Source organism: Pseudomonas poae, from assembly GCA_028869255.1.
GTDB lineage: Bacteria > Pseudomonadota > Gammaproteobacteria > Pseudomonadales > Pseudomonadaceae > Aquipseudomonas > Aquipseudomonas poae_C.
Genome location: CP110972.1, coordinates 5,001 through 62,671, shown reverse-complemented (window position 1 = coordinate 62,671; position 57,671 = coordinate 5,001). Strand labels below are relative to the sequence as shown.

The following is a 57,671-nucleotide window of genomic DNA, read 5'->3' as shown; positions in this document are numbered from 1 at the left end:
AACAGGCGGCGTTTGCCAAAGGAAAAACCCATGACTGATCTGAACACCCTGCGCGCCAGCCTTAACAGCGGCGAACACGTCTTTGCCGATACCTTGGCTTTTGTGGCGGCCGGTTACGACTACCAGCCGCAAGCCTTCACCAACGGCACCGTTGAAAACGCCGCCGGACAGAACGAAGGTTCGTGCAAGACCCTGGGTTTGGCACTGCTGGAAGGCTTGAGCGATCAGGAAGCGCTGCTGGCGTTTGGTGAGCATTACCGTTCGGTGGTGGCGACGCCAGAGGGCAGCGACCACGGCAATATTCGTGCGTTGATTGCGCAGGGTTTGGCGGGCGTGAAGTTTACGGCGCAGCCTTTGACCCGCCGCTGACTCGATGCGATAACCCGATGAATGTGGGAGCCGGGCTTGCCCGCGATGGCGGTGGTGGCTGACACACTGCTATCGCAGGCAAGCCAGCTCCCACATTTGATCGGTGTTGGTTATCAAATCGCCAGCAAAAAAAACCGGCCTCTCAGCCGGTTTTTTTATTTCAACGGTTTAGAACGAAGCGTTCTGCAGGCCGTCGAGGTAACGCTCGGCATCCAGGGCCGCCATGCAGCCGGCGCCGGCCGAGGTGATGGCCTGGCGGTAAACGTGGTCGGCCACGTCACCGGCAGCGAAGATGCCTTCGATGTTGGTCGCGGTGGCATTGCCTTCACGGCCGCCCTGTACGACCAGGTAGCCGTCTTTGGCTTCCAGCACGCCTTCGAACAGCGAGGTGTTCGGGGTGTGGCCGATGGCGATGAACACGCCGTCGACTTTCAGCTCGTCGAAGCTGCCGTCGTTGTTTTTCAGGCGAGCACCGGTCACGCCCATGTTGTCGCCCAGGACTTCGTCCAGTGTGGCGTTGAGCTTGAGGATGATCTTGCCTTCAGCGACACGGGCATGCAGCTTGTCGATCAGGATTTTCTCGGCGCGGAAGGTTTCGCGGCGGTGAACCAGCGTCACGGTGCTGGCGATATTGGCCAGGTACAGCGCTTCTTCCACGGCGGTGTTGCCGCCACCGACCACAGCGACCGGCTTGTTGCGGTAGAAGAAACCGTCACAGGTCGCGCAGGCGGAAACGCCCTTGCCCATGAACGCTTCTTCCGATGGCAGGCCCAGGTAACGGGCGCTGGCGCCGGTGGCGATGATCAGTGCGTCACAGGTGTAGACGCCGCTGTCGCCGGTCAGGCTGTAGGGTTTTTTCGAGAAATCGACCTGGTTGATGTGGTCAAAGACGATCTCGGTTTCAAAGCGCTCGGCGTGTTCTTTCATACGCTCCATCAACACCGGGCCGGTCAGGCCGTGGACATCGCCCGGCCAGTTGTCGACTTCAGTGGTGGTGGTCAACTGACCGCCCGCCTGCATGCCGGTGATCAGCAGCGGCTTGAGGTTGGCCCGGGCAGCGTAGACGGCAGCGCTGTAACCGGCAGGGCCGGAACCGAGAATAATCACTCGCGAATGACGGGTATCAGACATGAATCACTCCTGTCGACCGCCCGGACTACAAGGCGGCTGGAATAAAAAAGGGACCACGAAGCACTTGGGGAAGGCTTGAACTCGCAGGCCCTGAAAAATAATGGGTGCAGCGTATCGAGGGGGGCAAGATTAAGGAAATACGGAATAACAATCCAGCTCATAGGTGGTCTCTATGCAGTCGGCCCGATTAATCGACGCCTTTGTTACCGTTGATGTCGCCGCTTTCGCCACGGATGCAAAGCCGGTAAGGTCGGCGCGTTCGTCATCCTGCTCGGAGTTCGCCATGCCCGCCCCTGCTCTTTCCGGCCCGCAATACCTGCGTGAAGGTCTCAAACTGGTGTTGAGCCCCGGCCTGCGCCTGTTTGTGCTGCTGCCGCTGGCGATCAACCTGGTGCTGTTCGTCGGCTTGATCTATTTCGCCGGCCATCAGTTCAGCCTGTGGGTCGACCACTTGATGCCGACACTGCCTGCCTGGCTGAGCTTTTTGAATTACCTGCTATGGCCGCTGTTCGTGGTGCTGGTGGTGCTGATGGTGTTTTTCACCTTCACCATGCTGGCCAATATCATCGCCGCGCCGTTCAACGGCTTTCTCTCGGAGAAAGTCGAAGTGGTGGTACGCGGCACCGACGACTTCCCGGCCTTCAGCTGGGGCGAGCTGATCGCCATGGTGCCGCGCACGCTGGCGCGGGAAATGCGCAAGCTGGGTTACTTCCTGCCGCGAGCCATCGGCCTGTTTATCCTGTCGTTCATACCGGTGGTCAACCTGATCGCCGCACCGCTGTGGCTGCTGTTCGGCGTGTGGATGATGGCGATCCAATACATCGACTACCCGGCCGACAACCACAAGCTGGGCTGGAACGAGATGCTCGCCTGGCTGCGCCAGAAGCGCTGGCAGAGCATGAGTTTTGGCGGGATCGTCTACCTGGTGCTGCTGGTGCCGGTGGTCAACCTGCTGATGATGCCGGCGGCGGTGGCCGGCGCCACGTTGTTCTGGGTGCGCGAGCAAGGTGCCGAGGCGACGGCGGCGCAGAAGATCACCCAGTCATAAATCCATCATCCAGATGACACAATGACGACATGGCCCACAGTGACACTGTGGGTCATGACGACAGCTTCGCTTCACATCACCCTCATCACCGAAACCTTCCCGCCAGAGATCAACGGGGTGGCCAATACCCTTGGCCGCTTGTGCGACGGTCTACGTGCACGCGGCCACCAAGTCGAGTTGGTGCGCCCACGCCAGGGCAGCGACCAGAGCCGTCTCAGCGACGACGATTTGCTGTTGTGCCGCGGCTGGCCTTTGCCGGGTTACCCGGGCCTGCAATGGGGCCAGTCGTCGATGCACAAATTGCTGCGCCGCTGGACCCGCCAACGGCCCGATGTACTGTATATCGCCACTGAGGGCCCGCTGGGGCTGTCGGCGTTGCGTGCGGCGCGGCGGTTGGGGATCAGTGTGGTCAGCGGCTTTCACACCAACTTCCAGCAGTACTCGAACCAGTATGGCTTGAGCCTGCTGAGCCGGATGGTCACGCATTACCTGCGCTGGTTTCACAACCGCTCGACGCTGACCCTGGTGCCCAGCGCCAGCCAGCGCCTGGAGTTGGAGCGTCGGCACTTCGAGCGCCTGGGAATGCTGTCACGCGGGGTCGACAGCCAGCTGTTCCACCCCGCCAAACGTGACAACACCTTGCGCGAAAGCTGGGGTTTGCAAAGCGACGATATTGCCGTGCTGCACGTCGGGCGGCTGGCACAGGAAAAAAACCTCGGGCTGCTCAAGCGTTGCTTTGATGCCGTGCAGGCAACTTATCCACAGCGTCGACTGAAGCTGATCATCGTCGGCGATGGCCCACAACGCCCGCTGCTGGAACGCGCTCTTCCTGAAGCGGTGTTCTGCGGCACTCAGCGCGGCGAAGAGCTGGCGCGGCATTACGCCTCGGGGGATCTGTTTCTGTTTCCCAGCCTGACTGAAACCTTCGGCAATGTGGTGCTGGAAGCCATGGCGTCGGGGCTTGGCGTGGTGGCTTACGACCAGGCGGCCGCGACCCAGCACATTCGCCATGGCTACAACGGCGTGCTGGCGATGCCGGGGGATGAGGAGGCGTTTTGCGATGCGGCCATCTGGCTGCTGGAAGAACGCGAGAGTTTGCGCCGGGTGCGGCTCAACGCCCGGCAACACGCCAGCCGTCAGGGTTGGCCTGCGATTATCGAGCAGTTTGAGAGCAAGTTACTGGATGTGTATGGCGCGTACTTGGCGTCCATAAAAGGCAACGCCAACACGATGAATATCTAGAGCCCCAGGTAAGGGCTTTAACCTCGTTCTGGAGACCCCCTTGAAAACCGGGGGGCCAGGCAGTGTGATCGCCTCGCGGCCCAGCCGCTGCGGGCTCTGTTGCAGGTTGTAACCAGGAACCCAATCCTTCCCTGACTCCACCCAGTGCATGGCAGACAGGTGAACCCTAACGGTCAAACAGTCAGATCGCCAAAACACTTTGAAATATAGAGTTGGATTTTAACCATGCAAATACCCCGCAATAACTTCGTCATTCCTCTTGGCATAAACCTCAACGACAAGCCCGAAAAGCCGACGCTGCCTTTAAACCCTGATCACGGTCCGTGCTCACTCGAAGGCGGCGGCATTGCGGGTAGGTTCCGCTACCCTCAACTGCCGGACGAGCCGCTTCCTACCCGGCCATTGCCCAAATAAAATGATGGTCTGACATCGATTCGGACAATGGAGTGCCGGAAGTCAATGTCCGGCACTCTTGCAACGCCTGTGACGCTCAGGTCAAACCAACGTCGTCAACGCCTCACGACTGAACGGCAGGATGTCGCCCTCGCGGCCCTCGCGCACCTTCACGGCCCAATCCGGGTCAACCAGCAGCGCACGGCCTACGGCAACCAGATCAAACTCGTCGTTGTTCAGGCGCTCCAGCAGTTTCTCCAGGCTGGCGGGCTGGGCCACCTTGTCGGTGTTGACCATAAACTGCAGGAACTCGCCGTCCAGGCCGACGCTGCCCACGGTGATGGTCGGCTTGCCGGTGAGCTGGCGCGTCCAGCCGGCCAGGTTGAGGTCGGAACCTTCGAACTCCGGCTCCCAGAAGCGACGGGTGGAGCAGTGGAAAATATCCACGCCCGCGTCGGACAACGGCTTGAGGAACTCACCCAAAGCCTCCGGGGTTTGTACCAGGCGGGCGGTGTAATCCTGCTGCTTCCACTGCGAGAAACGCAAGATGATCTGGAAATCCGGGCCCACGGCGGCGCGGGTCGCCTGGATCAGCTCGATGGCAAAACGCGAACGGTTGGCCAGGCTGCCGCCGTATTCGTCGGTGCGCTGGTTGCTGCCTTCCCAGAAGAATTGATCCACCAGGTAGCCGTGGGCGCCGTGGATCTCCACGCCGTCCATGCCGATGCGCTGGGCATCCTTGGCGGCCTGGGCGAAGGCGCTGATCACATCCTTGATGTCCTGGGCGGTCATGCCGTGGACCACCACGTTGCCGTCCTTGAGTTTTTCCATCGGCCCGTAGGCCGGCACGCTGGCATCAGGCTCGGTGCCGATACGGCGCACGCTGCCCACGTGCCACAGCTGCGGGACAATCTTGCCGCCTTCGGCGTGTACCGCATCGACCACTTTCTTCCAGCCGGCCAGCGCGGCCTCGCCGTAGAAGTGCGGGACGTTGGGGTAGCCGTTGGACGCCTGGTGACCGACCACGGTGCCCTCGGTGATGATCAGGCCCACGCCGGCTGCGGCGCGGCGGCGGTAGTACTCGATAACCTTGGAATTGGGTACGCCACCCGGCGAAAACGAACGGGTCATGGGGGCCATGACCACACGGGTCGACAGCTGCAGTGCACCGAGCTGGAACGGTTTGAACAAGGCTTGGACAGGCATGGGGGCACTCCACGGAAGACGAGGTTTATGATGCGGATAATATGGGGAGTGCGCAGTGCTGGGTAGCACTATTGATCCAGGTGATTAAGGGGTATGACAGCAGTGGCTAACCGCAAGCTGCAAGCTGCAACTGGCACGGCGGCGCGGCTACTTGCGGCTTGGCACTTGAAGCTACACCGACAGGTGTTCAGCTCAGGGCTTTTTCGATGGCCTGGACGATGGTCGGGTCATCCGGTGGGGTGCGCGGCGAGAAGCGAGCGAGCACTCGCCCATCTTTGCCGAGCAGGAACTTCTCGAAATTCCAGGTGATATCCCCTGGGAACTCGGCGCCCTCGCCCGCCAGCAGGCGGTACAGCTGGTGACGGTCAGGGCCGTTCACTTCGAGTTTGCTGCCCAGCGGGAACGTAACCCCATAGTTCAGGCTACAGAACTCGCGGATCTCTTCCTCGGTACCCGGCTCCTGGCCTGCAAACTGGTTGCAAGGCAGACCCAGCACGGTAAAACCCTTGTCCTTGTACTGCTGGTAGAGGTTTTCCAGCGCTGCGTATTGCGGGGTCAAGCCACATTTGGAGGCCACGTTGACCACCAGCACCACGTGCCCCTTGTAGAGCGCCAGCGGCAGCTCTTGTCCGTCTAAAGCTTTGAGTTTCAGATCGTGGAAAGCACTCATGACGAACTCCAGATATCCCATGTTCTTTGCCTTGCGGCATTTCGAGATTACAACCCGCAAGCCTGCAATCATAGACGCCGATTACAAAACTCGCCTGCCGGTTACTGAGCGGTAGGCCACGGCAAAATCGGAATCGCGGTGACCGCGTTCTGCGGGCTGCCTTCGATCAAGCGGTCGCTGTAGACCAGATAAACCAAGGTATTGCGCTTCTTGTCGAGAAAACGCACCACCTGCATGGTCTTGAACACCAGCGAGGTGCGCTCCTTGAACACTTCGTCGCCATCCTTGAGTTCGCCCTTGAATCGAATCGGCCCGACCTGACGGCAGGCAATCGAGGCTTCGGCACGGTCTTCGGCCAAGCCCAGGCCACCTTTGACGCCGCCGGTCTTGGCGCGGGACAAGTAGCAGGTCACACCGTCAACCTTGGGGTCATCAAACGCTTCGACCACAATCCGGTCGTTGGGGCCGACGAACTTGAACACCGTCGACACCTGGCCGATCTCTTCAGCCGAGGCCAGCAGCGGCATGGCCAACAACAGGCCGAGCAATCCCTTCATTACGCGCATCGTGTATTCCTTTGGTTAAACCAGGATCAGGTTATCGCGGTGCACCAGTTCCGGTTCCGCCATATAGCCCAATAGTCCGACAATCGCCTCGGACGATTGTCCAATGATTTTCTGCGCCTCCAGGGCACTGTAGTTGGCAAGGCCGCGGGCGATCTCACGACCATCCGGCGCCACGCATACCACCATCTCGCCACGGCGGAAGCTGCCCTGCACCAACTTGACGCCCACCGGCAGCAGGCTTTTGTTGCCCTGGGACAAGGCCGAGACCGCACCATCATCCAGCACCAGCGTGCCACGGGTTTGCAGGTGACCGGCCAGCCATTGTTTGCGCGCCGCAAGCATGCCGCGTTCCGGCGACAGCAGTGTACCGATGCGCTCACCGGCCTTGAGGCGGTCCAGCACACGCTCCAGGCGCCCGCCAACGATGATGGTATGCGCGCCGGAACGTGCCGCCAGGCGCGCTGCGCGCAGCTTGGTCTGCATGCCGCCACGGCCCAGGGCGCCACCGACACTGCCGGCCACAGCGTCCAGTGCCGGGTCATCGGCGCGGGCTTCGTAGATCAACTGGGCGTCGGGGTTGTTGCGTGGGTCGGCGTCGAACATGCCATCGCGGTCGGTGAGGATCACCAGCAGGTCGGCTTCCACCAGGTTGGCCACCAGCGCGGCCAGGGTGTCGTTGTCGCCGAAGCGGATTTCATCGGTGACCACCGTGTCGTTCTCGTTGATCACCGGGATCACCTTGAGCTCCACCAGGGCGCGCAAGGTGCTGCGGGCGTTGAGGTAACGCTTGCGGTCGGACAGGTCGTCGTGGGTCAGCAGGATCTGCGCCGTGTGGCGGCCATGCTCGGCAAAGCTCGATTCCCAGGCTTGCACCAGGCCCATCTGGCCGATAGCCGCGGCGGCTTGCAGTTCGTGCATCGCGCTGGGTCGCGCGGTCCAGCCGAGGCGGCTCATCCCGGCGGCAACCGCCCCGGACGACACCAGCACCAACTCGACACCGGCCTCATGCAAGGCCACCATCTGCTCGACCCAGACGCTCATGGCTGCGCGATCCAGACCTTTGCCATCCGCCGTCAGCAGCGCACTTCCGATCTTTACGACCCAGCGCTGCGCACCTGTCACTTTGCTCCGCATCATCTTCAACCTTAGATTGAGGGCTGCGCGACCCAGCGCCGCCCATAACGTTATTCGTGGCTACTTTAGTGACTGCAGGTATACCCAGATACCAAAACGCCGCTCGAGAGAGCGGCGCTTAAGTTTACTGCAACGAATCAGTCGCGCACGTAAATGATTTCCGGACCGTCTTCATCATCCACGTCTTCTTCGTCCCAATCATCGTCGCCGATGTCATGGACCGACTTCACGCCGCTGCGGCGCAGGGCACGCTGGTCGTCCAGGGCCTGCAGTTGGGCGCGGGCTTCGTCTTCGATCTGCTGGTCGAGCTCGGCGAGTTCGGCCTTGAACACCGGGTCGGCCGCCAGGCGGTCGGCGCGGTCTTCCAGATAACGCATGATGTCGCGGGTCAGGCGCTCGGTGCCTTCTTTGGCGATGGCCGAAATCACGTAGACCGGGCCCTCCCACTCCAGGCGGTCGACGATTTCCTTGACGCGCTCTTCGTGCTCTTCTTCCAGGATCTGGTCGCACTTGTTCAACACCAGCCAGCGATCACGCTCAGCCAGGGCCGGGCTGAACTTGGTCAGCTCGCTGACGATCACTTCGGCGGCGTCCGGTGCACTGGTTTCATCCAGCGGCGCCATGTCGACGAGGTGCAACAGCAAACGGGTACGCGACAAGTGCTTGAGGAAGCGAATCCCCAGGCCAGCGCCGTCGGAAGCACCTTCGATCAGGCCGGGAATGTCGGCGATCACGAAGCTTTTCCAACGGTCTACGCTGACCACGCCCAGGTTCGGTACCAGGGTGGTGAACGGGTAATCGGCGACTTTCGGCTTGGCGGCCGATACCGAGCGGATGAAGGTACTTTTACCGGCGTTCGGCAGGCCCAACAGGCCTACGTCAGCGAGTACTTTCATTTCCAGCTTCAGGTCACGCTGCTCACCCGGCTTGCCTGGGGTGGTCTGACGCGGTGCACGGTTGGTACTGGACTTGAATCGGGTGTTACCCAAACCGTGCCAGCCGCCCTGCACCACCATCAGCTTCTGGCCGGCCTTGGTCAGGTCGCCAATCACTTCCTGGGTAGCGGAGTCGATGATCGTGGTGCCGACCGGTACGCGCAGTACCAGGTCTTCGCCTTTTTTACCGGTGCAATCGGTGCTGCCGCCGTTGGAGCCACGCTCGGCATCGAAGTGCCGGGTGTAACGGTAGTCGACCAGGGTGTTGAGGTTTTCGTCGGCCATCATGTAGATGGAGCCGCCGTCACCGCCGTCACCGCCGTTTGGGCCACCGTTTTCGATGAATTTTTCGCGACGGAAACTCATGCAACCGTTACCGCCGTCGCCTGCTTTTACTCGGATGGAAACTTCATCAACGAACTTCATAACAAAACGCCTCTCGCCTCTTGGACGAGCTTAAGAAACCAAGACATAAGACTCTTGCAAAAATGAGCGCAGCGACCTCAAACAACGACCGCGTATCCAGCGCCTGAGCCCATCACAAACAGCTTTGCAAGAGACTCACTCCACAAACGAAAAAGCCCCGTCGCGAGACAGGGCTTTTCCAGCGATCGCGCAATTAAGCGGCGACAACGCTCACGTAACGGCGGTTGAACGCGCCTTTTACTTCAAACTTGATCACGCCTTCGATTTTCGCGAAGAGGGTGTGATCTTTACCCATGCCAACACCGTAACCGGCGTGGAATTGGGTGCCGCGCTGACGCACGATGATGTTGCCCGGAATGATTTTCTGGCCGCCATACATCTTCACGCCAAGGCGTTTGGCTTCTGAGTCGCGACCGTTACGGGTACTACCACCAGCTTTTTTGTGTGCCATGAGTCAATTCTCCTAGTGAGGAATTAGGCTGAAATTAAGCCTGAATACCGGTGATTTTGATCTCGGTGTACCACTGGCGGTGGCCCATACGCTTCATGTGGTGCTTACGACGACGGAACTTGATGATGCGGACTTTATCGTGACGACCTTGGGAGATCACTTCAGCCACAACGGTAGCGCCAGCAACAACTGGAGCGCCGATGTTCACGTCATCGCCATTGGCGACCAACAGAACGCGATCAAAGGTAACGGATTCGCCGGTAGCGATTTCCAGTTTTTCGATCTTCAGGTATTCACCTGGGGCGACCTTGTATTGCTTGCCACCAGTAACAATTACTGCGTACGACATGGTATTTCTCCGATAATCCTGCTCACCCAGCGCTTTATAAGAAGAGGTATTGGCTGGCATGGCTGCATGGGATGGACGTCCCGAATGCAATTGCGTAAGGCAGGTGCTGCCCAGGAAGTTCAGGGTGCGCGATTGTACGCAAGGTAAATGGGTGTTGCAAGTGGCCGTCTATCGCGCCTTGACACTACGGGGTCAGGGTCCTAGCATGCCGCGCAACCCTTCTGGAGCGACTGTCGCTGATGCAACCCCAAGCTTTCTACCGCGCGGTCGCGGACGATTTTAGCGCCGTCGACGGCATCATCAAGCAGCAGCTGACTTCTAAAGTGCCGCTGGTCTCCAAAATTGGCGACTATATTACGTCGGCTGGCGGCAAACGCCTGCGTCCTTTATTAGTGTTGCTGTGCGGCAAGGCCTTGGGCCGCGAAGGCGATGACCTGCGCCTGCTGGCCGCAACCATCGAATTCCTGCACACCGCCACCCTGCTGCATGACGACGTGGTCGACATGTCCGGCATGCGCCGTGGTCGCGAGACCGCCAACGCGATGTGGGGTAATGCCCCAAGCGTGCTGGTGGGCGACTTCCTGTACTCGCGCTCGTTCGAAATGATGGTCGAGCTGGGCTCGATGCCGGTGATGAAGATTCTTTCACAGGCCACGCGCATCATCGCCGAAGGCGAAGTGTTGCAGCTGTCGAAGGTCCGCGACGCCAGCACCACCGAAGAAACCTATATGGAAGTGATTCGCGGCAAAACCGCGATGCTCTTCGAAGCCTCCACCCACAGCGCTGCCGCCCTGTGTGGCGCGACCGCCGAACAGGCCGAAGCCCTGCGCACCTTTGGCGATCACCTGGGCGTGGCCTTCCAGCTGGTAGATGACCTGCTCGACTACCGTGGCGATGCCGAGACCTTGGGCAAGAACGTCGGTGATGACCTGGCCGAAGGCAAGCCGACCTTGCCGCTGATCTACACCATGCGCGAAGGTACGCCGGAACAGGCCGCCCTGGTGCGCAAGGCGATCCAGAAAGGCGGGATCGAAGACCTGGAGGCCATCCGCGCCGCCGTGGAAGCGTCGGGCTCCCTGGAGTACACCGCGCAACTGGCGCGTGACTACGTAGCCCGCGCCATCAAGTGCCTGGAAGCCCTTCCAGCCAGCGAATACCGGGACGCCCTGATTGAGCTGAGTGAGTTTGCGGTCGCCCGTACTCACTAAACCCTATGTATGGCGAGTGGGCTTGTGTGGGAGCGGGCTTGCTCGCGAATGCGCAGTGTCAGTCACTGAACGTGTTACTGACCCAGCGCCTTCGCGAGCAAGCCCGCTCCCACATTTAATCCTCCATTACCAACTCACTGCCCCGCTCACGCCAAAAAACCCTATATAATGTGCGACTTTTAGCCATCCTGACTCTCAAGGAGCTTTAGTGAGCACGTTGCCACCCTGCCCGAAATGCAATTCCGAATTCACCTACGAAGACGGCGCCCAGCTGATCTGCCCGGAATGCGCCCATGAGTGGTCCGCCACTGGCGAGGCCGAAGCGGCCGGCGATGAAACCGTGAAAAAAGACTCTGTGGGCAATGTCCTGCAGGACGGCGACACCATCACCGTGATCAAGGACCTCAAGGTCAAGGGCACCTCCCTGGTGGTCAAGGTCGGCACCAAGGTCAAGAACATCCGCCTGTGCGACGGCGACCACGATATCGATTGCAAGATCGACGGTATCGGCCCGATGAAACTCAAGTCCGAGTTCGTGCGCAAAGTCTGAATCTGCTGCACCCATCCCGCGCCCGCCGCGGGATGGCGTTTTGCCCTCCTGCCTGACCCCGCTCAATATCCACACAGAAAAACCAGGAAACTGCCAATAGGCACTTGCTATTCTACGAATAAGAATTATTCTCATTGAAACTTATCAAGGAGAACGACCATGACTTATTTGATAGATGCCTGGCTGGATCGCCCACACCCTTACCTGCGGATCCTGCATCGGGAAACCGGCGAAGTCTGTGCGGTGCTTGAAGAAGAAGCGCTCAATGAGCTGCAGGACTAGAGCGACCTGGACGTAAACGGCCTGAGTTCCAGCGAACCTGGGGTGTTGAAGGAAGTGGTGCGTAACCTGTTTCTGTTCTGCTATGCCCGAGCGTTGCGCCCGGCCACTGAGCTCAATGGCAAGTTCCATCCATGAAACTACCCGCAAAACCTGTGGATGTGGGCCTTATGTGGGAGCGGGCTTGCTCGCGAAAGCGCAGTGTCAGCTACAGATGAGCTGACTGATCCAGCGCCTTCGCGAGCAAGCCCGCTCCCACACAAGCCCAGCATCCACAGTCAGCAGGTCTTACAGAACGTCGAGCAGCTCGACGTCGAATACCAGAACGCTGTGCGGCGGGATGCTGCCAACGCCTTGAGCGCCGTAAGCCAGTTCGCTCGGCACGTACAGACGCCATTTGCTGCCGGCATTCATCAGTTGCAGGGCTTCGGTCCAGCCGGCGATCACGCCGCCTACCGGGAATTCTGCAGGCTGGCCGCGCTCGTAGGAGCTGTCGAACACAGTGCCGTCGATCAGGGTGCCGTGGTAGTGGGTACGCACCTGGTCTTCACGGGTCGGCTTGGCGCCATCACCGGCTGTCAGCACTTCAAATTGCAGGCCGGAAGCCAGAGTGGTGATGCCATCACGCTTGGCGTTTTCAGCCAGGAACGCCAGGCCCGCGCCTGCAGCGGCTTCAGCCTTGGCAGCCGCTTCGGCCTGCATGACTTCACGGATAACTTTGAAGCTGGCGGCCATTTGCTCTTGGTCCACACGGCTTGGCTTGCCGGCGAAAGCGTCGGTCAGGCCAGCCAGGATCGCGTCCAGGCTCACACCCGGCGGTGGGTTGTCGCGCAGTTGGTCGCCCAACTGACGGCCGATACCGTAGCTGACGCGGGTTTCGTCGGTGGACAGATTAACTTCGGACATGAAAAGGCTCCGCTGTAGGGCCAGTACGAAAAACGCTGTTTTGCGTGGCGGCCCTGAACTAAAAGGGCCAGCAGACTAGCACACAAGACCCACCTGTGATGAGCCCCCTTCCCCGGCAACGCAAGCCGGCAGAGGCGCGATGCTCAACCGTGATCGCGACCCTTCGTCGCATCCCTGAGAAAAGTATTTCAGAACCCACCCTTGCCGCCGATACAGCGCTACACACCTTGGCTGGCTCAAACAACAACACCGTCCAGCAGACAGATATCATTCTTGCGGAGCATTCGATGAACAGCTGGTTCGGCAACATCAGCGTCAATCTCAAACTCGGCCTGGGCTTCGGCCTGGTGCTGGTTCTCACCTCGATCCTGGCCCTGACCGGCTGGACCAGCCTGGGCGGCCTGATCGACCGTAGCAACTGGATGAGCGACATCACCCAGCTCAACGCCTCCCTGACCAAACTGCGCATCGTGCGCCTGCAATACATGCTGGCAAACGGCGATGAAGCCGTCGCACAAAATGTGCAGACCAACCTGGATGCCTTCGCCGCCCAGCAACAGAAACTGCTGGACAGCTTCAAGAGCCCGGAAAACGTCAAACTGCTCAACGAGCAGAAAGCCATCATCATCGCCTACCAACAGTCACTGAACAAAATGCGTGAGGCCTACCGTAACGGTAATGCCGCACGCCAGTTGATGGGTGACAAGGCCGATATCGCCAACGCGCAAATCAATGCACTGGAAACCAGCGTCAAGCAAATGCCCGACAGTTCGGAGCACCTTGCCCAATTCCAGGCCGTGGCCGATGCCAAAATGCAATTTCAGTTGGCCCGTTACGAAGTGCGCGGCTATACCGGCAATGTCAACGCAGACACCGAAGCCCGCACCGCTGCGCAAATTGAAAAAGCCATCAGTGGCTTGAAAGACCTCAGTACCGCATTCGGTGCCAGCCAGCAAAGCGCATTGACCTCACTTGAAACCGCACTGGGTGCCTATCGCACGGCCGTGCAGAGCTACAAGGCCGCCAACGCCAACATCGTTACCGCCCGTGCCGAGATGACCACCCAAGGCGCCGACATCGTGACGATCAGCGATAAGCTGTACGACATCCAACTGGATCGCCGTGATGCCGAAAGTGCCCAGGCGCGCAGCCTGCAACTGATCAGCACACTGCTTGCGCTGTTGGTCGGCATCATCGCGGCCCTGGTGATTACTCGCCAGATCACGCGCCCGATCCAGGAAACCCTGGCGGTGGTGGAGCGCATTGCGTCCGGCGACCTGAGCCACAACATCCAGGTTACCCGCCGTGACGAACTCGGCGTGCTGCAACAAGGCATCCAGCGCATGGGCACCACCTTGCGTGAGTTGATCAGCGGCATCCGTGACGGCGTCACCCAGATCGCCAGCGCCGCCGAAGAGTTGTCGGCCGTTACCGAGCAAACCAGTGCCGGCGTGAACAGCCAGAAGATCGAGACCGATCAAGTCGCCACGGCGATGCACGAAATGACCGCCACCGTGCAGGAAGTTGCACGCAACGCCGAGCAGGCCTCGCTGGCCGCCGCCGATGCCGATGGCCAAGCCCGCGCAGGCGACAAAGTGGTGGCCGAGGCCATCGCCCAGATCGAACGCCTGGCCGCCGAAGTGGCACGCTCCACCGACGCCATGACGCACCTGCAACAAGAGAGCAACAAGATCGGCAGCGTGATGGACGTGATCAAGGCCGTAGCCGAGCAGACCAACCTGCTGGCGCTCAACGCCGCGATCGAAGCGGCACGTGCCGGTGAAGCCGGCCGTGGGTTTGCCGTGGTCGCCGACGAAGTACGCGGCCTGGCCCAACGCACACAGAAATCCACCGAAGAAATCGAAGGCCTGGTGGCCGGTTTGCAGAATGGCACCCAGCAAGTGGCCAATGTGATGAACAACAGCCGCAACCTCACCGACAGCAGTGTCGAGCTGACGCGCAAGGCTGGCGTGTCGCTGGAGAACATCACCCGTACGGTATCGAACATCCAGTCGATGAACCAGCAGATTGCGGCAGCGGCCGAACAGCAAAGCGCGGTGGCCGAAGAGATCAGCCGCAGCATCGTCAATGTGCGTGATGTGTCGGAACAGACCGCCACCGCGAGCGACGAAACGGCCAAGTCGAGTGTGGAACTGGCGCGATTGGGCAGCCAGTTGCAGCAGATGGTCAGCCACTTCCGCGTGTAAAACTGCTATCACTGTGGCAAGGGAGCTCGCGCCCTCGCCACACGTATAGATATAGCAACCCCAGCCACTAACTGGGTTTGCAATAAAAAACCGCCCTACCAAGGCGGTTTTTTATTGCCTGCGATTTGCCTCTCAGCCCTCGCCTTCCTCGACAAACACCAGCCGATTCCCAAACGGATCGCTGATGCTCATCTCCCGCGAGCCCCAGGGCGTTTCTTCAACCCCAGGCTTGGCGTAACGGTAATCCTTGGCCAGCAACTGCTGCTGATACGCGTCAACCCCCGGCGCCTGAATACGCAGCGCCGACCCGGGCGAAGCATCGCCATGATGCTCGGACAAATGCAGTACACACTCGCCCAACGACACCTGCAGATACAACGGGAAATTCGCTTCGAAGCGGTGCTGCCAATCGACCTTGAACCCGAGGAAGTCGACATAGAATTCCAACGCTTTAACCTCGTCGAAAATCCGCAAAATGGGGATGACTTTTCCTAAGTGCATGGCAACCGCTCCGTCTATAAGAGCGCCCACTATAAAGACGAAAACCCGCGCCGCAAATCCCCACTGCGCGCCAGAAAGCGCCCCGGCCGCTGACCATTGGCCTGCCCCTCGCTGTAGCTCAACACCCCATTGACCCACACGCCATCAATCCCTTCAGCAGCCCGCTGCGGTGCTTTGAAATCCGCCACATCGCGCACGCGCAACGGGTCGAACAACACCAGGTCAGCCCAGTGCCCTTCACGAATCGCTCCGCGCTCGGCCAGGCCAAAACGCGCCGCCGACAGCCCGGTCATCTTGTGCACCGCCGTGTGTAACGGGAACAGCCCCACATCCCGGCTGAAATGCCCCAGCACTCGTGGAAACGCGCCCCACAAACGCGGGTGCGGAAACGGGTCTTCCGGCAAACCATCCGAGCCCACCATCGACAACGGGTGCGCGAGGATGCGCCTTACATCCGCCTCATCCATACCGTAGTACACCGCCCCCGCCGGTTGCAGGCGACGCGCCGCGTCCAGCAGTGAAACGTCCCACTCGGCGGCGATGTCCTGCAAGTCGCGCCCGCCGACTTCCGGGTGCGGCGTCGACCAGGTGATGGTGATCCGGAACGCATCGGTGACTTGCTTGAGATCCAGCGTCGAAGAACTGGCCGCATAGGGATAACAATCACACCCCACCGGATGGGTTTTCGCCGCCAGCTCCAGCGCCGCCAGCAGCTGCGGACTACGCCCCCAGTTCCCCGCACCGGCGCACTTGAGGTGGGAAATAATCACCGGCGCCTTGGCGTGCCGGCCGATCAGGAACGCTTCATCCATCGCCTCCAGCACCGGTTCGAACTCGCTGCGCAAATGCGTGGTGTACACCGCGCCGTACGCCGTCAGTTCCTCACTCAGTTGCAGCACTTCATCGGTCTCGGCGTTGAACGCGCTGGCGTACGCAAGGCCGGTGGATAAACCGAGGGCGCCATCCTCCAGGCTCTCTTGCAACTGCACGCGCATGGCCGCGATTTCATCCGGCGTGGCAGTGCGGTGCAGGTCGTCCATATGGTTGCTGCGCAGCGCGGTATGGCCGATCAACGCCGCGACATTGACTGCCGGGTGGGCGCTTTCCACGGCGGCGCGGTAGTCGGCAAAGCGCGGGTAAGCAAACGCCTCACGCGTGCCCAACAGGTTCATCGGGTCCGGCGGGTCACGGCGCAAACTCACCGGCGAAGCACTGATGCCGCAGTTGCCGACGATCACCGTGGTCACGCCCTGGCTGAGCTTGGGCAGCATCTGCGGATGGCGGATCACCACCGTGTCATCGTGGGTGTGCACGTCGATAAAACCCGGGGCCAGTACACGGCCCGTCGCGTCGATTTCATGCTCGGCCCGCGCAGCCGAGAGGTCGCCGATTTTCTCGATGCGCCCACCGCGCACACCCACATCGGCGACATAACCTGGCGTGTTGCTGCCATCAATGATCAGCGCCTGACGAATCAGCGTGTCGTACTTCATATCAGTCTCCAAGCGGCAGGCTGTCAGGGCCGCCGCGATAATCATCCAGAGCCAGCTTGATCCGGCGCAGGCGTTCCTGGTTGTCGTCCGGCAGGGCCAGCGCCAGCTCGGTGGCGAGCAGGTCGATGGCCAGCAGCATGCCGTAGCGCGCCGCAGTGGGTTTGTAGATAAAACTGGTTTCGGCCGGTTGCAGCGGCAGCAGCACATCCGCCAGTTGCGCCAGGGGTGAGTCGGCCAGGGTGATGGCGACAATGCGCGCATCGTAGTTACGGGCAAGCGCAACCACATCCAGCAGTTCGGGGGTAAGGCCGGTCAACGAACACACGATCAACGCGTGCTCCGGCCCCAATGTGGCCGCCGTGACGCGCATCATTACCGGGTCATGGCTGGCGGCGATCGGATACCCCAGACGCACCAGGCGCACCTGTAACTCGTCACTGCACAGGCTCGAAGGGCCGCCCATGCCGAACGCATGGATCATCCGCGCCTTGCCCAACAGGTTCACCGCGTCGACAAAGCTTGTTTGATTGAAGCCCGACAGGTGCTGGCGCAGCGTGGCTTCGATGTCACCCAGAATCTGCCGGTGAAACGCCGACTGTTCAGGCTTGCCCGCAGGGTCGAGGAAACGGCTGCCGACGCCACTGGCCTGGGCCAGTTGCAGGCGCAGATCGCGCAGGTCACGGCAACCCACGCTGCGCGCAAAACGCGACAAGGTTGCCGTGCTCACCTCGGCCCGTTGCGACAACTCTTCCAGGCTGGCCGACGCGGCAAAGCCCACGTCATTGAGCATCAGCTTGGCGATACGCCCTTCGCCGGCGCTGAACGAGTCTTGGCGGGCGCGGATCTGGTAGAGAATGTCCATGGGGGCTCCGGGGTTACAAAATACAGGAAAGACCGTAGGTCAGACCGAACGCGACCACCGAAATCAAAGTCTCCAGCACGGTCCAGGTCTTGAAGGTCTGGATGACCGTCATATTGAAGTATTCCTTGATCAGCCAGAAGCCGCCGTCATTCACGTGGGAAAAGATCACCGAGCCCGCGCCGGTGGCCAGCACCAGCAACTCGGGGTGTGGATAACCCAGGCCCATCGCTACCGGTGCGACCACACCCGATGCGGTGGTCATCGCCACCGTGGCCGAGCCGGTGGCGATGCGCATCAATGCAGCGAACAGCCAGCCCATCACCAACGGCGACAGGTGAAACGCATGGGCCAGGCCGAGGATTTCATGGGTGACACCCGCGTCCACCAGAATCCGGTTCAGGCCACCGCCAGCCCCCACCAGCAAGGTGATACTCGCCGTCGGCGCCAGGCATTCATTGGTGAACCTGAGGATCGACTCGCGGTTGAAGCCTTGCGCCAGGCCCAGGGTCCAGAAGCTCACCAGGGTCGCCACCAGCAGCGCGATCACCGAGTTGCCGATAAACAGCAGGAACTGGTTAAAGCCGCTGCCCGGCGTGGAGATCACATTGGCCCAACCGCCGATCATCATCAGCACCACCGGCAACAGAATGGTACCCATGGTCAGCGCAAAACTCGGCAGACGGGTGCGCGGTTCGCGCTCGATGAACTGGCGTTCCAGCGGGTTTTCCGCCGGCAGGTGAATGCGCGGCACGATGAACTTGGCGTACAAGGGGCCGGCGATGATCGCTGTAGGAATACCGATCAGAATTGCGTACAGCACGGTTTGCCCGACCGACGCGTTATACGCCAGCACTGCCATCATCGCCGCCGGGTGCGGCGGCACCAGCGCATGCACCACCGACAAACCGGCGACCATCGGCAGGCCGACCATCAGGATCGACACCCCCACGCGCCGCGCCACGGCAAAGGCGATCGGCACCAGCAACACAAAACCGACCTCGAAAAACAGCGGCAGCCCCACCAGAAACGCGATGCACACCATGGCCCAATGCGCATTGCGCTCGCCGAAGCGGTTGATCAGCGTGCGCGCCACCTGCTCGGCGCCGCCCGACTCGGCCATCATCTTGCCGAGCATGGTGCCCAGCGCTACCACCAGGGCGATATGCCCAAGGGTTTTACCGACGCCTGCCTCGTAGGAACCCATGATGGTGTCTGCCGGCATGCCGGCCATCAGCGCCAGGCCGATAGACACCAGGGTGATAACGATAAACGGGTTGAGTCGGTAACGTGCAATCAGCACGATCAATGCAATGATGGCGATGGCAGCGTATGCCAACAGCCCAAAGCCCGGTGATGCGGCCATGCGGTACTCCTCGGAAAGGGTCACGTCGAATTGGTTGTGAAACTCATAAATCATTACCGAGGAGTGTTTTCAATTTTTATGAAAGTAATTTTCGCCCATGGATAAGCGCTGTCGCATTGGGATATGCCCCACGGCGGCAGATGAAAATTCGGGGGGTGTTCTTACATGAAGATCGCAGGACGTTGGAAACTCAACCACAGCCATTGAGTCATAGAAGGCGCATCCACTCATGCCCAGGAAAATCGACCATGATTCGCACCTCCCTCACCGCCGGCGCCCTGCTTCTAGCCTTGTGCGGCGCCGCGTCGGCCGCCGATAACGCGGCGTTGAAAAAATGCATGGACGGCGCCAACACCACCTCCGACATGGTCAGTTGCAACGCCAAGGAAGCCAAGGTGCAGGACGATCGCCTGAACCGCGCCTACAAAACCGCGCTCGCCGCCCTGGAAGGCACACGCAAGCAGCAACTGCAGGACGTGCAGCGCCTGTGGATCAAATACCGCGACGCCAATTGCGCCTTCGCAGGCTCGGCCACCGGCGGCACCATCGACCAGGTCAACGGCTCCGGCTGTGTGCTGGACATGACCCAGACCCGCGCCCAGGAACTGGAAGACCTGCGGTGGGGCCATAACCCACAGGTGCTGAATCAGTCGTGGTGTACGCGGGCGCGCTTGAGCAGCTTCTTGCAGCGCTCGGACAAGTGCAGCACCCGCAGATGCTTGCCGGCCTTGCTGTAGCGCTCGCGCAGGGTCATCAACGCAGCAATCGCTGAATAATCGACGAAGCTCAGGTGACGGCAGTCGAGCGTGACCTGGGCCGGGTCATTGGCCGGGTCGAACTGGTTCAGGAACGGCGTGGTCGAGGCAAAGAACAGCGTGCCGTGCAGGCGATAGAGTTTGCTGCCGTCGGCTTCCAGGTGCTCGTCGGCATACAGCTCACGCGCCTGTTGCCAGGCAAAATTCAGCGCCGCAATCACAATGCCGCACAGCACGGCAGTCGCCAGGTCGGTAAACACCGTGATCACCGTCACCGCGATAATCACCAGCACGTCATTGAGCGGCACCTTGTTGATCACCCGCAACGACGCCCAGGCGAAGGTCTGCTGAGACACCACAAACATCACGCCCACCAACGCCGCCAGCGGGATCCGCTCAATCAGCGGCGACAGAAACAGAATGAACAACAGGATCATCACCCCGGCAAACACCCCGGAGAAACGCCCGCGCCCACCGGAGCTGAGGTTGATCACGGTTTGCCCGATCATCGCGCAACCGCCCATGCCACCGAACAGGCCCGAGACCATATTCGCCGCGCCCAGGGCCACGCTTTCGCGGTCGGGGTAGCCACGGGTTTCGGTGATTTCGTCGGTGAGGTTCAGGGTCAGCAAGGTTTCCAGCAAGCCCACCATGGCCATCAGAAACGCGTAGGGCGCGATGATGCCAAGGGTTTCCAGGGTCCAGGGGATCTGCGGCAGCGCAAACGTCGGCAGGCCACCGGCGATGTGGGCCATGTCGCCCAAGGTACGCGTCGGCAGGCCGAGCAGGTACACCGCCAGGCCGACACCCAGGATGGCCACCAACGCGGGCGGCACGGCACGGGTGATGCGCGGCAGCAGGTAGACAATGGCCATGGTCACCAGCACCAGCCCGGTCATCACATACAGCGGCGTGCCGCTGAGCCAGGTTTCACCGCTTTTGAAATGCTCCAACTGCGCCAGGGCAATGATGATCGCCAGGCCGTTGACGAACCCCAGCATCACCGAATGCGGCACCATGCGCACCAACTTGCCCAGGCGCAGCAGGCCGAACGCGACCATGATCAGCCCGCCCAGCAGCACCGTGGCCAGCAAATACTCCACGCCGTGCTGCACCACCAACGCGACGATCACCACCGCCATCGAGCCGGCCGCCCCCGAGACCATCCCGGGGCGGCCGCCGAACAACGCGGTGAGGGTGCAGATGATAAAGGCGCCGTAGAGCCCCATCAGCGGGTTGAGGTGGGCCACCAGGGCAAAGGCGATGCATTCGGGCAGCAACGCGAAAGACGTGGTGAGGCCGGCCAGGGCGTCGGCGCGCAGACGGGTGAGGTTCATGAGGTACCAGGGAATTGCGGGGAATAAGGCGGGGGATGGTACGGAATTGCAGTGGGTGGGGCCAGTAATGTGTAACAAAAGATGGACCGAGTTGCCTTCTTCTCGAGCAAGCCCGCTCCCACAGTTGACCGGGTTCCAACTTTGGAATGCAGTCAACTGTGGGAGCGGGCTTGCTCGCGAAGGCAGCACCACAGTCTCAAGCGAACATCACACCATCTCGTGACGAATCCACTCCACCACCGACGTCCGCTGCGGCGCCCAGCCCAGCAACTCACGCGCATGCTTGCCGCGCACCCGGCTGTTGGAGCCCAGGCCATAGTTGGCCATTTCATAGCCCCACTCGGCTTCAGCCTCAGCCAACGGCCAATCCTGCGGTTTGCCCAGGTTCAGGGCCTCGGCGATGGCCGTGGTCATGTCGACAAACGCCGCTTCGCTGCTTTCCACAAAATAGAACGTGCCCGGTACGTTCTTGGTCAGCGCCAGCAGGTACAGCGCCACCACGTCTTCGATATGCACGTTGGACCAGATGTTCTGGCCGGTCCCCACATGGCGCACCACCCCACTCTTGCGTGCCTGCTTGAGCAAACGTGGCAATTGCACGCTGTCGCGTTTCACACCCAGGCTGTGGCCGTAGATCAGGGTGTTGCAGATTACGGCCGAATTCACGCCGTCTTGGGCGGCGGCCAGGATCAGGTTGTCGATGGCCACGCGGGCAGCCTTGTCGACGGTCGGCGCCGGCAGGTTGTCTTCGAAGTAGATGACATCGCTGGCCTTGCCGCCCGACGCGTCGCCGACGATGCTCGAGCCGCTGGTGTGCAGGAACGGCTTGTTCGAACCGTTCAAGGCGCCCAACAAGGTTTCCACGGCGCCACGATGGTCGCTGCTCGCGGCGTTGATCACCGCGTCGGCCTTCTGTGCCTGCTCGGTCAATACGGCGCTGTCGTCGAGGGTGCCGATTACCGGGGTGATGCCCAGTGCGGTCATTTCAGCGGCTTGGTCGGCGCTGCGTACCAGCCCGGTGACGTGATGGCCGGCCTTGACCAGGCCGGTGGCGATGGAGCCGCCGATAAAGCCTGCGGCGCCGGTGATGAATACGTTCATGGAGGGTGCTCCTGACTGGGTAAGTGATGGGCCCAGTATCAAGGACCCCTCCCTGTCGAATAAGGCCCCGCTGCCCAATTCAATCTTGCGCGCCGGTCACGAATCAGCAGGCGTACCGCACCAGCTTGGCCTGAATGAAGTCCAGGAAGCACTGGATGCGCAGCGCCAATTGCGAGTTGCGGTAGAACACCGCGTGGATCGGCTGTCGATAGCCGCTGTTGTAGGCTTCCAGCACCGGCACCAGGCGCCCCGCGTTGATGTCTTCGATGGTCATGAAGTTGGACAGGCAGCAAATACCCTGCCCCTCCAGCGCCAGCTGGCGCAGGGTTTCGCCGCTGGAGGCGGCAATGCTCGGCTGGATCAGCCAGCGGTCACCTTCCACGTGGCGCAGCGGCCAGTGGTTGAGGGTCTCGGTCTGGGTGAAGCCCAGCAACGTGTGCTCCGCCAACCCGGCCACCGTAGACGGCGTGCCGAATTGGTTGAGGTAGTCGGGGCTGGCGAGGATATGCAGCGGCGTACAGCCCAGGGAACGGGCATGCAAGGTGGAATCGGCCAGGGCTCCGATGCGAATCGCAATGTCGGTGCTCTGCTCCAGCAGGTCGATGATCAAGTCATCACTGTTCAGTTCCAGCTGGATGTCCGGGTACAAGCTGCGAAATTCGGCGATGTACGGCACGATCCCATGCAGCATGAAGGGCACGGCAGCATTGATGCGCAGGCGCCCAGCGGGTTTTTTCTGGCGTGACGACAGGCGCTCTTCCAGCTCCTCCATCTGCGCCAGGATCACCTTGGCCTGTTCGAAGAAGTACTTGCCCTCCTCGGTCAGGTCCATGCGCCGCGTGGTACGGTTGATCAGCGTGGTGTCGAGCTTGGCTTCCAGGCGCGACAAGGTGCGGCTGACCGCCGACGGCGTCTGCCCGACCTGCTCCGCCGCCGCGGAAATCGAGCCGCACTCAATCACGCTGACGAAGATCTGTAGCTCATCGGATCGGGCTTTCACAGGCGGTCCTCGTTATCGGTTCAGCGCAGCTTACACCGAGAAATTGAACACCTGCGCCAGATGCTGCTCATAGCGCACCACGTCGGCCTCGATGGCCGGGCGTTTCATCACGTCTACGCAGAGGAAGGTCGGCAAGCCGGTCATGCCGAGGAACTCATTGGCCTTGTGGAACGGGAAGTACACGGCGTCCACACCTTTGGCCTCAAAGAAGTCGGCCGGGTCGTCGAAGGCTTGCTGCGGCGCATTCCAGGTCAGCGACAGCATGTACTGCTTGCCCTGAACCAGCCCCCCGCTGCCGTATTTCTGCGATGAATCGGAACGGGTGCGGCCGTCGCTGGCGTACAGGCTGCCATGGCCTTCGGTGAACACTTCGTCGATGTACTTCTTGACGATCCACGGCGCGCCCATCCACCAGCCGGGCATCTGGTAGATGATCACGTCGGCCCAGAGAAACTTGGCGACCTCTTCGGCCACGTCGTAGCCTTCGTCGATCTGGGTGACTTTGACGTCGAAGCCGCCACGGTCGAGCACGGCCACCGCAGCATCATGCAAGGTGGCGTTATAGCGGCCATCCGAGTGGGCGAATTTCTTGCCACCGTTCAGCAGGAGAACTTTTTTCATGGGAGCGATCCAGAGGGTTAGAAATGTCTGGCGGCAGACTATCGACCCGGCCCTCTGGGAGTAAGCAGCGGCGCGGCAAAATACATTTGACCAGAACGCACGAATCTCCCGCTCACTCGTGACTTATCCGCTGATCAACAAGTGACCACCCAGCAGCGCCATACCGACAAAAAACACCCGCTTGAACAGCACCGCACTGATGCGCCGGCGCAGCACCTGGCCGAGCCACATGCCCAGCAGCGCAGGCAACAGAGCCAACAGCGACGCATTGATTTCGCCACCACCCAAAGTGCCACGCCAGGCCAACCCGGCGGCCAGCGCCAGCGTCGACACGCTGAATGAGAGCCCCAGCGCCTGCACCAGTTGGTCGCGGTCCAGACCCAAGGCTTGCAGGTACGGCACGGCCGGAATCACAAACACGCCGGTGGCCGAGGTGATCACCCCCGTGACCAGCCCACACACCGGGCCCAGCCAGCGTTCGGCCTCTGGCTTGATCTTGAAGGCGGGCAAGAACAGCCCGCTCAACGCATACACCAACAAGGCGCCGCCCAACGCACGGACCACCCAGTGCCCCCCGTCCATGCCCAGCCACACCGTGCCGAGCCCGGTACCGAAGAAGATCAACAACAGCATCGGCCACAGGCGCCTAAGCAACGCGCTCAAGTGTCCGCCGAAGGCCAATTGCCAAAGATTGGTGACCGTCGACGGAATGATCAACAACGCCGCAGCCTGCGCCGGAAGCATAGCCAGGCCGAGCATGCCCATGGCCACGGTAGGCAAGCCCAGGCCAATCACGCCCTTGACGGTGCCGGCCAGCAGGAACGTGCCGATCACCAGCAGGGTCAAGGCGGTGCCGAGGTTTTGGTAGAACGCTAGGAAGGTATTCATGGGGGGATTGTGGGGGATTTCGATGAGGTCGGAAATTCGCCATATACTGAGGCAGCCTCTTGTTTTGCATGAGGCTGATGGCCTCTTCGCGAGCAAGCCCGCTCCCACATTTGAAACGCATTCCAATGTGGGAGCGGGCTTGCCCGCGATGGGGCCAGTCCAGTCACCCAAAGGCTACCGCCATGCACTTTGACCTGATCGACCTGCGCCTCTACCTGCACATCCTCGACACCGGCAACATCACCGCCGGCGCGGCCCGCAGCCATTTATCCCTGGCCGCTGCCAGTGCGCGCATCCGTGCGATGGAGGCTTCACTCGGCATCGAGTTTCTGCAGCGTGGCCGCCGAGGCGTCACGCCCACGGCAGCCGGAAAGGCTCTGGCCCGCCACGCCCGCCTGCTGCTGCAACAAGCCGAACACCTGCAACAAGACCTCGCCGAATACGCCAACGGCGTCAAAGGCCAAGTGCGCCTGCTGTGCAACACCACCGCCCTCAGCGAATACCTGCCGGAGTTGCTCGCGGATTTTTTGCGCGAGCACCCCAACCTCGACATCGACCTGCAAGAGTTGCCCAGCCTGCGCATCACTCAGGCGCTGCGCCAGGGCACGGCGGACCTCGGGATTATTTCCGACGCCGTAGACACTCACGGCCTGCAGACCCTGGCGTTTCGTGACGACCCACTGGTGCTGATCATGCCCCTTGACCACCCGTTGGCGACGGCGAGTTTCATCGACAGCCTGCAATATGACTACGTGGGCCTGGCCGCCAACAGCGCGCTGGCGGTGTACCTGGAGGAACAGGCGCTGCACGCGGGCTTTCGCCTGCAAACACGGATCCGCGCCGATGGTTTTGACGGGTTGATTCGCATGGTCGCAGGCGGCGCCGGCCTGGGTATCGTGCCCCAGGCCGCACTGACGCGCTGGCCGCCTGCGCGCCGCTTCAAGGCACACCCTCTGCAAGAAGACTGGGCCCGCCGCAAGCTGCTGTTATGCGCCCGCTCCTTCGAGCAATTGCCGGGTTACGCCAAAGCCTTGTTCGACGCCTTGGCCCTGCCCCGGAAAAACCCGTAATACACCGCCGACAGAATCAGCAGGAACGGCACGCCGAACACCAAGGTCATCTTGAACGCCTCGGTGAAATACGTGGTGATCATCACCGCGCCCATCAGCACCAGGCCCAGCAGTGTGCTGTAGGGAAACAGGCGCAGTTGGAACGACAGCTTCGGCCCACCATGGCGCTTGCGATAACGGCGGAAGAACAGGTGCGTGAGGAAGATCATGAACCAGGTAAAGATCGCGCCAAACATCGAGATCGCCATCATCAGCGTGAACGAGCTTTGCGGGTACACCACGTTCAGCAACGTCGCCAGGGCAATGCCCGAGCTGGACAGCAGCAGTGCGTTCAGCGGAATGCCGCTCTTGCTCAAGGCACCCATGGACTTGGGCGCAAAGCCTGCGCGGGACAAGCTGAACATCATGCGCGTGGTGATATAGAGCTGGCTGTTCATGGCCGAGAGTGCGGCGATCAGAATCACGAAGTTCATCACCCCGGTCGCGCCGGGAATGCCGATGGTCTGCATCACCGTGACAAACGGGCTCTGGGCCTGGCCGGCCTGGTTCCACGGCACGATGGCCAGCATCAGCGCCAAAGTCAGCAGGTAAAACACCACCAGCCGCACGATGGTGGCGCGAAAAGCTTTCTTCACCGCCTGCTCCGGGTCGGCGGCTTCACCGGCGGCCACTGCGATCATCTCCACACTCAGGTAGCTGAAGATCGACACGATCACCGCGATCCACATGCCGCTCAAGCCATGCGGGAAAAAGCCGTCATGCGCCGTGTAATTCTGCACCCCGTACTGCGGGTTGCCGGAACCGAACACCACATACACCGCGAGCAGGATGGAAGCCGACGATGGCGCTGATCTTGATGGTCGAGAACCAGTATTCGAAGTTACCGAAGGTCTTCACGCTGATGGCGTTGAGCAGGATCAGCACACTGGAAAACGACACAATCCACACCCACTCCGGCACGTTGGCGAACCAGTACTTCATGTACATCGCCACCGCAGTGACCTCAGCCCCCACCGCCAGCACAATCGCCGCCCAGTAGGCATAGCGCACCAGAAACCCGGCCAACGGGCTGATATAGAACTCGGCATAGGCACCAAAGGAGCCGGAGGTGGAATGCGCCACCGTCATTTCCGCCAGGCAGCCCATCAGCAGCAAGGTGATCAATGCGCCGATGGCATAGCTCACCAACACACTCGGCCCGGCATAGCCGATGGCGTAGGCGCTGCCCATAAACAGCCCGGTGCCGATGGCGCCACCGATGGCGATCATGCTCATCTGGCCGCTGGTGAGCTGGCGCCTCAAGCCCAGTTCGCGGTGGGTGATCTCGGCAAAGCCGTGGTCTGGCGTGGTCACGTGGTGTGCCCCTTTATTATTGTGATTGCACTGTTTGGATATAGACACAGATCCCCTGTGGGAGCGGGCTTGCTCGCGAAAGCGGAGTATCAGTTGATACATGTTCCGGCTGATCCACCGCTTTCGCGAGCAAGCCCGCTCCACATTGGGCGCTGCGTTTATTCAGGTAACGCTGTTGCGCACTTTGAATTGCGGTTGGTCCCAGGTGGCGTTATCGAGGATGTCGCCGAGGATTTCCACCGCGTCCCACACCTCGGTAAAGCTCGTATACAGCGGCGTAAACCCAAACCGCATGATGCGCGGCTCGCGGTAATCGCCGATCACGCCACGGGCAATCAGCGCCTGGATCACCGCATAGCCTTCAGGGTGTTCGAAGCTCACATGGCTGCCGCGCCGGGCGTGCTCACGCGGGGTGATCAGCACCAGGCCGTGGGCGGCGCAACGAGCCTCGACCAGCGCGATAAACAGGTCGGTCAGCGCCAGAGATTTAGTGCGCAGGCTGGCCATATCGGTCTGGGCAAAAATCTCCAGGCCGCATTCGACCATGGCCAGCGAAGTGATCGGCTGAGTGCCGCACAGGTAGCGTGCGATGCCGGCACTCGGCGCATACGCCGACTCCATCGCAAATTGGCGCGTGTGCCCGAACCACCCCGACAGCGGCTGACGCACGCTATCCACCAACGCCGGATTGACCCACACAAACGCCTGCGAGCCCGGCCCGCCGTTGAGGTATTTGTAGGTACAGCCAATCGCGTAATCGGCGCTGGCGGTGTGCAGGTCGATGGGCACCGCGCCCGCCGAATGCGCCAGGTCCCAGATACTCAGCGCACCGCATTCGTGGCTCAACGCGGTGAGTGCCTGCATGTCGTACATGTAGCCGGTCTTGTAGTTGACGTGGGTGAGCATCACCACCGCCACGTCCTGGTCGATGGCCTGTGGCAGCTCGTCCGGGCGGTTGACCAGGCGCAGCGAATAGCCCTGTTGCAGCAGCTCGGTCAAGCCCTCGGCGATGTACAGGTCGGTGGGAAAGTTGCTCGCCTCACTGACGATCACCTTGCGCGCCGGGGTGCGTTGACGCTGCACGCTCAACGCGGCGCTGAGGACCTTGAACAGGTTGATCGAGGTGGTATCGGTGATCACCACTTCGCCGTCGCGTGCACCGATCAGCGGGGCCAGGCGATTGCCCAGGCGCTGGGACAGATCCGCCCAGCCGGCACTGTTCCAGCTGCGAATCAGGCCATTGCCCCACTCCTGCGCGATCACCTGTTGCGCCCGCTCCAGGGCCGCCACCGGGCGTGCGCCGAGGGAATTGCCGTCGAGGTAGATCACCCCTTCCGGCAAGGCGAACTGATGACGCAGGGGCGCCAGCGGGTCCTGGGCGTCGAGGGCTTGGCAGTGGCTTCGAGGGGTCATGGGCAATCCTGGTTTTTATAAGGTGACGATGGACCAAATAATGAACGAAGCTTTAGAGAATTTTCGTGCAAAGTGACGGGCAACAGGCTAATTAAGCTGTAGGAAATTCGAATTTAACCCCAAAACACGCGGATTTATTCTAACCATGATGCTTGATGCTACCGACCTGCGCCTCCTGCATTTCCTGCAACAGGATGGCCGTATCAGCAACTAGGAACTGGCCGAGAAAGTCGCCCTTTCGCCCTCTGCCTGCCTGCGCCGTTTGCGCCTGCTAGAGAGCGAGGGAATCATCAGCGGCTACCGCGCCGTCTTGAATGCCGAGCAGTTGGGGATCGAACTGGAGGCCATCGTGCACCTGTCGTTGCGCCAGGACGTGGAGGACTGGCACGAGACGTTTATCAAGAAGGTGCAGGGGTGGCCGGAGGTGGCCAGTGCCTATGTGATTACCGGCGCCAGCAACTATGTGCTACGGGTGCAGGCGCGGAATTTGAAGCACTTTTCGGACTTTATCGTGAACCACCTGAACCGCACGGCGGGGGTGATGGATATTCGCTCGGAGATTGTGTTGCAGAAGATCAAGGATCGGGATGAGGTGTTGGATCTGGTCGTGCGCAAGTAGCCAGCCACACCGCAAATCAACTGTGGGAGCTGGCTTGCCTGCGATGACGGCGGTGAAGGCACCATCGCCATCGCAGGCAAGCCAGCTCCCACATTGTTAACCGCGTTTAATCTTCCAAAGCGCGGACACGTTGCATGCGCTTTTGCTCGACCGGCGCATCAGCCACTTGCAACTCAAAGTCAAAATCAATCTGTGCAAACCGCCCTTCCACGCCAAACTCCCGTGCCAGTTGCGGATCGTCACTGAAGCGAATCTGCGCGATCAATTCATCCCGCGTCGCATAGGCAAAATCATCATGCAGGTACGGGTCATCCGACAGGTTGATCTGCGTGGTCAGGTGCCGATGCCCCGGCGCCGAAATAAAGAAGTGAATATGCGCCGGCCGCTGCCCATGGCGCCCCAACTGGTCGAGCAACTGCTGGGTGGGGCCGGTCGGCGGGCAGCCGTAGCCCGACGGCACGATGCTGCGAAAACGGTAATAGCCCTGAGCGTCGGTCTGGATGCGCCGACGCAGGTTGAAATCCGATTGCGTCGGGTCGAACCACGAGTACGTGCCGCCGGTGTTGGCCTGCCACACATCCACAATCGCGCCCGCCAACGGCTTGCCATCGGTGTCGCGCACTTGCCCGCGCATGAACAACGGCGCGGCCGCGTCCGTCCCATCGTCCAGCCGCGCTTCGTACTGGCTCAGCGGCGCCCCGGCCACATACAACGGGCCCTCGATGGTGCGCGGGGTACCGCCGGATTTGCCGGCTTCCTCGTCGGCGGCATCCATCAGCAAGTCCAAATAATGCTCCAGGCCCAGCCCGGCGGCGAGCAACCCCGCTTCCTGGTTCTTGCCCAACTCATTGAGGTAGTTGACCGCCTTCCAGAACTCTTCCGGGGTCACTTCCAGGTCTTCGATGATATTCACCGTATCGCGCAGGATCCGGTAGATCAGCGCCTTGGTGCGCGGGTTGCCACCTTCATTGAGGTTGCCGCTGGCTTCTTCGAGAAACCGTTGGGCGTGGGCAGTCTGGGAAATTCGGATGGACATGGTGCAATCCTCATCTTGTAGTTATTAGTGTTGAAAACAGGCTTAACGGTCATCCTCATGGATCGACGAAGGGTGCCGGCACAGGGCATTCACTTCGATGGCCATGTAGGGGTAAAGCGGCAGTTGCATCAACAGGTCGTGCAGCTCTTGCACGCTGTCGACATCGAACACGCTGTAGTTGGCGTAGTGCCCGGCGATGCGCCACAGGTGGCGCCATTTGCCCTCCTGTTGCAGGCGCTGCGCCAGCGCTTTCTCTTCGGCCTTGAGCGCAGCGGCGCGTTCGGGGTGCATGTCGAGGGGCAGGTTCACGGTCATTTTTACGTGGAACAACATGGCAGAAGCCTCTTAGTGTTTGTCACGACGGAAGAACGCCAGGCGCTCCTCATCAATAGCCACGCCCAGGCCCGGCGCGGTGGACACATGCAGCTGGAAATCGCGGTACACCGGCGGCTCGCTGAGGATGTCTTCGGTGAGCAACAGTGGGCCGAACAGTTCGGTGTCCCACGCCAGCGTGTTCAACGTGAGGAAGGCATGCGCCGAGGCCAGGGTGCCGATGCCGCCTTCGAGCATGGTGCCGCCGTACAGGCCGATACCCGCCGCCTCGGCAATCGCGGCGGTGCGCAGCACGGCGCGGGGGCCGCCGTTCTTGGCGATCTTCAGGGCGAACACCGAGGCCGCGCCTTCGCGTGCCAGGTTGAAGGCGTCTTCAACGCATTCGATGGACTCATCGGCCATGATCGGCGCCGGGCTCGACAGGTTGAGCCGGGCCATGCCGCCACGGTTGTTGCGCGAGATCGGTTGTTCGATCAGGTCGATGCCGTTGTCGCCGAGCACCTTGCATGCACGCAGCGCCACCGCTTCGTCCCAGGCCTGGTTAACGTCGACGCGCACACTGGCGCGCTCGCCCAGGGCTTTTTTGATCGCGACCACATGGGCCAGGTCGCGGCTGACTTCACCGGCGCCGATCTTCAATTTGAAGATGCGGTGGCGGCGCAGATCGAGCATCTTTTCGGCCTCGGCAATGTCCTGCTCGGTGTTGCCGCTGGCCAGGGTCCAGGCCACCGGCAACGCATCGCGCACACGGCCGCCGAGCAGCTCGCTGACCGGCAGGTTCAGGCGCTTGCCCAGCGCATCGAGCAAGGCGCTTTCGATACCGGATTTAGCAAAGGTGTTGCCGCGAATGCTGCGCTCCAGGCGCAACATGGCCGCGTTGATATTGCTCGCGTCCTGGCCGATCAAGAGTGGCGCGAAGTGGCGGTCGATGTTGACCTTGATGCTGTCAGGGCTTTCGTTGCCGTAGCTCAGGCCACCAATGGTGGTGGACTCACCGATGCCTTCGATGCCGTCGGCGCAGCGTACACGGATGATCACCAGGGTCTGGTTTTGCATGGTGTGCATCGCCAGTTTGTGCGGGCGGATGGTGGGGAGGTCGACGATGATGGTTTCGATCGACTCAATGGCGCAAATCGGCATGGCAATACCCGTTGGGTTCTTTATAGGTTTGCGTCGATTCTGTGCCGCATTTTTGCTGGCTTCCAATATAGAATTGGTCTCACACAATACCCTCAAGGTATGAAAGGAGCCGTTATGGAACTGCGTCATCTGCGCTATTTCCAGGTGTTGGGGGAAACCCTCAACTTCACCCGTGCCGCCGAACGCCTGCACATCGCCCAGCCGCCATTGAGCCGGCAGATCCAGCAACTGGAGGATGAACTGGGGGTGATTCTGCTGGAGCGCGGCCGACCGTTGCGGTTGACCGAGGCCGGGCGGTTTTTCTTTGAGCACGCCAAGGTGCTTCTGGAGCAACTGGGCAAGGTCTGCGACAACACGCGGCGTATCGGCCAGGGCGAGAAGACCTGGCTGGGCATCGGTTTTGCGCCGTCGACCCTGTATGGCGTGCTGCCGGAGTTGATTCGGCGGCTGCGCAACCATGAGGCGCTGGAGTTGGAATTGGGCCTGTCGGAGATGACCACCTTGCAGCAGGTTGAAGCGCTGAAGGCCGGGCGTATCGATGTGGGCTTCGGGCGGATTCGCATCGACGACCCAGCCATTGTCCAGCGCGTGCTGGTGGAGGATCGACTGGTGGCCGTATTGCCCGCCGGCCACCCGCTGCTCGCCGCCCCCGCCACCCTCGCCCAACTGGCCGCCGAGCCATTTGTGCTGTACCCCGGCAACCCGCGCCCCAGCTATGCCGACCATGTGATCGCGCTGTTCGACGCCCACGGTTTGAGCCTCAAGGTGGCGCAGTGGACCAACGAACTGCAGACCGCGATCGGCCTGGTCGGCGCCGGCATGGGCGTGACGCTGGTGCCGGCCTCGGTGCAGGTGTTGCACCGGGCGGATATCGGCTACACGCCGGTGGTGGAGGCTACTGCGACTTCGCCGATCATTCTGAGTCGGCGGGTGAATGATCAGTCGCCGGGGCTGAATCATTGTTTGCAGTTGGTCGAAGAGCTGATCTGAGATCGACCAGGCACCACACCTCCAATGTGGGAGCGGGCTTGCTCGCGAATGCGCGATGCCAGTCGTCGGATGTATTGGCTGATACACCGCATTCGCGAGCAAGCCCGCTCCCACATTTGGATCTTCATCAGGTTCAGATATTGCGCAGGCGCTTGCGCTGCAGCGTTTGGCTGGGGGATTCGTCGAACAGCTTTCGGTATTCCGCCGAGAACCGCCCCAGGTGCGTAAACCCCCAGCCCAGGGCGATCTCGGAGATGGTGCGGATTGAACCGTGCTCGAGGATTTCCTGGCGCACGCCACCCAACCGATACTTCTTCAGATAGGCCATGGGCGACAGCGCGAAGTATTTGCGAAAGGCATCGAACAGCTTGAAGCGCGACACACCGGCGGCGGCTTCCAGGTCTTCCAGGTGCACCGCTTCACGGGCGTTGTCGTGGATATACTGCCGCGCACGGAGCAGATAGTGCGGCAGCTTCACGCCGAGTACTTCGCGCAATTCTTCGGAATAGTTGTTCGGCTGGGCAAGGATCAACCCCTTGATCAGCGAGCTTTCCAGGTCGCGGGTAAAGGCGGCCTGCTCATACAACTCGCTGCCGTGTTCCAGCTCCGCGATAAAGTAACGCGCCGTGCGCCACCATGACGCCGCAGCGCCGTCCACCGCATCCATCACCGACTCAAAGCGCAACGGCGCCTCGATGGGCCGTTGCAGCAAGCCTTCCAGCGACTCACTCATCGCCGCCCGCGTGATCACCACCTGCAACTTGCGGCAGTCGCCGGAAATCGCCAGCACCTGGTGCTCGTTGGGCGAAATGATCACCCCTTGATCGCGGTTGGAACTCAGGCGCTCACCGTTCTTGCTCAACTCTTGCTCGCCCACCAGGGGCAGGCTCAGGCTGTAGCTGCTGAAGTGCTCGGCGTCTTCGATGTCGATGGTCACATCGGTGCCATATTCGATCACGCCCAGGGTGGTGGCGCGGGACTTGAACACATTGGCGCTGTGGTGAAAGCGCAGGCGCTCGGGCGTGGCGGTGGCCAGGCGGTGCGGCCCACAGATGCCGGACATCCAGCTACGGGCGCCTTCGAGGTCGAAGCGTTGAATCGTTTGGCTGCTCATCAGGATGCACCCACGGCGGTTAGGCTTTTGCGCGCTCTGGCGGCGCGTCGTTATTGTTCGATAGCAAGTAATGCGCCACGCCAGCGCAATTGCCACTGGGTGGATAGCAACCGTCGACTATGTGGATAAGTCGCAGATTTTTACGCCCCTTGCCCCGCCAGACAGTAGCGCATCCCGTCACCGCTCTGCACCGGGTTGGGTATTTGCTGCCCAATTTTGCGGCCCATCTTCCCCCATTAAGCGGATAGCCCACCGCGCCGTCGCAGCCTCTTAATGGCCTACCTGTTTAGCCATTAACAAAAGGTGCCTCCCATGAGTGGTGCAAAAAGCGTCGAGCAATGGAAAAGCTTTATCGAAATCTGCCTGGATTTTCGTCCGGCAGACGCCGTGTTTCGCATCGCCCGCGACATGTTCACCGAACCGCAATTGTTCGACCTGGAGATGGAGCTGATCTTCGAAAAGAACTGGATCTACGCCTGCCACGAAAGCGAACTGGCGAATAACCACGACTTCGTGACAATGCGCGCCGGGCGCCAGCCGATGATCATCACCCGCGACGGCGAGGGCCAGCTCAATGCGCTGATCAACGCGTGCCAGCATCGCGGCACCACACTGACGCGGGTCGGCAAGGGCAACCAGTCGACCTTTACCTGCCCGTTCCACGCCTGGTGCTACAAGAGCAATGGCCGGCTGGTGAAGGTCAAGGCGCCGGGGGAATACCCGGAGGGTTTCGACAAGGCCACCCGTGGCCTGAAAAAAGCACGCATCGAAAGCTACAAGGGTTTCGTTTTCATCAGCCTGGATGTGAAGGGCACCGACAGCCTGGAAGACTTCCTCGGCGACGCCAAAGTGTTCTTCGACATGATGGTCGCGCAGTCCGCCAGCGGTGAGCTGGAAGTACTGCCGGGCAAATCCGCCTACACCTACGACGGCAACTGGAAGCTGCAGAACGAAAACGGCCTGGACGGTTATCACGTCAGTACCGTGCACTACAACTACGTGGCCACGGTGCAGCATCGCCAGCAAGTGAATACCGAAAACGGCACCGGCGCAGGCACTACCCTGGACTACAGCAAGCTCGGCGCCGGCGACGCCAACACCGATGACGGCTGGTTCGCGTTCAACAATGGCCACAGTCTGTTGTTCAGCGACATGCCCAACCCCAGCGTGCGCTCCGGCTACGCCACTATCATGCCGCGCCTGGTAGAGGAACACGGCCAGCAAAAGGCCGAATGGATGATGCACCGCCTGCGCAACCTGAATATCTACCCGAGCCTGTTCTTCCTCGACCAGATCAGCTCGCAACTGCGCATCATCCGCCCGGTGGCGTGGAACAAGACCGAGATCATCAGCCAGTGCCTGGGGGTGAAAAACGAGTCCGATGCCGACCGTGAAAACCGCATCCGCCAGTTCGAGGATTTCTTCAACGTGTCCGGCATGGGTACCCCGGATGACCTGGTGGAATTCCGTGAAGCCCAGCGCGGTTTCCAGGGCCGTCTGGAGCGCTGGAGCGACATCTCACGCGGCAGCCACCGCTGGGAAACCGGGCCCACGCCGAACAGCGAGGCCATCGGCATCCAGCCAGCCATGACTGGCACCGAGTTCACCCATGAGGGCCTGTACGTCAACCAGCACCGTAACTGGCAGCAGTTTTTGCTCAACGGCCTGGATCAACAAGCGCTGAAACTGCGGGAGGTGCAGTGATGAATGCCCAGCTGCAGTATCGGATCGAGCAGTTCTTCTACCGTAAATCCGAGCTGTGCGACGCCCAGGACTGGGACGCTTACGTGCAGCTGTTCGACCCGCAAAGCGAATTTCACCTGCCGCAATGGGACTCCGAGCACGTCTACACCCGCGACCCCAAACGCGAGATGTCGCTGATCTACTACGCCAACCGCTCCGGCCTGGAAGACCGCGTGTTCCGCCTGCGCACCGGCAAGGCGGCGTCGGCCACACCGATGCCGCGCACCTTGCACCTGATCAACAACGTGCGCATCGCCGAACAGGCGGATGGCACGCTGGAGGTGAAGTTGAACTGGCACACGCTGTTCTATCGCCTGGCCACTTCGGAGCAGTTCTACGGGCCTGCCACTTACCGCCTGAAACCCCACGGCGACAGCTGGCTGATCACGCGCAAGCACGCCTTGCTGCTCAACGACACCATCAACTCGGTGCTGGATTTCTATCACCTCTAAACGCGCCCGCGTGGCAACCCGGCTCTTTGTGGCAAGCAGGCTTTCTGTGGCGAGCGGGCTTGCCCGCGTTGGGGCGCGAAGCGGCCCCCGGCTCTGGCACCGCGTTTTAACTGAACAACTGCGCTGGCTTTATTGGGGCTGCTTCGCAGCCCAACGCGGGCAAGCCCGCTCGCCACAAGAAGCAGGTTTGCCACAGAAAATAGGTGGAGTACAAAAAATGAATCACAAAGTGGCCTTCAGTTTTGCCGACGGCAAGACTCTGTTTTTCCCGGTGGGCGCCAATGAAATCCTGCTGGACGCGGCCCTGCGCAACGGCATCAAGATCCCTCTGGATTGCCGCGAAGGGGTGTGCGGCACCTGCCAGGGCCGCTGCGAGTCCGGCGATTACACCCAGGATTATGTGGATGAGGAAGCCCTCTCCAGCCTCGACCTGCAACAGCGCAAAATGCTCAGTTGCCAGACCCGGGTCAAATCCGATGCGGCGTTCTACTTCGATTTTGATTCCAGCCTGTGCAATGCGCCGGGCCCGGTGCAAGTGCGCGGCACGGTAAGCGAGGTGCGGCAAGTGTCGACCAGCACCGCGATTGTGCAGGTGCAGTTGGCGGCGCCGCTGGATTTTCTGCCCGGCCAGTACGCCCGCCTGGCGGTGCCCGGCACCGACAGCTGGCGCGCGTACTCCTTCGCCAATCGGCCGGGCAATCAAGTGCAGTTTCTGGTGCGCCTGCTGCCCGACGGGGTGATGAGCAACTACCTGCGCGAGCGTTGCCAGGTCGGTGATGAAGTGCTGATGGAGGCGCCCTTGGGTGCGTTCTATCTGCGCCATGTCACCCAGCCGCTGGTGCTGGTGGCCGGCGGCACCGGCTTGTCGGCCTTGCTGGGGATGCTCGATGAACTGGCCGCCAACGGCTGCGACCAACCTGTGCACCTGTACTACGGCGTGCGCGGCGCCGAAGATTTATGCGAGGCGGCGCGCATCACCCAATACGCTGCCAAAATCCCGGGTTTTCGTTACACCGAAGTGCTGAGCAACCCATCACCCGACTGGCCCGGCAAGCGCGGCTACCTCACCGAGCATTTCGACTTGGCCGAATTGCGCGACCAATCGGCGGATATGTACGTGTGCGGCCCCCTCCAATGGTCGAATCCATCCAGCAATGGCTGGCGGATCAGGCACTTGATGGCGTTCAGCTGTATTACGAAAAGTTTACGCAGAGTAATATCTGACCCCTCAGCAGTTCTGGGGGGCGGGTGCGGCGTGCAATCAACCCTGAGAAATACAAAAGTAGAAGGGAATGTTAATGGCGGATGACATGGTTAACCCGGTGGGCCTCAAACGTGGCCTGAAGAACCGGCATATTCAGCTGATCGCCTTGGGAGGGGCGATCGGCACGGGGTTGTTCCTCGGCTCGGCCGGGGTGCTCAAGTCCGCGGGCCCGTCGATGATCCTCGGCTACGCGATTGCCGGGTTTATCGCGTTCCTGATCATGCGCCAGCTCGGCGAGATGATCGTCGAAGAGCCGGTGGCCGGCTCCTTCAGCCACTTCGCACACAAGTACTGGGGCGGCTACGCGGGCTTTTTGGCGGGCTGGAACTACTGGGTGCTCTATGTGCTGGTGGGCATGGCCGAACTGACGGCCGTGGGCAAATACATCCAGTTCTGGTGGCCGCAGATCCCCACGTGGGTCAGCGCGCTGGTGTTCTTCGTTGCGGTAAACCTGATCAACACCCTTAACGTGAAGTTCTTCGGTGAAGCCGAGTTTTGGTTCGCGATCATCAAGGTGGTGGCGATTGTCGGCATGATCGTACTCGGCTGCTACCTGTTGTTCAGCGGTACTGGCGGCCCGCAAGCCTCGGTCAGCAACCTGTGGAGCCACGGCGGGTTCTTCCCGAATGGCGGCATGGGGCTGTTGATGTCCATGGCCTTCATCATGTTCTCGTTCGGTGGCCTGGAGCTGGTGGGCATCACCGCCGCCGAGGCCAGCGAGCCACGCAAAGTGATCCCCAAAGCGATCAACCAGGTGGTGTACCGGATCCTGATTTTCTACGTCGGCGCCCTGACCGTGCTGCTGTCGCTGTACCCGTGGGACCAACTGCTGCAAACCCTCGGCGCGTCAGGCGATGCCTACAGTGGTAGCCCGTTTGTGCAGATCTTCTCGCTGATCGGCAACGACACCGCCGCGCACATCCTTAACTTCGTGGTGCTGACCGCGGCGCTGTCGGTGTACAACAGCGGCGTGTACTGCAACAGTCGCATGCTGTTTGGCCTGGCCGAGCAAGGCGATGCGCCCAAGGCGCTGATGAAGCTCAACAAGCAAGGCGTACCGCTGCGCGCGCTGGCGATTTCGGCACTGGTGACCATGCTGTGCGTGGTGGTCAACTACGTGGCGCCGCAAAGTGCCCTGGAGCTGCTGTTCGCGCTGGTGGTTGCCTCGCTGATGATCAACTGGGCGCTGATCAGCATCACCCATATCAAGTTCCGCAAGGCCATGGGCGAGCAAGGTGTGACGCCGTCGTTCAAGACCTTCTGGTTCCCGTTCAGCAACTACCTGTGCCTGGCGTTCATGCTGATGATCATCAGCGTGATGCTGGCGATCCCGGGTATTCGCGAGTCGGTGTATGCGATGCCGGTTTGGGTGGGGATTATCTATATCGCTTACCGGATGCGGGTGCGCAACAGCAATGCGGTAGTGAACGCACAGTGATACCTGTGGGAGCCGGGCTTGCCCGCGATGGCGGTGTGTCAGTCACTGGAGGTGTTAACTGACACACCGCTATCGCAGGCAAGCCAGCTCCCACATTGAATTGCATTCCAAAACAGAAAGCCCCGGATTACCGGGGCTTTTGTTTAGAGCGTGGAGCGTACTCGCCACAGCTCGGGGAACAGCACGGTGTCGAGCATCTTGCGCAAATACCCCACGCCTTCCGTCCCGCCCGTACCCGGCTGGAAGCCGATAATCCGCTCCACCGTGGTCACATGCCGGAAGCGCCACTGGCGGAACGAATCCTCCAGGTCGATAAACTTCTCGGCCAACTGATACAAATCCCAATAGCGGCTCGGGTCGCGATACACCTCACGCCACGCCGCCTCCACCGATTCATCGTGAACCGTCGCCGCCGTGGAATCGCGCTGAGCGCGTTGCGGATCAATCGCCAACCCCGCCTTCGCCATCAGGTTGACCGCCTCGTCATACAGCGACGGCGTGGCAATCGCCACTTTCAACTCGTTCAACAACTCCGGGCGATGGGCGTGCGGGCGCAACAGCGCCGCGCTTTTGTTGCCGAGGATAAATTCGATCTCACGGTACTGAAACGACTGGAACCCCGACGACTGCCCCAGGAACGGGCGAATCGCCTTGTACTCGGACGGCGTCATGGTCGCCAGCACCGCCCAGGCGTGCACCAGTTGATCAAAGATCCGCGACACCCGCGCCAGCATCTTGAACGCCGGCGGCAACTCACCCAGGCGCACGTGCTCGCGGGCGGCCTTGAGTTCGTGGAGCATCAGTTTCATCCACAGCTCGGAGGTCTGGTGCTGGATGATGAAGAGCATTTCGTTGTGGTCCGGCGACAGCGGGTGCTGGGCGCTGAGGACTTTGCCCAGGTCCAGGTAATCGCCATAGCTCATGGACTCGGAAAAATTCAGTTCGGCGTTATGCCATTCTTCGGGCGGCTGATAATCGGGAGAAAAAGGACACTGGCTCATCGCGTGGGCTCCTTGAGCGGGCGGAGAATGGCGCGGACCGGGCTGGCGTCCAGGTTGGCAAAGCGCAGCGGCAGCGCGATCAATTCATAGTCGCCCTCCGGTACGTCATCGAGCACGATGCCTTCGAGAATCGCCATGCCATGGCGGGCTACGGCGTTGTGGGAATCCATGGTCTTGGACTGTTGCGGGTCCAGCGACGGCGTATCGATACCGATCAGGCGCACCCCCAGGCTGGCGAGCAACTCGATGGTTTGCGGCGCAACGGCGGTGAAGTTCGAATCCCACTCTGTCAGCGGCGCTTGTGGATAAGTACGCAGCAGCACGCGCTCCGGCAGGTTATCCACACGCCCTTGCAGTTGATGCGGCTGCACCAGCGCGCCGCTGCCCAGGCAATGCAGCACGCGGCATGGGCCCATGTACACCTCCAGCGACACTTCGCCAATCGGCGCGCCGTCCGCGCTGTAATGCAGCGGCGCATCCACATGGGCGCCGGTGTGCGGCGACAAAGTAATGCGCCCGACATTCACCGGGCACTCCGGGCCGAACTGCCACACGCGCTCTTCCTGGAACGGCGTATCGCCCGGCCAGGTAGGGGTCGCCGTGCTCAAGGGCGGGCTGATATCCCACCACGTTTTTATTGGGTTCATTTCAAGGCTCTCACTCGTTCTGGGGTGAATGATACGAGGGCCCGCTGCGAATTTTCTTGCGAATTCCTGCGCCATACGGGAAATCTTTCGCACTTACTGCGAATAAATGGCGGATTAACGCATATATCTGTGGGAGCCGGGCTTGCCCGCGATGGCGTCGTGTCAGGTAATGAGAGGCAACCTGCGCCGTCGCCATCGCGGGCAAGCCCGGCTCCCACAGGGTTTTGTGGTGCCTGCTGAATCACCGTATGCCTGCGCTTCTGGGCATCCCGATGTCGAGTTCAGACCACTGACCCGCCCACCGACCCTATAGGGTTCGACTCTCGATCCCCTGCCTCGGAGTCATCATGTCCAAGCCCATCACCGTACTGCGCGACACCCACCCGCTGCCCGTCCTGGATGCCTGCAAATGGCAAAAACTCGAAGGCGACCCGCACACCGTCAACCTCAACGCCTACACCAGCGAAGACGGCAGCAAGATCATGGGCACCTGGATCTGCACCCCGGGCAAGTGGTACGTGGAATACGTGAAGTGGGAATACTGCCATTTCCAGGAAGGCTACTGCGTGATCACCCCGGAAGGCATGGAGCCGATCCACCTGCGGGCTGGGGATATCTTCGTGGTGGAACCGGGGATGAAGGGGACGTGGGAAGTGGTCGAGACGGTGCGTAAGTATTTTGTGTTTGCCTGAGCCACTCCTACAGCCAACCGCTTTCTTGTGGCGAACTGGCTTGTTGTGGCGAGCGGGCTTGTTGTGGCGAGCGGGCTTGCCCGCGTTGGGCTGCGTAGCAGCCCCCGGTCCAGTTACTGCTTTTTAACTGGAAAAACTCGGTGACGGTACTGGGGCTGCTTCGCAGCCCAACGCGGGCAAGCCCGCTCGCCACCGTTAAACTGGTCGCAGCACTACTTGGGCTTGCGGTAGCTGTTGATGATCGCCGAGAAGTCCTTGCCGCCTTCCCCACGCTGACTCATCGATTGATACAACTGCTGGGCCACAGCGCCAAGAATCACCGGCTGCTTGGCCTGGCGCGCGGCTTCGGTGGCCAGGCCCAGGTCCTTGAGCATCAGGTCGGCGCCGAACCCACCGGTATAACCACGCGATGACGGCGCAGTTTCAACCACGCCCGGCCACGGGTTGTAGGTGTCCGAACTCCAGCAGCGCCCGGTGGAGCTGTTGATGATGCCGGCCAGCACTTGCGTGTCGATGCCCAGTGCATCGCCCAGGGCCATGGCCTCGCTGACGCCGACCATACTGATCCCCAGCAACAGGTTGTTGCAGATCTTGGCAATCTGGCCGGTGCCCACGTCACCGCAATGCACGATATTGCGACCCATCTGCGCCAGCACCGGTTGCAGGGTGGCGTACAGTTCCGGGGTGGCGCCGACCATGAAAGTCAACGTCCCTGCGCTAGCACCGCCGGTGCCGCCAGAAACTGGAGCATCAGCTATCACCACACCTTGCTTGGCCGCCGCAGCGGCAACGTCGCGGATGGTTTGCGGGTCGATGGTGCTGCAATCCACGGCCGGCACGCCTTCACCAATCCCGGCGAGCACACCGTCTTCATTCAGCCAAACGCTGCGCACATGGGCGGCGGCGGGCAGCATGGTAATTACCAGCTCGGCGCCTTGTGCAGCTTCACGCGGTGAGCCTGTGACGGTGGCGCCCAGTTCTGCGAACTCCTTGAACACGCCTGGATTAACGTCGAACACATTCAACTTATTCCCTGCCAAAAGCAGGTTGCGGGCCATGGGCGCGCCCATGTTGCCCAAGCCGATAAATGCAATCTTCATGATCGTCTCCCCAAATCAGCGCAGGTTGATGGTGGTGTTGACGCCATCGTTGACCGTGTCGTCGTCAAACCAGCGGCTGGTAACGGTTTTGGTCTGGGTGTAGAACTGCACCACTTGCTTGCCATAGGGGCCGAGGTCGCCGAGCTTGGAACCACGCGAACCGGTGAAGCTGAAAAACGGCACCGGCACCGGGATCGGGATGTTGATGCCGACCTGGCCTACATCGATTTCGCTCTGGAACTTACGCGCCGCCGCACCGCTTTGGGTGAACAGGCCGGTGCCGTTGCCGAACGGGTTGGCGTTGACCAGCGCGATGGCCTCATCCAGCGTCGCCACTTCCAGCACCACCAGTACCGGGCCGAAGATTTCCTGGGTGTAGATCTGCATATCGGTCGTCACGCCCGAGAACAAAGTCGGGCCTACGAAGTTGCCGTGTTCGAAGCCTGGCACCTTGATGTCTCGGCCATCCAGCTCCAGCTTGGCGCCTTCTTTCACGCCGCTTTCGATCAGCTCCAGGATGCGCGCCTTGGCGCGCTTGGAAATCACCGGGCCGACATCCGTGCCCGCTTCGCTGCCGGCATTGACCTTGAGTTTTTGCGCCAGCGCTTTCAGATCCGGCAGCCACTGCTTGGCTGCACCCACCAGCACCACCACCGAGGTGGCCATGCAACGCTGGCCTGCCGCGCCGAAACCGGCACCGACCAGGGCATTCAAGGTGTGTTCACGGTTCGCGTCCGGCAGCACCACGGCGTGGTTCTTGGCGCCCATCATCGACTGCACGCGCTTGCCATGTTTACCGGCCAGGTCGTACACGTGAGTACCCACGGCGGTCGAGCCGACGAAGGACACCGCCTTGATGTCTTTATGGGTGCACAGCGCATCCACCACATCCTTGCCGCCGTGCACCACGTTGAGCACACCGGCCGGTACACCGGCTTCCAGTGCCAACTCCACCAGCAGCAGGGTCGACAGTGGGTCCTGCTCGGACGGTTTGAGCACGAAGGTGTTACCGCAGGCAATCGCCATCGGGAACATCCACAGCGGAATCATCGCCGGGAAGTTGAACGGGGTAATCCCCGCACACACACCGATGGGCTGGCGCAGGGTGTAGGTGTCGACGCCACCGGCGACGTTTTCAGCGAATTCACCCATCTGCAAGGTGCCGATGGAGCACGCGTGTTCCACCACTTCCAGGCCACGGAAAATATCGCCCTCGGCATCGGCAATGGTCTTACCCTGCTCGGCGCTGAGGACTACGGCGATGCGTTTGGAATGTTCGCGGATCAGCGCTTGCAGCTTGAGCATGATGCGCATGCGTGCGCCGATCGGCGTGAGCTTCCAGGTTTGAAAAGCGTGATGGGCGGCGTCGATGGCGGCGTTGACTTCATCGGCGGTGGCGAAAGGGACTTTGGCCAACACCTCTTGGGTGGCCGGGTTGACGATGTCTTGCCAGTGGGTAGTCAGGGACTCAACCCATTCACCGTTGATCAGCAACTTGACCCGTTGCACGGAAATATCGGCAGAAGCGTTCATGTGGTCTCCAAATCTTATAGTTATGCAGAGACAAGGCGCGTAAACCGCCTTGGGAAATGAGGCGTTCGGACTGTTTTTGGAGTATAGATGTGCAAATCTCTAATAAGAACGCACATAAAAGCCGGTCCAATATGCAAAAAAACATCACATCGCTGGGCTCCCTGAATTGGGACGACCTGAAGTTTTTCCTCGAAGTGGCCCGCACCCGCAAGGCCAGCGTGGCCGCCAAGCGCCTGGCGGTGGACTACACCACCGTGTCGCGGCGCATCAGCTCTCTGGAAGTGTCACTCGGCACGCTGCTGTTCGAAAAATCCCGGACCAACGGTTTTGTGCTCACCGCCGAGGGCCAGCGTTTACTGGGCTACGCGGAGTCCATCGAAAGCACCCTGCACATGGCCTGCGAGCAGGTGTCCGGCTCTGGCGTGGCGCTGTCCGGCCATGTGCGCATGGGCTGCACCGAAGGCTTCGGCAGTTTTTTTTGTTACGCCGCAGCTCAGCCACTTTGTCGACACCTACCCGGCAATCTCCGTCGACATCCTGCCCCTGCCCCACTTCATCAGCCTGTCCAAGCGCGAAGCCGACATTGTTATCGCCCTGGAACGCCCGGAACACGGGCCGTATGTGTGCTGCAAACTGTGTGACTACAAATTGCAGCTGTACGCGACCCAGGAATACCTCGACCAACACCCGCCGATCCGCAAACCTGCGGATCTGGCCGAGCATCCCTTTATCAGCTATGTGGATGACCTGGCGTTCAGCTCCGAGCTGCTCTACCTCGCCAACGTGGTGCCCGGCGCCAGCGCCAGCCTGCGCAGCACCAGCGTGATCGCGCAGTACGTGGCGGCGCAGCAGGGGCGGTCGATGGCGATATTGCCGTGCTTTTTGGCCGCGCAGGACCCGCGTTTGCTGCCGGTACTGGGGGAGCAGATTGCGATTACGCGGCAGTTCTGGATGTATTGCCGGGAGGATCTGCGCAAGTTGAAGCGGATTACCTTGTTGTGGGATTACATCAGGGAGGTGACGGAGCAGAACCAGGGGCTATTGATGGGGGAAACGCGGGAGATAAAATTCGCGGATTAAAGCACCATCAACGATGGCTCGGTGATCCGGTCTCGCGACGAGTGTAAGCGGCGGACGCAACATTCAGCTCAAACACAAATTGGTGTGGGAGCTGGCTGCCTGCTCCCACGTCCGACCGCCTTACAAAATCGGAATGGGGTGAGCCCTCAGTCCGCAATCACCACAATCGACACTCGCCGATTCTCGGTGCGCCCTGCCGCGGTGTCATTGGACGCCACTGGCTGACTGCTGCCCAGGCCGCGCAGCTGGATATTCTCTTCTTTCATACCCACAGTGGTCAGCACCGTAGCCACGCTTTTGGCGCGGCGCAGGGACAGTTGCTGGTTGTAGGTTTCCTTGCCCGAGGCGTCGGTGTGGCCGTCGACGCGCACGCGTTGGATACCCACGCTCAGCAGGGCCTTGCCGATACGCTGGACGATGTCGGTGCTGGGCTGGTTGAGGGTTTCGACGTCGCTGCCAAACAGTACTTTGCCGGACAGGCCGAACGCCCAGCCGTCGTCGGTCAACTCAAAGCCTTGTTGCTTGAGGACCGCGACCTGCGCCGGGGTCAGTCCCTTGGGTGGGGCCGTCTGGCAACCGCCGAGACCCAGCAGGGCCACCAGCAGGGTGATAAACATAAAACGCGTGGTCGAGAACAAGGGATCAACTCCTGTGTTGAACGTTGGCGACGGGGTGCTCCGACTCCGCCGTTTGCTGGCCACCTAATGACAGGCGCTTGGCCTGGTACATCGCTGCGTCGGCGGCATTGAGCAAGGTGCCGGGGGTGGCGCCATGATCGGGGTAGAGGGCAATACCGATGCTGAGGGAGGTCACTACCTGGGTGTTGCCCGGCACGGGAATCGGCTGGTCCATGCTGGCGATGATCTTGTCGGCGATGCGCCGGGCATCTTCGACCTTGTGCAGTGGCGCCAACAGGATGGCGAATTCATCACCGCCCAGGCGCGCCACCAGGTCATCTTCACGCAGTTGAGCCCGCACACGCTCGGCGACGGCGACCAGCACGGCATCGCCTGCAGCATGGCCAAAGCTGTCATTGATCTCTTTGAAACGGTCGCTGTCGAGGTACAGCACCGCCACCTGTTCCTTGGCCTTGGCGGCGCTGCGCAGGGTGCGAATCAAGCGGCCTTCGAAGAACGCACGGTTGGGCAGGCCGGTGAGGCTGTCGTGGTTGGCCTGGTGCGCGAGGCTTTCGTTTTCGCTTTGCAGGTGGCTTTGCCAGGCTTCCATTTCGCCGAGCAACGCGTTGAAGTCGCTGCCCAGGCTGTCGAGTTCGGCGATTCGCGCCGGTGGCACGCGGCGGTCGAAATCACGTTCGCTGCGGGCCGCGTGGGCCACGGCGGCCAGGCTTTGCAGCGGGCCGGTGATTCCGCGCAGCAAGCGCCGCGCCAGGTGCAGGGCCACCCAGGCACTGAGGGCGGTGCAGATCAGAATCCCGGCCAACCCGCTAAGCAGAAAGCGCAACAGGCTGGCGCCATGGCCGGTGAGGTGAATGCTGCCGATGGTGCGACCCTGGTGCTGGATCGGCTGGCTGATCGGCTGTTCGAGCAGGGTGTGCGCCAGCTCCAGTTCGACCCGCGACAGCATGCCGGTTTCCGGACGTGTCCATTGCGCCAACAGCTTGCCATTGGCGTCGAACACTTCGGCCTGGGCCACTTCTTCAGTGGAGGCGATCAGGCTGAGGGCTTCGGTGGCCGCCGCGCTGTCGTTGAACACCACCGCCGCTTCCACGGTGTAGTTGATGGAGCGTGCGATCAGGTGCAGGTTGTGCTCGGCGTACACACGCAGTGCCAGCACGCCGAGCAGGGTCAGGGAGATACTCGCCAGGCTCACCGCCACCAGCGCCAGGATCAGGTGCCCCCGGCCGATGACCGAACGCAGGGTCGGTCGCGCGTTATCGACCCTCATGGCGTGGTCGCTCGGCGGCGGGACAGTTGCAGTACGCTGGGGTGAATGCGCACGCCGCTGCGCGCCACGGAGTCGAGGTTCACCTCGAACGACACTTGTTCATCGCCTACCCGCAGGCAGAACAGGCTGCCCACCGTGCACTGGTCGCCCCCTTCGCTGATGCTGAGCACCGGGTGGCCGATCAACGAGGCAAACAGACGGTTGCGTTCATCGCCGGTGAGCTTGCCGATGTACACGGCGTCACACGCATTGACGATATCGGGATGGTCGGCCAACAGGCGCTGTACCACCACCGGGCGGCCAGTGGCCTGGGTGGTGCCCTTGACCAGGTCGTCGGTGTATTGGGTCGGCCCGACGATGCACAAATGCAATTGCGCAGGCTCCACCGGCCAGCGCGCATAACTGAGGATACCGAGCACCACTTGGGTGACCGCCTGGGCGCGGGAGTCGGCAGGGCTGGCGGCCTGGGCCCCCGCAGGGGGCGCAAGCAGGCACAGAAGCGCCACCAGCAGCAGGTGTCTCCAGCTCAAACTACGCTCTGTGGACGAGACAGCCACGTTCATGCAGCGATTTCTCTCAGATGTTTTCAGGGTGATGCCGCAACGATAGCACAGCGTCAGATATTTCTGACTCCTGACCCAACTCCAGCATCAGCCCACTCAAGCGCTTGACCTTGCGCCTTACCGCTTCCTCAAACACCCCGCCACGCGGCTCGATCAGGCTGAACCAGCGCTTGGCGCGGGTGATGCCGGTGTAGATCAGCTCTTTGGTGAGCACCGGGTTAAGCGCATCCGGCAGGATCAGCGCGGTGTGAGTGAACTCGGAGCCCTGGGACTTGTGCACGGTCATGGCGTACACGGTTTCCACATCATTCAGACGGCTGGGCAGTACAAAACGCACGCCGCCCTGGCCATCGTTACGTGGGAAAGCGACTCGCAGCACCTGAGGGCCGCCGTCGCTTTCGGGCAGTTTGAGGGCAATGCCGATATCGCCGTTCATCAAGCCCAGGCCGTAGTCGTTGCGCGTCATCAGTACGGGGCGGCCCTCGTACCATTGCTCGTCACCCTCAATCAGGCGCACTTTGCGCAAGGCGGCGGTGATGCGCAGGTTGAGCCCTCCACCCCCCACGGGCCCTTGCGCACGGCGCAGAGCAACTGGAACGCGTCGAAGGCTTGCAGCAGTTGTTGCGCCCAGTGGGTCCAGGCGATGTCCTCACGCGGGGTGTCGAGGGCCGGACGCGCACTGTGCAGCAGGTTGAGGTAATAGCGATATCCGCCGGCGCCATCGCCCTGCCCGTCCAGTACCAGGCGCTCCAGCGCGTGGTCGTGCTCGCCCTTGAGGCTCACGCAGAACAGATCTGGGTGGCTGCGGGCGGCCAGCAGCTTGCGCGCCTCGTCGGCGTTTTGCTGGTTGACCCACCGTGCGAGTTGGCCGATGCCGCTGCCTTCGCCAAAACGCCGCGAGTACCGCAGCATCATCACTTGCTGGGCCAGGGGGTGGCTGCCATCGAGGTCTTCCTGCAGGCCGCTGGCGCTGAGGTCTTCGCCGCTGGCGGTTTGCAGCCATTGGCGAGTCTGCGGGCTGTACCAGCCAGCTTCGGCGTCGCGGCACAAATCGCCGAGTACCGCGCCCGCCTCCACAGACGCCAGCTGGTCCTTGTCGCCCAACAGCACCAGGCGCGCATGGGGCGGCAAGGCGTCCAGCAGGTTGGCCATCATTTCCAGGTCGATCATCGAGGCTTCGTCCACCACCAGTACATCCAGCGGCAATGGGTTGCCCAAGTGGTGACGGAAATGCCGAGTGCCCGGGCGACTGCCCAGCAGGCGGTGCACGGTGGTGACTTGGGTCGGGATTTTTTCCTTCACGCTTTCCGGCACTTTCAGCGACAGCACTTGCTGGCTGATGGATTCGGTGAGGCGCGCAGCGGCCTTACCGGTAGGCGCGGCGAGGCGGATGCGCAACGGCGTGCCGGCTTCCACGGCGGGCGCCTGCAACAGCGCGAGCAGGCGTACCACGGTGGTGGTCTTGCCCGTGCCGGGGCCGCCAGTGACGATGCTGAACGCCCCACGGGTGGCCAGGGCGCAGGCGAGCTTTTGCCAGTCGATCACGCCATCGGGTGGCGGTTGGTCGAACAGGCTATTCAGGCGTTGCGGCAAGTCGGCGGCGAGACTTTCCTGGGTCGCCAGGCGCAGGCGCAAGGCCGTGTCGATGCGTCGTTCGTAGGTCCAGTAGCGGCGCAAATACAGGCGCTTGCCGGACAGCACCAACGGGCGGCTTTGCGCAGCGTCACTGCCATCGACGGCCAGGGCCACCAGGCGGCTGGCGGCCAGGGCATGGCACCAGTGCGCGCCGTCCACACCGTCGAGCAGTTGCGAGGGCAGCAGCATGGCACCGGTTTGCAGGTCGCCTTCGGGCGGCAAGGACAGGGCGAAATCCGGCGCCTTGAGGGTTTCGAACAGGTCAAGGCACACGTGTCCATGGCCCAACTGATGACTGGTTAATGCCGCAGCCAGCAGCACCAGCGGGTCGGCCTGCGGGTCGAGTTCGTGCAGGAAGCCGACAAACGCCTTGTCCAGCGCACGCAGCCAGCCACGCTCCACCCAGCGTTCGAGCAGTTGCAGCAGGTCGGCGGCGTGGCTCAGGGGCGCCAGTTCCTCAAGCGGTAACGGCGACAGGCTCATAACAGCACTCCTTGTTCCCAGGCGGGCTCAACCTTGGGCGGGATGGGTTTGCCCTGGAACAACAGGTCCAAGCCTTCGATCAGCTCGCGTGGCGGCCGAGTGAAATACGCGCCCTGGCTGGCGGCCCGGGTACCGCGCAGGAACAGGTACAGCGCGCCGCCGATATGGCGCTCGTACTCGTAGTCCGGCAGGCGAGCCTTCAGCTGGCGGTGCAAGGCCAGCAGGTAAAGTACGTATTGCAGGTCGTACCGATGCTCAAGGATCGACTGTTCCATCGCTTCATGGGTGTAGGCCGAATCGTCAGGGCCGAGCCAGTTGGATTTGTAGTCGGCCACGTAGTAGTGGCCGTCATGTTCAAACGTGAGGTCGATAAAGCCCTTGAACATGCCATTGAGCAGCACCGGTTCGGCGGCAACGCGGGACACGCCGTTGTGGGTGTGCTGGCACACCAGCTTGTCGAGGGCGAGCACGTCGACCTTGTGGCTGGCGAACCAGAACTCCATTTCGATCTGATACTGCTGCAGGCTGCTGAGGCTGACGTGATCGTTATCCACCGGCAGCGGCGTTTGCAGCAGATGGCCCAGCCAGCCGCTGAGGGTGAGGATCCAGCCCTCCCAATTGCGCCGGTTACAGCGTGCACCCACGGCTTTTTCGATGGCCTCTGGGGTGACGTTGAAACCTTCTTCCCCCGCCCACTCCAACAGGCCATGCAGGAAGGTGCCGGGATTGGGGCCGCGTGGGAAACGGTGAATATCACCGCCAGACGCTGCCACTTCACGCGGGGCGTCGGGGTCCAGGCGTTCGTCGTCGAACAGTTTCTGGGCCTGTGGGCTTTCCGGCGCTTCGAGAGTGGCGGCGCTCATGCTGTCGCCAATGCGCAACGCGCTGTAGGACGCAATCCACCAGTTTTCGGCGGCCTTGCGCTTGGGCAGCAACGGCGCAAGCAAAGTGGCTTGGTTGCGCGGCGGGTGGAATAAGCTGTCTTGCGCGTCAGGGACCTGGCCGTAATCGATGGCGGCGCAGCCTGCCTGCAGATCCAGCAACCAGCGCGCCAGCCCGGCGGATTCTCCCAGCGCCGCGCCGGCGCCGAGCAAATAGCCGAGTGCCGACAGGTGCAACACGGAGCTGCTGTTGTTGCCGCGCTTGAGGTCGGCAACGCCGAGCCAGCACGCATGTTTGGCGCGGGTCAGGGCCACATAGAACAAGCGCAGGTCTTCAGCCAGGCGCTCATCATCGGCCTGGGCGATCAGTTCGGCGGTCGGGCGCAGGCTCACTTGGGATTTGCCCTGCTCGTCGTGGTAATGCAGCGGCAAACGGCTGCCGTCCACCGGCTTGGCCGAACAGATAAACGGCAGGAACACCAAGTCATATTCCAGGCCCTTGGATTTGTGGATGGTCACCACCTTGACCAGTTGCTCGTCACTTTCCAGGCGCAGGATCTGCTCTTCGCCGGCCTGCCCCGACAGCGCCAGGTGTTCGGCCAGATGGCGAATCAACGCCTGCTCGCCGTCCAGTTCCGACGCGGCCTGTTGCAGCAATTCGCTGAGGTGCAACAGGTTGGTCAATACGCGTTCGCCATCACTGCGGGCGATCAGGGTTTGCGGCAGTTTGAAATCGTGCAGCAGGCGCCGCAGCATCGGCAGCACGCCTTGGGTGCGCCAGATCGCCCGGTAGCCACGGAACTGCATTACGCGGGTTTCCCACGCCAGCTCGTCCTGATTCAGACGCTCCAGTTCCGGCAATGACAGGTTCAAGGTGACGCAGGCCAAGGCGGCACGCAGCGGGCGTTCGACGTCCGGCTCGGCGCAGGCCTTGAGCCAGGCCAGCAGGTCGTGAGCTTCCTGGGCGGCGAACACTGAGTCCTTATCCGACAGGTACACACTGCGCACGCCACGAGCAGCCAACTCGGCGCGCACGGCTTGGGCTTCTTTGCCGTCGCGTACCAGGATGGCGATGTCTGACGGAAGTACGCCTTTGAAGCTACCGTCCGCGTGTAGGAAACCGGCGCTGCCTTGTTGCCCGCCGTTGAGTAATTCGACAATTTGCGTGGCACAGGCGCCAGCCAGTTGCTGGCGATATACCGCGTTGGAAATCGGCTGATCGGTAGCCAGGTGCCAGAGGTTCATGGCCGGCAGCGTCTGACCGTCGACCTGCAATTGCTCCTTGCGCCCTTGGGACAGTACCGAGTGGAACGGCACCGGGTTGCCGCCATTCGGCTCGCGGAAAAGGAACGCGCCACGGCCGGTTTCCGCACGCTGGAACACATGATTAACCGCCTCGACCATCGCATGGCTGGAGCGGAAGTTGGTGCCCAGCGTGTGGTGGCGGCCGGTGGTGGACTGGCGGGCGCGCAGGTAGGTGTAGATGTCCGCGCCACGGAACGCATAGATCGCCTGCTTGGGGTCACCGATCAGGAACAGGCCGCTGTCGTGGTGGTTTTCTTCGATGCGATAGATGCTGTCGAAGATGCTGTATTGCACCGGGTCGGTGTCCTGGAATTCGTCGATCAGGGCCACCGGGAACTGTTCGCGGATCACACTGGCCAGGCGTTCGCCGCCGTCGCTTTGCAGGGCCGCGTTGAGACGGATCAGCATGTCGTCGAAGCCCATTTCGGCGCGGCGGCGTTTTTCTTCTTCAAAACGTTTACCCACCCAACCGGCAGCGTGTTGCAACACGGCGGCGTCGGGGGTTGGCAGTGCGTCGAGAGCGGCTTTGAGGCCGGCCATCGCATCGATGCCGGGGTGCTGCGGCGGGTCGCCCTTCCAGGCTTCGGCCATGCCGTCGGGGGTGAGGCGCGTGAAACCGGTACCGATGTCCAGTTGTTCGAGGGTTTCGTCAGCCGCCCAGGCGCTGATCTTTTCAAACCAGGGCTCAAAGTAACGCGCTTGCATCTTGCGGCCATCGACGGCTTTGGCGGCCACGGCTTGCAGGCAGATATCACGCAGTTCGGCGGCCCATTGCTGCCAGGGCGCCTTGAGTTGTAACAGCGCTTCGCGGCGCTCTTGCAGGCAGGCGTTGATCAGCTCTGCGGGCTCGCGGGCTTCATCGGTGGGCCGTTCACTGCCGAACAGGGCGCGCACGCGTGGCATCAACGCGGCCGGGCCACCCCAGTTGCTGCGTACCCAATTGAGCGCGTCGTCGTGCATCGGGTAGCAGAACAGCCGCCAGTAATCGCGTAGCACTTCGCCGAGCAAGTCGCTGTGGTCGGTTTCCAGGGTTTGGGTGAACAGGCTGCCGCTGTCGAATGCGTGTTCGCGCAGCATGCGCTGGCACCAACTGTGGATGGTCGAGACGGCGGCTTCATCCATCCATTGCGCGGCGATGTCCAGGCGGTTGGCGCACGCGGGCCATTGCTCGGGCAGGTATTGGTCGCGCAGGTCGGCGATCAGGGCATCCGGTTGTTGGATTTCGTCACGAAAGAAGCGTGCGGCTTCAGCCAGGCGAATGCGGATGCGCTCGCGCAGCTCTTTGGTGGCGGCGTCGGTGAAGGTCACCACCAGGATTTGCGGCGGCAACAGTTCGCGGCCAAAGCCGGACTCATCGCCCCCATGGCCGAGCACCAGGCGCAGGTACAAGGCGGAAATGGTGAAAGTCTTGCCGGTGCCGGCGCTGGCTTCAATCAGCTGGCTGCCTTTTAGCGGGAAGGCCAGGGCCAAGGGTTTGCTGCTCATGCGCCGGCCTCCTCACTGCTGAGCGATCGCCATGGGGCGTTGATCAGTGGGCGATACAGGGTTTCGCACCAACCTTCGAATTCTTCGCTGGCGATGAGCGCCGCGTAGTCGGGGAACTGGCGGGTGAGCGCTGGGGTTTCGCGGCGCTCGCCGTCGGTGGTCAGGCCGTCGCCCTCGTATGCTTTGCTGGCAGCACCCTGGGCCTTGGCGGGGTCGGTTTGGCCGAGCCAGGCGAAGGCGGTTTTAACCGCTACGGGGAGCGGCTTTCGCATGCCATTGTGCCGGGCCAGCAACAGGTCGCCGAGGATTTCCCGGGCGCCCGACTGATCCAGCGGAGCCAGGAGCAAGGTGTCGTCACTGGCGACCAACCCCGTGCTGAGGGGCAAGCCGCAGGCGCAGGCGACCACATGGTTAACCCACGGACGAATCAGCCGGTGCCACTTGCGAGTCTTGATCGAGCCGATGCTGTTGGGGATGGTAGTCACGCTTAGCAAACCGCCATCACTGCGTCGGTGCAGGCCGCTGATCCAGCCTTCCAACGCGATACCTTGATGCTCAAAACTGATCGGTTCAGCGGTGGTGTGGGGGTTGGCCAGAGAGCCAGAAGCTGTTGGTAGCGCTGCAACAGGTCTGGCAGAGGCTCGATCAGTTCGTTGCGCAGGCACTCGCCGAAACCGACCATGGGCAACAGACCACTGCCTTGCAGGCGCAGGGCCTGGGCGTTCAAGGCCCGGTCGAGGTGCTCGGGCTGGCTCAGCGCGGCATTCAGCAGACTGTCGCTCAAGCTGTAGCGTTGCAGTGCGTCAAGCACGAAGGGCTCCTCATCTGCCAGCGGTACTTCGGCGGCTTCGAAGAACACTTTCAGACGTTGGCTGAAGAAATGTTTGACCGGGTTACGCAGAAAGTCCTGCAGTTGGCCGAGGCTCAGCGGTTCGTCCTGTTGGTGCGGCGTGAGTTCATCTTCTTCCGGGGCGGCATCCGCGGCCTGATGCAGCAATTGCCATTCACGGGCGTAGCTGAACAGTTCGTCACCTTCGTGGAAGTAGCGGGCGCTGAAGGGTTGGAGCGGATGTTCTTGAGTCATGGCGTCCAACAGGGGGAGTTGGGCGTCTGCGTTCTGCCAGCCGCTGGCGAGATGGTCGCGCAGTTGGCCGATCAATACCGAAGCCGGGCGGTCGCTGTTGTCGCGGATACTACGACCGACCCAACTGATATAGAGCTGGTCGCGGGCCGACAGCAGCGCTTCGAGCAGCAGGTAGCGGTCGTCCTCACGGCGTGAACGGTCGCCGGGGCGGTAGTCGCTGCCCATCAGGTCGAAGTCCAGCGGCGGTTGGGCACGCGGGTAGTCGCCATCATTCATGCCCAGCAGGCAGACCAGCTTGAACGGGATCGCACGCATGGGCATCAGGGTGCAGAAATTGACAGCTCCGGCGAGGAAGCGCTGGGACAGGCGACCCTGGTCCAGGCCGGCGAGCCAGGCTTCACGGACTACGGTGAGGGGTAACTCGTCCTGTAGGCCGACGGACTCGCAGGTCTCTAGCCAGTCTTCCCTGAGCTGTTCAAGTTGGCCCAGGAGGTAGTCATCGTGTTCGCTGCTGGGCAGGAAGAACAATTGCATAAGGCCCTGCAGGCGCTCGCCCCACGCTTGCGGGATCGCCGGTTGGGACAGCGCTTGATGCGCGTCATGCAGGGCGTCAAGCAAGGCCACCAGAGGGCCGATCAGGGCAGCGTCGAGGCCGCCGATTTCATCGTAGGGCTCAATGCCGTCGCAGGCGAGGCCGGTGCCGACGGCGTAACCCAGCAGCATACGGCGCAGGCCAAATCGCCAGCTGTTTTGTTCCAGCTCGTTTGGCAACCCCAGACCGGCCCTTTGCTCGGCGTTAAGGCCCCAACGGATGCCCGCACCTTCGATCCAGCGGTGCAGCGTGGGCAGGTCGCGCTCCTTGATCGCGAAACGCTCGCGCAGGGCGGGAACGTCAAGCAGGTCGAGGATTTCGCTGACCGGGAAGCGGCTGTCCGGGAGTTTAAGCTGGTGCTCCACGGCGATCAGCAGAGGGTCGCGGCCGCGCTGGCCTTGGTCGGTGAGGGTGAAGGGGATGAAACGTGGGTCGGACCTTTCCAACTGGCCGAACACGGCGCGGATATGCGGGGCGTAGCTGTCGACATCAGGGACCATGACGATGATGTCCCGCGGGCGCAGCGTGGGGTCGGCGCTGAAGCGTTGGAGCAATTGATCATGGAGAATTTCCACTTCGCGCTGGGCGCTGTGGGCAACGTGGAAACGGATGGAGCTGTCGTTATTCAGGTCGACGACAGGCCAGAGCTCACGTGTTTCGTTAAGCGGGCGCAGTTCAAGGATGTCGTCCTGAAGTTGGTTGAGCAATGTGGTCGGCTGACTGTCGCTGAACAGGTCGATGCGGCCGTCACGGAAGGCGGCGCGGTAGCTGTTGGGGTCGTCGTAACTGTCCAGCAGGCTGATGTAGTCACGACCTTGTTTGCCCCAGGCGGCCAGCAGCGGGTGGGCGTGCTGGTGCAGGGTTTGGGGGTCGATGGTGACGGGCATGCCGGCCTTGCGCGCCTGGCGCTTGTACTCATTACGCAGCAGGTCTTTATCGGCGACGATGTCGGACCAATGGTGGCGGCAGGGGTTGTGTACGCACAGCAGCACTTGGCTGAATCGCGCCAGACCAGCGAGGGCTTCGAGTGCTTGCGCGGGCAGTGAAGAAATCCCGAAGACGATCACTCGGGAAGGCAATCCCGGGGGCGCTTGCTCAAGGGTGTTGATGCGTTCGATAAAGCGTTGGTGCACGCCGGCGCGGCTTTGGGCCATGCCCTCTTCACCCACATCCAGGAGCAATGCTCGCCACAGTTCCGCCTGCCAGCAATTGGCGGGGTTCAGTGGTTTGGCTTCACCTCGACCGTTGCGCAGTTGGTGGCGGCCGGCGGCCCAGTCTTCCAGCCAATCGGCGCGGTATACCTGGTATTGGTCGAACAGGTCGGCCAAGCGTTCCGCCAGTTGATAGCGTTTGCGCAGGTCGGTGTCGTGGGTCAGGAAGCGCTGCAGGGGCTCAAAGTGCGGTTGGTCGATAAGCTCCGGGAGCAGGCGCATCAGGCGCCAGGTCAGCGGGGCCTTATCGAGCAGGGACTTGGCCGGGATTTCATCCTTGCCCAGGACCATGCGATACAGTTGCCACATAAAGCTGCCGGGGAGCTGGACATCGATAGCGGCAGCAATGCCGCAGCCGCCCATATCGTCTTCTTCCGGATCTTCGGCCAAGGCCAGCTTGAGCCATTGGGCGATACCGTTGCTTTGTACCAGGGCGATTTCATTTTCCAGGGGAGCCAGCGGATAACGACGCATCCAGCTGACTACCAGGCTGCGCAGTTCGTCCAGGCGGTTGCCGTGAACCACCATGAATCCAGCGGTGAGGGACGTCGCATCCGGCATAACGGCTTCCTTGGGAAAAGCAAAATCGAGGGAGCGACTTTAGCACTGAAGGCGGTATTGGCGGTCTTGGGATGTAATGTAAGGGCAGATTTTGGGCTTCTGCGGCGTGTCAGGTGGTTAGGGTTACCGCCCATCGCGAGCAAGCTCAGCGCCTGTTTAGCTTTCCGACCGCCCAAAACAAAACCCCTGCTTGCGTTAGCAAACAGGGGGTTCTGGAATTTAATCTTGACGATGACCTACTCTCACATGGGGAAACCCCACACTACCATCGGCGATGCATCGTTTCACTACTGAGTTCGGGATGGGATCAGGTGGTTCCAATGCTCTATGGTCGTCAAGAAATTCGGGTACTGAGTCGTGACCAGCTGGCCTCGCTTCAGCAAATTGGGTATGTGATAGCTTTCGGTGTTTGTGAACGTCGAACTTTCGGTTCATTTCGTCTTCACACACCGTAATCTGGTGCCTTCTCAGGTCAGCAAATTGCTTGGGTGTTATATGGTCAAGCCTCACGGGCAATTAGTATTGGTTAGCTCAACGCCTCACAGCGCTTACACACCCAACCTATCAACGTCGTAGTCTTCGACGGCCCTTCAGGGAACTCAAGGTTCCAGTGAGATCTCATCTTGAGGCTAGTTTCCCGCTTAGATGCTTTCAGCGGTTATCTATTCCGAACATAGCTACCCGGCAATGCCACTGGCGTGACAACCGGAACACCAGAGGTTCGTCCACTCCGGTCCTCTCGTACTAGGAGCAGCCCCTCTCAAATCTCAAACGTCCACGGCAGATAGGGACCGAACTGTCTCACGACGTTCTAAACCCAGCTCGCGTACCACTTTAAATGGCGAACAGCCATACCCTTGGGACCGGCTTCAGCCCCAGGATGTGATGAGCCGACATCGAGGTGCCAAACACCGCCGTCGATATGAACTCTTGGGCGGTATCAGCCTGTTATCCCCG

The 57,671-nt window shown here is 61.4% G+C and carries 45 protein-coding genes, 2 rRNA genes and 8 pseudogenes (2 of these 55 cut by a window edge); 18 read left to right on the top strand and 37 right to left on the bottom strand.

Annotated elements, in window-relative coordinates; all coding sequences use genetic code 11:
* Both LRS56_00295 and LRS56_00290 read left to right on the top strand, forming a co-directional pair.
* On the top strand, window positions 1-38 hold the final stretch of the coding sequence (locus tag LRS56_00295) for a DUF1244 domain-containing protein (GenBank protein WDU63076.1). It extends 259 nt beyond the left edge of the window; only the last 38 of its 297 coding nucleotides appear in the window; the start codon falls outside the window, past its left edge; its stop codon occupies window positions 36-38.
* Window positions 31-369 (top strand): HopJ type III effector protein, encoded by a 339-nt coding sequence (locus LRS56_00290; protein WDU63075.1) that lies wholly within the window; start codon window positions 31-33, stop codon window positions 367-369. Before LRS56_00295 ends, LRS56_00290 begins: the two co-directional genes overlap by 8 nt.
* Window positions 370-537: 168 nt before the next feature.
* On the opposite strand, the gene trxB is transcribed toward LRS56_00290, so the two are convergent.
* Both trxB and LRS56_00280 read right to left on the bottom strand, forming a co-directional pair.
* Window positions 538-1,500 carry a thioredoxin-disulfide reductase gene (trxB, locus tag LRS56_00285; protein WDU63074.1) on the bottom strand — a complete coding sequence of 321 codons (963 nt, stop codon included), beginning with the start codon at window positions 1,498-1,500 and terminating at the stop codon, window positions 538-540.
* Between the two features lie 129 nt (window positions 1,501-1,629).
* Window positions 1,630-1,785 carry a hypothetical protein gene (locus LRS56_00280; protein ID WDU63073.1) on the bottom strand — a complete coding sequence of 52 codons (156 nt, stop codon included), beginning with the start codon at window positions 1,783-1,785 and terminating at the stop codon, window positions 1,630-1,632.
* On the opposite strand from LRS56_00280, the gene cysZ reads away from it, so the two are divergent.
* Window positions 1,784-2,548, top strand: coding sequence for a sulfate transporter CysZ (gene cysZ / locus LRS56_00275; GenBank protein WDU63072.1), 765 nt, complete (start codon window positions 1,784-1,786; stop codon window positions 2,546-2,548). The two genes, LRS56_00280 and cysZ, sit on opposite strands and share 2 nt — an antisense overlap.
* A gap of 54 nt (window positions 2,549-2,602) precedes the next feature.
* On the top strand, window positions 2,603-3,790 hold the full coding sequence (locus LRS56_00270) for a glycosyltransferase family 1 protein (GenBank protein WDU63071.1): 1,188 nt from the start codon (window positions 2,603-2,605) through the stop codon (window positions 3,788-3,790).
* A gap of 495 nt (window positions 3,791-4,285) precedes the next feature.
* Here the strand turns inward: LRS56_00270 and LRS56_00265 are convergent, their stop codons facing one another.
* From LRS56_00265 to rplU, 7 genes are all read right to left on the bottom strand, one after another.
* A complete protein-coding gene (locus LRS56_00265) occupies window positions 4,286-5,389 on the bottom strand; it encodes an NADH:flavin oxidoreductase (GenBank protein WDU63070.1) in 1,104 nt (367 codons plus the stop codon).
* Window positions 5,390-5,576: 187 nt separating this feature from the next.
* Window positions 5,577-6,059, bottom strand: coding sequence for a glutathione peroxidase (locus tag LRS56_00260; protein WDU63069.1), 483 nt, complete (start codon window positions 6,057-6,059; stop codon window positions 5,577-5,579).
* A gap of 101 nt (window positions 6,060-6,160) precedes the next feature.
* Window positions 6,161-6,625 (bottom strand): CreA family protein, encoded by a 465-nt coding sequence (locus tag LRS56_00255; protein ID WDU63068.1) that lies wholly within the window; start codon window positions 6,623-6,625, stop codon window positions 6,161-6,163.
* Between the two features lie 15 nt (window positions 6,626-6,640).
* Window positions 6,641-7,759: a glutamate 5-kinase gene (proB, locus tag LRS56_00250; protein ID WDU65664.1), complete on the bottom strand. Its 1,119-nt coding sequence runs from the start codon at window positions 7,757-7,759 to the stop codon at window positions 6,641-6,643.
* Between the two features lie 137 nt (window positions 7,760-7,896).
* A complete protein-coding gene (cgtA, locus tag LRS56_00245) occupies window positions 7,897-9,120 on the bottom strand; it encodes an Obg family GTPase CgtA (GenBank protein WDU63067.1) in 1,224 nt (407 codons plus the stop codon).
* A gap of 193 nt (window positions 9,121-9,313) precedes the next feature.
* Complete coding sequence (gene rpmA / locus LRS56_00240) at window positions 9,314-9,571, bottom strand: 50S ribosomal protein L27 (protein ID WDU63066.1); 258 nt, start codon at window positions 9,569-9,571, stop codon at window positions 9,314-9,316.
* Between the two features lie 34 nt (window positions 9,572-9,605).
* Window positions 9,606-9,920 carry a 50S ribosomal protein L21 gene (gene rplU / locus LRS56_00235; protein ID WDU63065.1) on the bottom strand — a complete coding sequence of 105 codons (315 nt, stop codon included), beginning with the start codon at window positions 9,918-9,920 and terminating at the stop codon, window positions 9,606-9,608.
* A gap of 239 nt (window positions 9,921-10,159) precedes the next feature.
* On the opposite strand from rplU, the gene LRS56_00230 reads away from it, so the two are divergent.
* The 3 genes and pseudogenes from LRS56_00230 to LRS56_00220 all read left to right on the top strand — a co-directional run bounded on the left by LRS56_00230 (window position 10,160) and on the right by LRS56_00220 (window position 12,095).
* Window positions 10,160-11,128, top strand: a complete 969-nt coding sequence (locus tag LRS56_00230; GenBank protein ID WDU63064.1) for a polyprenyl synthetase family protein — start codon at window positions 10,160-10,162, stop codon at window positions 11,126-11,128.
* Between the two features lie 208 nt (window positions 11,129-11,336).
* Complete coding sequence (locus LRS56_00225) at window positions 11,337-11,678, top strand: zinc ribbon domain-containing protein YjdM (protein WDU63063.1); 342 nt, start codon at window positions 11,337-11,339, stop codon at window positions 11,676-11,678.
* Between the two features lie 159 nt (window positions 11,679-11,837).
* A pseudogene (locus LRS56_00220) lies at window positions 11,838-12,095 on the top strand (hypothetical protein).
* 150 nt (window positions 12,096-12,245) lie between these two features.
* Here the strand turns inward: LRS56_00220 and LRS56_00215 are convergent.
* Complete coding sequence (locus LRS56_00215; GenBank protein WDU63062.1) at window positions 12,246-12,863, bottom strand: FKBP-type peptidyl-prolyl cis-trans isomerase; 618 nt, start codon at window positions 12,861-12,863, stop codon at window positions 12,246-12,248.
* Between the two features lie 287 nt (window positions 12,864-13,150).
* Here LRS56_00215 and LRS56_00210 point away from each other — a divergent pair, with 287 nt between their 5' ends.
* Complete coding sequence (locus LRS56_00210; GenBank protein WDU63061.1) at window positions 13,151-15,070, top strand: methyl-accepting chemotaxis protein; 1,920 nt, start codon at window positions 13,151-13,153, stop codon at window positions 15,068-15,070.
* Between the two features lie 132 nt (window positions 15,071-15,202).
* On the opposite strand, the gene LRS56_00205 is transcribed toward LRS56_00210, so the two are convergent.
* From LRS56_00205 to LRS56_00190, 4 genes are read right to left on the bottom strand one after another with little or no spacing between them, the layout of a single operon-like run.
* Window positions 15,203-15,571, bottom strand: coding sequence for a glyoxalase superfamily protein (locus LRS56_00205; GenBank protein ID WDU63060.1), 369 nt, complete (start codon window positions 15,569-15,571; stop codon window positions 15,203-15,205).
* A 29-nt stretch (window positions 15,572-15,600) separates the two neighbouring features.
* Window positions 15,601-17,064 carry a D-aminoacylase gene (locus LRS56_00200; GenBank protein WDU63059.1) on the bottom strand — a complete coding sequence of 488 codons (1,464 nt, stop codon included), beginning with the start codon at window positions 17,062-17,064 and terminating at the stop codon, window positions 15,601-15,603.
* Window position 17,065: 1 nt separating this feature from the next.
* Window positions 17,066-17,926 carry a MurR/RpiR family transcriptional regulator gene (locus LRS56_00195; GenBank protein WDU63058.1) on the bottom strand — a complete coding sequence of 287 codons (861 nt, stop codon included), beginning with the start codon at window positions 17,924-17,926 and terminating at the stop codon, window positions 17,066-17,068.
* Between the two features lie 13 nt (window positions 17,927-17,939).
* Window positions 17,940-19,289, bottom strand: coding sequence for a gluconate:H+ symporter (locus LRS56_00190; protein WDU63057.1), 1,350 nt, complete (start codon window positions 19,287-19,289; stop codon window positions 17,940-17,942).
* 248 nt (window positions 19,290-19,537) lie between these two features.
* Between LRS56_00190 and LRS56_00185 the strand changes: the two are divergent.
* Window positions 19,538-19,906, top strand: a pseudogene (locus LRS56_00185) (lysozyme inhibitor LprI family protein).
* 29 nt (window positions 19,907-19,935) lie between these two features.
* Here LRS56_00185 and LRS56_00180 read toward each other — a convergent pair.
* From LRS56_00180 to LRS56_00160, 5 genes are all read right to left on the bottom strand, one after another.
* Entirely contained in the window at window positions 19,936-21,381 is a 1,446-nt protein-coding gene (locus LRS56_00180) for a SulP family inorganic anion transporter (protein ID WDU63056.1), read from the bottom strand.
* A gap of 207 nt (window positions 21,382-21,588) precedes the next feature.
* Window positions 21,589-22,482 (bottom strand): NAD-dependent epimerase/dehydratase family protein, encoded by an 894-nt coding sequence (locus LRS56_00175; protein ID WDU63055.1) that lies wholly within the window; start codon window positions 22,480-22,482, stop codon window positions 21,589-21,591.
* Window positions 22,483-22,585: 103 nt separating this feature from the next.
* Window positions 22,586-23,482 carry a LysR family transcriptional regulator gene (locus LRS56_00170; protein WDU63054.1) on the bottom strand — a complete coding sequence of 299 codons (897 nt, stop codon included), beginning with the start codon at window positions 23,480-23,482 and terminating at the stop codon, window positions 22,586-22,588.
* Window positions 23,483-23,512: 30 nt separating this feature from the next.
* A complete protein-coding gene (locus tag LRS56_00165; GenBank protein ID WDU63053.1) occupies window positions 23,513-24,103 on the bottom strand; it encodes an NAD(P)H-dependent oxidoreductase in 591 nt (196 codons plus the stop codon).
* Window positions 24,104-24,226: 123 nt separating this feature from the next.
* Window positions 24,227-24,991: a sulfite exporter TauE/SafE family protein gene (locus LRS56_00160; GenBank protein WDU63052.1), complete on the bottom strand. Its 765-nt coding sequence runs from the start codon at window positions 24,989-24,991 to the stop codon at window positions 24,227-24,229.
* Window positions 24,992-25,173: 182 nt separating this feature from the next.
* Here LRS56_00160 and LRS56_00155 point away from each other — a divergent pair, with 182 nt between their 5' ends.
* A complete protein-coding gene (locus LRS56_00155) occupies window positions 25,174-26,061 on the top strand; it encodes a LysR substrate-binding domain-containing protein (GenBank protein WDU63051.1) in 888 nt (295 codons plus the stop codon).
* On the opposite strand, the pseudogene LRS56_00150 reads toward LRS56_00155, so the two are convergent.
* Together LRS56_00150 and kynU are read right to left on the bottom strand one after the other, a co-directional pair.
* Window positions 26,010-27,414: pseudogene (locus tag LRS56_00150) on the bottom strand (amino acid permease). The gene LRS56_00155 and the pseudogene LRS56_00150 overlap by 52 nt on opposite strands.
* 162 nt (window positions 27,415-27,576) lie before the next feature.
* The gene (gene kynU / locus LRS56_00145; GenBank protein ID WDU63050.1) at window positions 27,577-28,827 is read right to left on the bottom strand and encodes a kynureninase; all 1,251 of its coding nucleotides are present in this window, start codon (window positions 28,825-28,827) and stop codon (window positions 27,577-27,579) included.
* Between the two features lie 145 nt (window positions 28,828-28,972).
* On the opposite strand from kynU, the pseudogene LRS56_00140 reads away from it, so the two are divergent.
* A pseudogene (locus LRS56_00140) lies at window positions 28,973-29,446 on the top strand (Lrp/AsnC family transcriptional regulator).
* 106 nt (window positions 29,447-29,552) lie between these two features.
* Here LRS56_00140 and catA read toward each other — a convergent pair.
* From catA to LRS56_00125, 3 genes are read right to left on the bottom strand one after another with little or no spacing between them, the layout of a single operon-like run.
* On the bottom strand, window positions 29,553-30,482 hold the full coding sequence (gene catA, locus LRS56_00135; protein ID WDU63049.1) for a catechol 1,2-dioxygenase: 930 nt from the start codon (window positions 30,480-30,482) through the stop codon (window positions 29,553-29,555).
* 42 nt (window positions 30,483-30,524) lie between these two features.
* Window positions 30,525-30,815, bottom strand: a complete 291-nt coding sequence (catC, locus tag LRS56_00130; GenBank protein WDU63048.1) for a muconolactone Delta-isomerase — start codon at window positions 30,813-30,815, stop codon at window positions 30,525-30,527.
* Window positions 30,816-30,827: 12 nt separating this feature from the next.
* Window positions 30,828-31,955 carry a muconate cycloisomerase family protein gene (locus tag LRS56_00125; protein ID WDU63047.1) on the bottom strand — a complete coding sequence of 376 codons (1,128 nt, stop codon included), beginning with the start codon at window positions 31,953-31,955 and terminating at the stop codon, window positions 30,828-30,830.
* 114 nt (window positions 31,956-32,069) lie between these two features.
* Between LRS56_00125 and LRS56_00120 the strand changes: the two genes are divergently transcribed.
* Window positions 32,070-32,945 (top strand): LysR family transcriptional regulator, encoded by an 876-nt coding sequence (locus tag LRS56_00120; protein ID WDU63046.1) that lies wholly within the window; start codon window positions 32,070-32,072, stop codon window positions 32,943-32,945.
* A 133-nt stretch (window positions 32,946-33,078) separates the two neighbouring features.
* Here the strand turns inward: LRS56_00120 and LRS56_00115 are convergent, their stop codons facing one another.
* Window positions 33,079-34,059 (bottom strand): helix-turn-helix domain-containing protein, encoded by a 981-nt coding sequence (locus tag LRS56_00115; protein ID WDU63045.1) that lies wholly within the window; start codon window positions 34,057-34,059, stop codon window positions 33,079-33,081.
* A gap of 312 nt (window positions 34,060-34,371) precedes the next feature.
* On the opposite strand from LRS56_00115, the gene antA reads away from it, so the two are divergent.
* The 4 genes and pseudogenes from antA to LRS56_00095 all read left to right on the top strand — a co-directional run bounded on the left by antA (window position 34,372) and on the right by LRS56_00095 (window position 38,956).
* The gene (gene antA, locus LRS56_00110) at window positions 34,372-35,763 is read left to right on the top strand and encodes an anthranilate 1,2-dioxygenase large subunit (protein ID WDU63044.1); all 1,392 of its coding nucleotides are present in this window, start codon (window positions 34,372-34,374) and stop codon (window positions 35,761-35,763) included.
* A complete protein-coding gene (antB, locus tag LRS56_00105; protein WDU63043.1) occupies window positions 35,763-36,254 on the top strand; it encodes an anthranilate 1,2-dioxygenase small subunit in 492 nt (163 codons plus the stop codon). Before antA ends, antB begins: the two co-directional genes overlap by 1 nt.
* Before the next feature lie 217 nt (window positions 36,255-36,471).
* Window positions 36,472-37,478 (top strand): annotated as a pseudogene (gene antC, locus LRS56_00100) (anthranilate 1,2-dioxygenase electron transfer component AntC).
* Window positions 37,479-37,552: 74 nt separating this feature from the next.
* Window positions 37,553-38,956, top strand: coding sequence for an amino acid permease (locus LRS56_00095; protein ID WDU63042.1), 1,404 nt, complete (start codon window positions 37,553-37,555; stop codon window positions 38,954-38,956).
* A 143-nt stretch (window positions 38,957-39,099) separates the two neighbouring features.
* Here the strand turns inward: LRS56_00095 and kynA are convergent, their stop codons facing one another.
* Window positions 39,100-39,957, bottom strand: coding sequence for a tryptophan 2,3-dioxygenase (gene kynA, locus LRS56_00090; protein WDU63041.1), 858 nt, complete (start codon window positions 39,955-39,957; stop codon window positions 39,100-39,102).
* Window positions 39,954-40,604, bottom strand: a complete 651-nt coding sequence (kynB, locus tag LRS56_00085) for an arylformamidase (GenBank protein WDU63040.1) — start codon at window positions 40,602-40,604, stop codon at window positions 39,954-39,956. Before kynB ends, kynA begins: the two co-directional genes overlap by 4 nt.
* Window positions 40,605-40,951: 347 nt before the next feature.
* Between kynB and LRS56_00080 the strand changes: the two genes are divergently transcribed.
* Window positions 40,952-41,296, top strand: a complete 345-nt coding sequence (locus tag LRS56_00080; protein WDU63039.1) for a cupin domain-containing protein — start codon at window positions 40,952-40,954, stop codon at window positions 41,294-41,296.
* A 212-nt stretch (window positions 41,297-41,508) separates the two neighbouring features.
* Here the strand turns inward: LRS56_00080 and mmsB are convergent, their stop codons facing one another.
* Complete coding sequence (gene mmsB / locus LRS56_00075) at window positions 41,509-42,396, bottom strand: 3-hydroxyisobutyrate dehydrogenase (GenBank protein WDU63038.1); 888 nt, start codon at window positions 42,394-42,396, stop codon at window positions 41,509-41,511.
* 15 nt (window positions 42,397-42,411) lie between these two features.
* Window positions 42,412-43,929: a CoA-acylating methylmalonate-semialdehyde dehydrogenase gene (locus LRS56_00070; GenBank protein ID WDU63037.1), complete on the bottom strand. Its 1,518-nt coding sequence runs from the start codon at window positions 43,927-43,929 to the stop codon at window positions 42,412-42,414.
* 131 nt (window positions 43,930-44,060) lie between these two features.
* Between LRS56_00070 and LRS56_00065 the strand changes: the two are divergent.
* Window positions 44,061-45,009 (top strand): annotated as a pseudogene (locus LRS56_00065) (LysR family transcriptional regulator).
* 146 nt (window positions 45,010-45,155) lie between these two features.
* Here LRS56_00065 and LRS56_00060 read toward each other — a convergent pair.
* From LRS56_00060 to LRS56_00025, 8 genes and pseudogenes are all read right to left on the bottom strand, one after another.
* Entirely contained in the window at window positions 45,156-45,647 is a 492-nt protein-coding gene (locus LRS56_00060) for an OmpA family protein (GenBank protein WDU63036.1), read from the bottom strand.
* 4 nt (window positions 45,648-45,651) lie between these two features.
* On the bottom strand, window positions 45,652-46,914 hold the full coding sequence (locus LRS56_00055) for a diguanylate cyclase (protein ID WDU63035.1): 1,263 nt from the start codon (window positions 46,912-46,914) through the stop codon (window positions 45,652-45,654).
* Window positions 46,911-47,477: a YfiR family protein gene (locus LRS56_00050; protein WDU63034.1), complete on the bottom strand. Its 567-nt coding sequence runs from the start codon at window positions 47,475-47,477 to the stop codon at window positions 46,911-46,913. Before LRS56_00050 ends, LRS56_00055 begins: the two co-directional genes overlap by 4 nt.
* Before the next feature lie 13 nt (window positions 47,478-47,490).
* Window positions 47,491-49,595, bottom strand: a pseudogene (recD, locus tag LRS56_00045) (exodeoxyribonuclease V subunit alpha).
* On the bottom strand, window positions 49,592-53,266 hold the full coding sequence (gene recB, locus LRS56_00040) for an exodeoxyribonuclease V subunit beta (protein ID WDU63033.1): 3,675 nt from the start codon (window positions 53,264-53,266) through the stop codon (window positions 49,592-49,594). Before recB ends, recD begins: the two are co-directional and overlap by 4 nt.
* Window positions 53,263-56,714 (bottom strand): annotated as a pseudogene (gene recC, locus LRS56_00035) (exodeoxyribonuclease V subunit gamma). The gene recB and the pseudogene recC overlap by 4 nt, the downstream one beginning before the upstream one ends.
* A 223-nt stretch (window positions 56,715-56,937) precedes the next feature.
* A 5S ribosomal RNA gene (gene rrf, locus LRS56_00030) occupies window positions 56,938-57,053 on the bottom strand.
* A 156-nt stretch (window positions 57,054-57,209) separates the two neighbouring features.
* Window positions 57,210-57,671, bottom strand: a 23S ribosomal RNA gene (locus tag LRS56_00025); it runs 2,431 nt beyond the window's last position.

What these genes read in the sequence shown, in the direction of transcription:
- LRS56_00290 (WDU63075.1), top strand. Translation starts at nt 31, where the DNA reads ATGACTGATCTGAACACCCTGCGCGCCAGCCTTAACAGCGGCGAACAC.
- trxB (WDU63074.1), bottom strand. Translation starts at nt 1,500, where the DNA reads ATGTCTGATACCCGTCATTCGCGAGTGATTATTCTCGGTTCCGGCCCT.
- cysZ (WDU63072.1), top strand. Translation starts at nt 1,784, where the DNA reads ATGCCCGCCCCTGCTCTTTCCGGCCCGCAATACCTGCGTGAAGGTCTC.
- LRS56_00280 (WDU63073.1), bottom strand. Translation starts at nt 1,785, where the DNA reads ATGGCGAACTCCGAGCAGGATGACGAACGCGCCGACCTTACCGGCTTT.
- LRS56_00270 (WDU63071.1), top strand. Translation starts at nt 2,603, where the DNA reads ATGACGACAGCTTCGCTTCACATCACCCTCATCACCGAAACCTTCCCG.
- LRS56_00265 (WDU63070.1), bottom strand. Translation starts at nt 5,389, where the DNA reads ATGCCTGTCCAAGCCTTGTTCAAACCGTTCCAGCTCGGTGCACTGCAG.
- LRS56_00260 (WDU63069.1), bottom strand. Translation starts at nt 6,059, where the DNA reads ATGAGTGCTTTCCACGATCTGAAACTCAAAGCTTTAGACGGACAAGAG.
- LRS56_00255 (WDU63068.1), bottom strand. Translation starts at nt 6,625, where the DNA reads ATGCGCGTAATGAAGGGATTGCTCGGCCTGTTGTTGGCCATGCCGCTG.
- proB (WDU65664.1), bottom strand. Translation starts at nt 7,759, where the DNA reads ATGCGGAGCAAAGTGACAGGTGCGCAGCGCTGGGTCGTAAAGATCGGA.
- cgtA (WDU63067.1), bottom strand. Translation starts at nt 9,120, where the DNA reads ATGAAGTTCGTTGATGAAGTTTCCATCCGAGTAAAAGCAGGCGACGGC.
- rpmA (WDU63066.1), bottom strand. Translation starts at nt 9,571, where the DNA reads ATGGCACACAAAAAAGCTGGTGGTAGTACCCGTAACGGTCGCGACTCA.
- rplU (WDU63065.1), bottom strand. Translation starts at nt 9,920, where the DNA reads ATGTCGTACGCAGTAATTGTTACTGGTGGCAAGCAATACAAGGTCGCC.
- LRS56_00230 (WDU63064.1), top strand. Translation starts at nt 10,160, where the DNA reads ATGCAACCCCAAGCTTTCTACCGCGCGGTCGCGGACGATTTTAGCGCC.
- LRS56_00215 (WDU63062.1), bottom strand. Translation starts at nt 12,863, where the DNA reads ATGTCCGAAGTTAATCTGTCCACCGACGAAACCCGCGTCAGCTACGGT.
- LRS56_00210 (WDU63061.1), top strand. Translation starts at nt 13,151, where the DNA reads ATGAACAGCTGGTTCGGCAACATCAGCGTCAATCTCAAACTCGGCCTG.
- LRS56_00205 (WDU63060.1), bottom strand. Translation starts at nt 15,571, where the DNA reads ATGCACTTAGGAAAAGTCATCCCCATTTTGCGGATTTTCGACGAGGTT.
- LRS56_00200 (WDU63059.1), bottom strand. Translation starts at nt 17,064, where the DNA reads ATGAAGTACGACACGCTGATTCGTCAGGCGCTGATCATTGATGGCAGC.
- LRS56_00195 (WDU63058.1), bottom strand. Translation starts at nt 17,926, where the DNA reads ATGGACATTCTCTACCAGATCCGCGCCCGCCAAGACTCGTTCAGCGCC.
- LRS56_00190 (WDU63057.1), bottom strand. Translation starts at nt 19,289, where the DNA reads ATGGCCGCATCACCGGGCTTTGGGCTGTTGGCATACGCTGCCATCGCC.
- LRS56_00180 (WDU63056.1), bottom strand. Translation starts at nt 21,381, where the DNA reads ATGAACCTCACCCGTCTGCGCGCCGACGCCCTGGCCGGCCTCACCACG.
- LRS56_00175 (WDU63055.1), bottom strand. Translation starts at nt 22,482, where the DNA reads ATGAACGTATTCATCACCGGCGCCGCAGGCTTTATCGGCGGCTCCATC.
- LRS56_00165 (WDU63053.1), bottom strand. Translation starts at nt 24,103, where the DNA reads ATGAAAAAAGTTCTCCTGCTGAACGGTGGCAAGAAATTCGCCCACTCG.
- LRS56_00160 (WDU63052.1), bottom strand. Translation starts at nt 24,991, where the DNA reads ATGAATACCTTCCTAGCGTTCTACCAAAACCTCGGCACCGCCTTGACC.
- LRS56_00155 (WDU63051.1), top strand. Translation starts at nt 25,174, where the DNA reads ATGCACTTTGACCTGATCGACCTGCGCCTCTACCTGCACATCCTCGAC.
- kynU (WDU63050.1), bottom strand. Translation starts at nt 28,827, where the DNA reads ATGACCCCTCGAAGCCACTGCCAAGCCCTCGACGCCCAGGACCCGCTG.
- catA (WDU63049.1), bottom strand. Translation starts at nt 30,482, where the DNA reads ATGTCCATCCGAATTTCCCAGACTGCCCACGCCCAACGGTTTCTCGAA.
- catC (WDU63048.1), bottom strand. Translation starts at nt 30,815, where the DNA reads ATGTTGTTCCACGTAAAAATGACCGTGAACCTGCCCCTCGACATGCAC.
- LRS56_00125 (WDU63047.1), bottom strand. Translation starts at nt 31,955, where the DNA reads ATGCCGATTTGCGCCATTGAGTCGATCGAAACCATCATCGTCGACCTC.
- LRS56_00120 (WDU63046.1), top strand. Translation starts at nt 32,070, where the DNA reads ATGGAACTGCGTCATCTGCGCTATTTCCAGGTGTTGGGGGAAACCCTC.
- LRS56_00115 (WDU63045.1), bottom strand. Translation starts at nt 34,059, where the DNA reads ATGAGCAGCCAAACGATTCAACGCTTCGACCTCGAAGGCGCCCGTAGC.
- antA (WDU63044.1), top strand. Translation starts at nt 34,372, where the DNA reads ATGAGTGGTGCAAAAAGCGTCGAGCAATGGAAAAGCTTTATCGAAATC.
- antB (WDU63043.1), top strand. Translation starts at nt 35,763, where the DNA reads ATGAATGCCCAGCTGCAGTATCGGATCGAGCAGTTCTTCTACCGTAAA.
- LRS56_00095 (WDU63042.1), top strand. Translation starts at nt 37,553, where the DNA reads ATGGCGGATGACATGGTTAACCCGGTGGGCCTCAAACGTGGCCTGAAG.
- kynA (WDU63041.1), bottom strand. Translation starts at nt 39,957, where the DNA reads ATGAGCCAGTGTCCTTTTTCTCCCGATTATCAGCCGCCCGAAGAATGG.
- kynB (WDU63040.1), bottom strand. Translation starts at nt 40,604, where the DNA reads ATGAACCCAATAAAAACGTGGTGGGATATCAGCCCGCCCTTGAGCACG.
- LRS56_00080 (WDU63039.1), top strand. Translation starts at nt 40,952, where the DNA reads ATGTCCAAGCCCATCACCGTACTGCGCGACACCCACCCGCTGCCCGTC.
- mmsB (WDU63038.1), bottom strand. Translation starts at nt 42,396, where the DNA reads ATGAAGATTGCATTTATCGGCTTGGGCAACATGGGCGCGCCCATGGCC.
- LRS56_00070 (WDU63037.1), bottom strand. Translation starts at nt 43,929, where the DNA reads ATGAACGCTTCTGCCGATATTTCCGTGCAACGGGTCAAGTTGCTGATC.
- LRS56_00055 (WDU63035.1), bottom strand. Translation starts at nt 46,914, where the DNA reads ATGAGGGTCGATAACGCGCGACCGACCCTGCGTTCGGTCATCGGCCGG.
- LRS56_00050 (WDU63034.1), bottom strand. Translation starts at nt 47,477, where the DNA reads ATGAACGTGGCTGTCTCGTCCACAGAGCGTAGTTTGAGCTGGAGACAC.
- recB (WDU63033.1), bottom strand. Translation starts at nt 53,266, where the DNA reads ATGAGCAGCAAACCCTTGGCCCTGGCCTTCCCGCTAAAAGGCAGCCAG.